Source organism: Nocardia abscessus NBRC 100374 (assembly GCF_000308455.1).
GTDB classification, from domain to species: Bacteria; Actinomycetota; Actinomycetes; order Mycobacteriales; family Mycobacteriaceae; genus Nocardia; species Nocardia abscessus.
On the sequence record NZ_BAFP01000096.1, the window covers coordinates 1 to 56331 of the forward strand.

General features: G+C 68.9%; 56 protein-coding genes, 4 tRNA genes and 3 pseudogenes (1 of these 63 only partly in view). 17 read left to right on the forward strand and 46 right to left on the reverse strand.

All coding sequences use genetic code 11. The features are described 5' to 3' along the window. Positions 1-141: 141 nt before the first annotated feature. The 4 genes from ON19_RS18730 to ON19_RS18745 all read right to left on the reverse strand — a co-directional run bounded on the left by ON19_RS18730 (position 142) and on the right by ON19_RS18745 (position 6845). Complete coding sequence (locus ON19_RS18730; protein WP_043694183.1) at positions 142-1110, reverse strand: DUF8176 domain-containing protein; 969 nt, start codon at positions 1108-1110, stop codon at positions 142-144. A 57-nt stretch (positions 1111-1167) separates the two neighbouring features. Beyond that, the gene (locus ON19_RS18735) at positions 1168-2766 is read right to left on the reverse strand and encodes a cutinase family protein (RefSeq protein ID WP_051169046.1); all 1599 of its coding nucleotides are present in this window, start codon (positions 2764-2766) and stop codon (positions 1168-1170) included. A 301-nt stretch (positions 2767-3067) separates the two neighbouring features. Further along, on the reverse strand, positions 3068-5476 hold the full coding sequence (locus ON19_RS18740) for a RelA/SpoT family protein (RefSeq protein ID WP_043694189.1): 2409 nt from the start codon (positions 5474-5476) through the stop codon (positions 3068-3070). 391 nt (positions 5477-5867) lie between these two features. After that, the gene (locus tag ON19_RS18745; RefSeq protein ID WP_086006665.1) at positions 5868-6845 is read right to left on the reverse strand and encodes an alkaline phosphatase family protein; all 978 of its coding nucleotides are present in this window, start codon (positions 6843-6845) and stop codon (positions 5868-5870) included. 272 nt (positions 6846-7117) lie between these two features. Between ON19_RS18745 and ON19_RS18755 the strand changes: the two genes are divergently transcribed. Together ON19_RS18755 and ON19_RS18760 are read left to right on the forward strand one after the other, a co-directional pair. Further along, positions 7118-7873: a metallophosphoesterase family protein gene (locus ON19_RS18755; RefSeq protein WP_227954686.1), complete on the forward strand. Its 756-nt coding sequence runs from the start codon at positions 7118-7120 to the stop codon at positions 7871-7873. 14 nt (positions 7874-7887) lie between these two features. Then, positions 7888-8220 carry a YnfA family protein gene (locus tag ON19_RS18760; protein ID WP_043694208.1) on the forward strand — a complete coding sequence of 111 codons (333 nt, stop codon included), beginning with the start codon at positions 7888-7890 and terminating at the stop codon, positions 8218-8220. Positions 8221-8294: 74 nt separating this feature from the next. On the opposite strand, the gene ON19_RS18765 is transcribed toward ON19_RS18760, so the two are convergent. The 4 genes from ON19_RS18765 to ON19_RS18780 form a co-directional block, all read right to left on the reverse strand. Then, complete coding sequence (locus tag ON19_RS18765; RefSeq protein WP_043694336.1) at positions 8295-8930, reverse strand: NUDIX hydrolase; 636 nt, start codon at positions 8928-8930, stop codon at positions 8295-8297. Between the two features lie 68 nt (positions 8931-8998). After that, positions 8999-10252: an adenylosuccinate synthetase gene (locus ON19_RS18770; protein ID WP_043694343.1), complete on the reverse strand. Its 1254-nt coding sequence runs from the start codon at positions 10250-10252 to the stop codon at positions 8999-9001. A 13-nt stretch (positions 10253-10265) separates the two neighbouring features. Further along, a complete protein-coding gene (locus ON19_RS18775; RefSeq protein WP_043694210.1) occupies positions 10266-11213 on the reverse strand; it encodes a hypothetical protein in 948 nt (315 codons plus the stop codon). A 155-nt stretch (positions 11214-11368) separates the two neighbouring features. Beyond that, positions 11369-11878: a winged helix-turn-helix transcriptional regulator gene (locus ON19_RS18780; protein WP_043694215.1), complete on the reverse strand. Its 510-nt coding sequence runs from the start codon at positions 11876-11878 to the stop codon at positions 11369-11371. 79 nt (positions 11879-11957) lie between these two features. Between ON19_RS18780 and ON19_RS18785 the strand changes: the two genes are divergently transcribed. Together ON19_RS18785 and ON19_RS18790 are read left to right on the forward strand one after the other, a co-directional pair. Continuing rightward, positions 11958-12371: a nuclear transport factor 2 family protein gene (locus ON19_RS18785; RefSeq protein ID WP_086006666.1), complete on the forward strand. Its 414-nt coding sequence runs from the start codon at positions 11958-11960 to the stop codon at positions 12369-12371. Between the two features lie 9 nt (positions 12372-12380). Further along, positions 12381-12737, forward strand: coding sequence for an MmcQ/YjbR family DNA-binding protein (locus ON19_RS18790; protein ID WP_043694218.1), 357 nt, complete (start codon positions 12381-12383; stop codon positions 12735-12737). A gap of 4 nt (positions 12738-12741) precedes the next feature. Here the strand turns inward: ON19_RS18790 and ON19_RS18795 are convergent, their stop codons facing one another. The 8 genes from ON19_RS18795 to ON19_RS18825 form a co-directional block, all read right to left on the reverse strand. After that, the gene (locus ON19_RS18795) at positions 12742-14331 is read right to left on the reverse strand and encodes an ABC-F family ATP-binding cassette domain-containing protein (RefSeq protein WP_043694221.1); all 1590 of its coding nucleotides are present in this window, start codon (positions 14329-14331) and stop codon (positions 12742-12744) included. A 165-nt stretch (positions 14332-14496) separates the two neighbouring features. Continuing rightward, positions 14497-14619 (reverse strand): hypothetical protein, encoded by a 123-nt coding sequence (locus ON19_RS43855; RefSeq protein ID WP_255218399.1) that lies wholly within the window; start codon positions 14617-14619, stop codon positions 14497-14499. A gap of 82 nt (positions 14620-14701) precedes the next feature. Continuing rightward, positions 14702-15274 carry an adenine phosphoribosyltransferase gene (locus ON19_RS18800; protein WP_051169047.1) on the reverse strand — a complete coding sequence of 191 codons (573 nt, stop codon included), beginning with the start codon at positions 15272-15274 and terminating at the stop codon, positions 14702-14704. A gap of 37 nt (positions 15275-15311) precedes the next feature. Continuing rightward, positions 15312-17033, reverse strand: a complete 1722-nt coding sequence (locus tag ON19_RS18805) for an ABC transporter substrate-binding protein (protein ID WP_043694227.1) — start codon at positions 17031-17033, stop codon at positions 15312-15314. A gap of 18 nt (positions 17034-17051) precedes the next feature. After that, the gene (gene secF / locus ON19_RS18810) at positions 17052-18287 is read right to left on the reverse strand and encodes a protein translocase subunit SecF (RefSeq protein WP_043694230.1); all 1236 of its coding nucleotides are present in this window, start codon (positions 18285-18287) and stop codon (positions 17052-17054) included. 7 nt (positions 18288-18294) lie between these two features. Next, the gene (gene secD, locus ON19_RS18815; protein WP_043694232.1) at positions 18295-19950 is read right to left on the reverse strand and encodes a protein translocase subunit SecD; all 1656 of its coding nucleotides are present in this window, start codon (positions 19948-19950) and stop codon (positions 18295-18297) included. Positions 19951-20069: 119 nt separating this feature from the next. After that, positions 20070-20444, reverse strand: coding sequence for a preprotein translocase subunit YajC (gene yajC / locus ON19_RS18820; protein ID WP_043694233.1), 375 nt, complete (start codon positions 20442-20444; stop codon positions 20070-20072). A 181-nt stretch (positions 20445-20625) separates the two neighbouring features. Then, entirely contained in the window at positions 20626-22116 is a 1491-nt protein-coding gene (locus ON19_RS18825; protein ID WP_043694234.1) for a flavin-containing monooxygenase, read from the reverse strand. A 36-nt stretch (positions 22117-22152) separates the two neighbouring features. Here ON19_RS18825 and ON19_RS18830 point away from each other — a divergent pair, with 36 nt between their 5' ends. Together ON19_RS18830 and ON19_RS44410 are read left to right on the forward strand one after the other, a co-directional pair. After that, positions 22153-22818: a TetR/AcrR family transcriptional regulator gene (locus ON19_RS18830; protein WP_051169048.1), complete on the forward strand. Its 666-nt coding sequence runs from the start codon at positions 22153-22155 to the stop codon at positions 22816-22818. 151 nt (positions 22819-22969) lie between these two features. Then, the gene (locus ON19_RS44410; protein ID WP_051169049.1) at positions 22970-23533 is read left to right on the forward strand and encodes a DivIVA domain-containing protein; all 564 of its coding nucleotides are present in this window, start codon (positions 22970-22972) and stop codon (positions 23531-23533) included. A gap of 36 nt (positions 23534-23569) precedes the next feature. On the opposite strand, the gene ruvB is transcribed toward ON19_RS44410, so the two are convergent. The 6 genes from ruvB to ON19_RS18865 form a co-directional block, all read right to left on the reverse strand. Next, positions 23570-24652: a Holliday junction branch migration DNA helicase RuvB gene (ruvB, locus tag ON19_RS18840; RefSeq protein ID WP_043694237.1), complete on the reverse strand. Its 1083-nt coding sequence runs from the start codon at positions 24650-24652 to the stop codon at positions 23570-23572. A gap of 8 nt (positions 24653-24660) precedes the next feature. Further along, complete coding sequence (gene ruvA / locus ON19_RS18845) at positions 24661-25266, reverse strand: Holliday junction branch migration protein RuvA (RefSeq protein ID WP_043694239.1); 606 nt, start codon at positions 25264-25266, stop codon at positions 24661-24663. Beyond that, positions 25263-25832, reverse strand: a complete 570-nt coding sequence (gene ruvC / locus ON19_RS18850) for a crossover junction endodeoxyribonuclease RuvC (protein ID WP_043694241.1) — start codon at positions 25830-25832, stop codon at positions 25263-25265. Before ruvC ends, ruvA begins: the two co-directional genes overlap by 4 nt. Before the next feature lie 79 nt (positions 25833-25911). Continuing rightward, a complete protein-coding gene (locus ON19_RS18855) occupies positions 25912-26364 on the reverse strand; it encodes an acyl-CoA thioesterase (protein WP_043694243.1) in 453 nt (150 codons plus the stop codon). Between the two features lie 183 nt (positions 26365-26547). Then, the gene (locus tag ON19_RS18860; RefSeq protein WP_083899471.1) at positions 26548-27063 is read right to left on the reverse strand and encodes an O-acetyl-ADP-ribose deacetylase; all 516 of its coding nucleotides are present in this window, start codon (positions 27061-27063) and stop codon (positions 26548-26550) included. A gap of 112 nt (positions 27064-27175) precedes the next feature. Further along, complete coding sequence (locus ON19_RS18865) at positions 27176-28156, reverse strand: GlxA family transcriptional regulator (protein WP_372478716.1); 981 nt, start codon at positions 28154-28156, stop codon at positions 27176-27178. Between the two features lie 106 nt (positions 28157-28262). Here ON19_RS18865 and ON19_RS18870 point away from each other — a divergent pair, with 106 nt between their 5' ends. The 4 genes from ON19_RS18870 to ON19_RS18885 all read left to right on the forward strand — a co-directional run bounded on the left by ON19_RS18870 (position 28263) and on the right by ON19_RS18885 (position 30569). Further along, positions 28263-29198 carry an NADP-dependent oxidoreductase gene (locus ON19_RS18870; RefSeq protein WP_043694358.1) on the forward strand — a complete coding sequence of 312 codons (936 nt, stop codon included), beginning with the start codon at positions 28263-28265 and terminating at the stop codon, positions 29196-29198. A 42-nt stretch (positions 29199-29240) separates the two neighbouring features. Beyond that, positions 29241-29447: a DUF5988 family protein gene (locus ON19_RS18875; protein WP_043694250.1), complete on the forward strand. Its 207-nt coding sequence runs from the start codon at positions 29241-29243 to the stop codon at positions 29445-29447. 113 nt (positions 29448-29560) lie between these two features. Then, entirely contained in the window at positions 29561-29920 is a 360-nt protein-coding gene (locus ON19_RS18880) for a metalloregulator ArsR/SmtB family transcription factor (protein ID WP_043694259.1), read from the forward strand. A gap of 145 nt (positions 29921-30065) precedes the next feature. Continuing rightward, entirely contained in the window at positions 30066-30569 is a 504-nt protein-coding gene (locus ON19_RS18885; RefSeq protein ID WP_043694262.1) for an SRPBCC family protein, read from the forward strand. Here ON19_RS18885 and ON19_RS18890 read toward each other — a convergent pair. From ON19_RS18890 to ON19_RS18900, 3 genes are all read right to left on the reverse strand, one after another. Continuing rightward, positions 30566-31318: a YebC/PmpR family DNA-binding transcriptional regulator gene (locus ON19_RS18890; RefSeq protein ID WP_043694271.1), complete on the reverse strand. Its 753-nt coding sequence runs from the start codon at positions 31316-31318 to the stop codon at positions 30566-30568. The two genes, ON19_RS18885 and ON19_RS18890, sit on opposite strands and share 4 nt — an antisense overlap. 178 nt (positions 31319-31496) lie before the next feature. Next, on the reverse strand, positions 31497-32147 hold the full coding sequence (gene pdxT / locus ON19_RS18895; protein WP_051169051.1) for a pyridoxal 5'-phosphate synthase glutaminase subunit PdxT: 651 nt from the start codon (positions 32145-32147) through the stop codon (positions 31497-31499). 66 nt (positions 32148-32213) lie between these two features. Next, the gene (locus ON19_RS18900) at positions 32214-33035 is read right to left on the reverse strand and encodes an acyl-CoA thioesterase (protein ID WP_043694274.1); all 822 of its coding nucleotides are present in this window, start codon (positions 33033-33035) and stop codon (positions 32214-32216) included. A gap of 113 nt (positions 33036-33148) precedes the next feature. Here ON19_RS18900 and ON19_RS18905 point away from each other — a divergent pair, with 113 nt between their 5' ends. After that, a complete protein-coding gene (locus ON19_RS18905; protein WP_043694275.1) occupies positions 33149-33775 on the forward strand; it encodes a nucleoside/nucleotide kinase family protein in 627 nt (208 codons plus the stop codon). A 374-nt stretch (positions 33776-34149) separates the two neighbouring features. On the opposite strand, the gene ON19_RS18910 is transcribed toward ON19_RS18905, so the two are convergent. From ON19_RS18910 to ON19_RS18975, 15 genes and pseudogenes are all read right to left on the reverse strand, one after another. Further along, positions 34150-34644: a WKL family lipoprotein gene (locus tag ON19_RS18910; RefSeq protein WP_043694278.1), complete on the reverse strand. Its 495-nt coding sequence runs from the start codon at positions 34642-34644 to the stop codon at positions 34150-34152. A gap of 245 nt (positions 34645-34889) precedes the next feature. Continuing rightward, positions 34890-34991: pseudogene (locus ON19_RS41990) on the reverse strand (LysR family transcriptional regulator); the annotation flags it as partial. Positions 34992-35015: 24 nt separating this feature from the next. After that, a complete protein-coding gene (gene pdxS, locus ON19_RS18915; RefSeq protein ID WP_043694364.1) occupies positions 35016-35936 on the reverse strand; it encodes a pyridoxal 5'-phosphate synthase lyase subunit PdxS in 921 nt (306 codons plus the stop codon). Between the two features lie 433 nt (positions 35937-36369). Continuing rightward, entirely contained in the window at positions 36370-37413 is a 1044-nt protein-coding gene (locus tag ON19_RS18920; RefSeq protein ID WP_043694367.1) for an NUDIX hydrolase, read from the reverse strand. Then, positions 37413-38537 (reverse strand): glycosyltransferase family 4 protein, encoded by a 1125-nt coding sequence (locus ON19_RS18925; RefSeq protein ID WP_043694280.1) that lies wholly within the window; start codon positions 38535-38537, stop codon positions 37413-37415. Before ON19_RS18925 ends, ON19_RS18920 begins: the two co-directional genes overlap by 1 nt. Continuing rightward, positions 38534-39502: a phosphatidylinositol mannoside acyltransferase gene (locus ON19_RS18930; RefSeq protein WP_043694370.1), complete on the reverse strand. Its 969-nt coding sequence runs from the start codon at positions 39500-39502 to the stop codon at positions 38534-38536. Before ON19_RS18930 ends, ON19_RS18925 begins: the two co-directional genes overlap by 4 nt. Before the next feature lie 88 nt (positions 39503-39590). Next, a complete protein-coding gene (pgsA, locus tag ON19_RS18935; RefSeq protein WP_043694282.1) occupies positions 39591-40286 on the reverse strand; it encodes a phosphatidylinositol phosphate synthase in 696 nt (231 codons plus the stop codon). Positions 40287-40309: 23 nt separating this feature from the next. Further along, the gene (locus ON19_RS18940; RefSeq protein WP_051169052.1) at positions 40310-40909 is read right to left on the reverse strand and encodes an ATP adenylyltransferase; all 600 of its coding nucleotides are present in this window, start codon (positions 40907-40909) and stop codon (positions 40310-40312) included. Beyond that, complete coding sequence (gene thrS, locus ON19_RS18945; RefSeq protein WP_043694380.1) at positions 40906-42966, reverse strand: threonine--tRNA ligase; 2061 nt, start codon at positions 42964-42966, stop codon at positions 40906-40908. The genes ON19_RS18940 and thrS overlap by 4 nt, the downstream gene beginning before the upstream one ends. 241 nt (positions 42967-43207) lie before the next feature. After that, complete coding sequence (locus tag ON19_RS18950; protein WP_227954685.1) at positions 43208-43822, reverse strand: (2Fe-2S)-binding protein; 615 nt, start codon at positions 43820-43822, stop codon at positions 43208-43210. After that, on the reverse strand, positions 43819-44250 hold the full coding sequence (locus ON19_RS18955; protein ID WP_051169053.1) for a TIGR02611 family protein: 432 nt from the start codon (positions 44248-44250) through the stop codon (positions 43819-43821). The genes ON19_RS18950 and ON19_RS18955 overlap by 4 nt, the downstream gene beginning before the upstream one ends. Positions 44251-44357: 107 nt before the next feature. Next, complete coding sequence (locus ON19_RS18960) at positions 44358-46607, reverse strand: solute carrier family 23 protein (RefSeq protein ID WP_051169054.1); 2250 nt, start codon at positions 46605-46607, stop codon at positions 44358-44360. A gap of 215 nt (positions 46608-46822) precedes the next feature. After that, on the reverse strand, positions 46823-47425 hold the full coding sequence (locus ON19_RS44535) for a carbonic anhydrase (protein WP_169334196.1): 603 nt from the start codon (positions 47423-47425) through the stop codon (positions 46823-46825). A 143-nt stretch (positions 47426-47568) separates the two neighbouring features. Then, positions 47569-47814: pseudogene (locus ON19_RS44990) on the reverse strand (SulP family inorganic anion transporter); the annotation flags it as partial. A gap of 386 nt (positions 47815-48200) precedes the next feature. Next, positions 48201-48272: transfer RNA gene (locus tag ON19_RS18975), tRNA-Val, on the reverse strand. Positions 48273-48669: 397 nt separating this feature from the next. On the opposite strand from ON19_RS18975, the gene ON19_RS18980 reads away from it, so the two are divergent. From ON19_RS18980 to ON19_RS18990, 3 genes are all read left to right on the forward strand, one after another. Continuing rightward, positions 48670-48742, forward strand: a tRNA-Gly gene (locus ON19_RS18980). A gap of 42 nt (positions 48743-48784) precedes the next feature. Further along, positions 48785-48855, forward strand: a tRNA-Cys gene (locus ON19_RS18985). A gap of 1 nt (position 48856) precedes the next feature. Beyond that, positions 48857-48931: transfer RNA gene (locus ON19_RS18990), tRNA-Val, on the forward strand. 727 nt (positions 48932-49658) lie between these two features. Here ON19_RS18990 and ON19_RS42900 read toward each other — a convergent pair. The 4 genes and pseudogenes from ON19_RS42900 to ON19_RS19000 form a co-directional block, all read right to left on the reverse strand. Next, positions 49659-49838, reverse strand: coding sequence for a hypothetical protein (locus ON19_RS42900; protein ID WP_169334197.1), 180 nt, complete (start codon positions 49836-49838; stop codon positions 49659-49661). Next, on the reverse strand, positions 49819-50571 hold the full coding sequence (locus ON19_RS42905) for a hypothetical protein (RefSeq protein ID WP_227955057.1): 753 nt from the start codon (positions 50569-50571) through the stop codon (positions 49819-49821). The genes ON19_RS42900 and ON19_RS42905 overlap by 20 nt, the downstream gene beginning before the upstream one ends. A 59-nt stretch (positions 50572-50630) precedes the next feature. Beyond that, a pseudogene (locus ON19_RS44710) lies at positions 50631-50804 on the reverse strand (helix-turn-helix domain-containing protein); the annotation flags it as partial. Between the two features lie 186 nt (positions 50805-50990). After that, positions 50991-51347 (reverse strand): winged helix-turn-helix transcriptional regulator, encoded by a 357-nt coding sequence (locus tag ON19_RS19000; protein WP_051169057.1) that lies wholly within the window; start codon positions 51345-51347, stop codon positions 50991-50993. 58 nt (positions 51348-51405) lie between these two features. Between ON19_RS19000 and ON19_RS19005 the strand changes: the two genes are divergently transcribed. After that, positions 51406-52296: an NmrA family NAD(P)-binding protein gene (locus ON19_RS19005; RefSeq protein ID WP_051169058.1), complete on the forward strand. Its 891-nt coding sequence runs from the start codon at positions 51406-51408 to the stop codon at positions 52294-52296. Positions 52297-52630: 334 nt separating this feature from the next. Further along, on the forward strand, positions 52631-53860 hold the full coding sequence (locus ON19_RS19010) for a sigma factor-like helix-turn-helix DNA-binding protein (protein WP_043694300.1): 1230 nt from the start codon (positions 52631-52633) through the stop codon (positions 53858-53860). Here ON19_RS19010 and ON19_RS19015 read toward each other — a convergent pair. Together ON19_RS19015 and ON19_RS41995 are read right to left on the reverse strand one after the other, a co-directional pair. Continuing rightward, complete coding sequence (locus ON19_RS19015; protein ID WP_227954684.1) at positions 53826-54770, reverse strand: hypothetical protein; 945 nt, start codon at positions 54768-54770, stop codon at positions 53826-53828. The genes ON19_RS19010 and ON19_RS19015 overlap by 35 nt on opposite strands. Beyond that, positions 54767-55237 carry a hypothetical protein gene (locus ON19_RS41995; RefSeq protein WP_043694303.1) on the reverse strand — a complete coding sequence of 157 codons (471 nt, stop codon included), beginning with the start codon at positions 55235-55237 and terminating at the stop codon, positions 54767-54769. The genes ON19_RS19015 and ON19_RS41995 overlap by 4 nt, the downstream gene beginning before the upstream one ends. 270 nt (positions 55238-55507) lie before the next feature. Here ON19_RS41995 and ON19_RS19025 point away from each other — a divergent pair, with 270 nt between their 5' ends. Beyond that, positions 55508-56331: the 5' portion of a hypothetical protein gene (locus ON19_RS19025; RefSeq protein WP_043694306.1), read on the forward strand. 238 nt of this gene lie beyond the right edge of the window; the window shows 824 of its 1062 coding nt (coding positions 1-824); it begins with the start codon at positions 55508-55510; its stop codon lies beyond the right edge, outside the window.

Genomic DNA, 56331 nt, shown 5'->3' on the forward strand with positions numbered 1-56331 from the left:
CCGCCTCGGAGCCGCCGCCCTTGCCGCGCCGCAACCGCACCACCGGAGCCTTGGAGCGCACCGGCCGGCCCGACGCCGCGCCCTCGCCGGGCGTCTCGTCGAGCCAGCGGCTCCAGTCCTCTCCCATCGCCTCTGCTCTCCTTATCCGGCCGCGATACCCGTGATCAGGGTGCGCCCGTCGATCACCGCGGTGGTGACCGTCTGCCTGTTGTACGTGGCGGGCACGCCGCCAGGCCGGTACTCGGTCACCTCCACCGAATACCGGTTGTCACCGGCACCCACGATCCGCACGCAATGCGCCGTGCCCACCGGGACCGAGTCGATCCCCCGCTGAATGACCCAGGCCGGCTGCACGTTGGCATCCGGAGCGACGGCCGCGCGGGCCCGTTCCCCGGAACGTTCGACGTAGTACGCGTACTGGAACGACAACACCGCGTCCGGCCCGGATCCCGTGCCGCCTGCCTCCGCGCTGCGCACGACCGTGTCGCTGCGCTCGGTCGGGCAGGCGCCCGCACTGATCGCGCGCGGATCGGTGCCCGCCTGCGCGCTGCCGACGGTGAGTTGCACCGACTCGGACATGTGCGAGTCCCTCGGCAAGGCGGCGCGGTCGGCCACGGAGCGCAGCAGCAACAGCACGCCCACCGCGGCAACGGCGATGACCAGCACCGCCACGACGACGATGATCAGCAGTCGGGCCCGGCGCAGGGCGGGGTGGTCACGGGCGGCTTGCCGCAGCGCACGCGACTCTGCGGGACGTGGCCGGTCCTCGGGCTCGTGTTCGTCGTCGTCGGCCCACGGGAACGGGACCGGACCGACCGGCCGGGGCGCGACGTAGTCGTCGTCGGGACCGGGCGCGTGGCCGGTCACCACCCAATCCGACCACCCTCCGGTGAATTCGCTGTGCTGGGCGGGCAGATCCGCCGGGACCTCATCGGGTCGGCGCTGCCAGGACTGGTCGTCGTCGCGAATGTAGTCCGGGTAGCGGGAAGGCCCGTCATCGTCCGCGGGGGCGATGACATTCGGCTCTTCACGCTTGCCTGCCTCCGGCGCGTCGGTCTCCGGCTCCAAAGCGCCGTACCAGCGGGAAAGCTGTTTGTACGACTTCAACATTCCCCCATTCCCGCAGAGCAGGGCACGCAGTATCGCATCGTCGGACCCTCTCGGCGATCAGTTCGTGGAGAACGGGTAGGCGTTGGGTATGCCGGGTCGGTCGGTGGGCGGAATCGATGTCACGCCGCCGGATGAGGCGCCATCGGCTCCTGTCCCGAACGGAAATTGTCCCGTACCGGACGAACTCGACGTGGGAGACGCGCCGGAGCCGTCCCCGAAGAATCCGGTGGGCTGCTTCTCCAGCACCCCCCGCGGCTCGGCCTTGCCGCCGAAGGCGTCGGCGACGTCGCGGGCGACCGCCGCGAACCAGTCGGCGACGAACTGGGTGGGAGCGGCGCCGTTCGCCGAGACGGTCGCGCTGCCGTAGGCGGTGTGGCGCTGAACGGTGTCCCAGTAGCGCACCCAGGTGGTGGTGTTCAGCAGTTCACTGTTGTCGGTGATGTTCTGCACTACCGCGTCGAACGCCTGGGTGACCAGTCGGACTCCGGTGGTCGGCGGAATCAGCTGGGGGATGGCGCCGAGCAACTTGGCGCCGAGCAGCAGCAGCGCGGCGGGCGGATTCGCCAGGCCCGCGGTGGCCAGCTCGGAGATGTTCGCCGGGTTGATGACCGCCCGAACCACCGTTACCACGGAGTTCAACCCGATCATGCCGACCTTCAACAGTGCCTGCAACGCGCCGGGCAGATTCAGCGACGTACGCGGGTCCGAGGCGTCGGCCAGGCGCTGGGAGATCGACTTCTGCGGCGAGATCGCCAGCGTGGCCAGCGAATTGCCCTGGACGTCCTCGTTGACCACTTGGGTCGCGGTCTTGATCGAGGTGAACGCCAGCGCCTGCGCGATGGACACCAGTGAGGCGATCGGGTCGCCACCGCTGAGCTTGGACTGGCCGACCACGTTGGCGACCGCTTTCAGGATCGGCGCGCCGTCCGGGGCGTCGCAGGCCAGATCGCCCGCCGTGCAGAAACTCGCCACCCGGCCGGTGAGCGCTCCGAAGTTGGCGGCCTTGTCCCGTTCCGGGCCGATGCCTCCGCCGGCGGCGGGCGTCTGTGGCAGGGCGGCGAGCGATCCGAGCCGGTCACCCGAGGTTCCCGGCGCCGGGTCCGGCGTCGCCTTGCCCGGCGACCCGGGGAACAGCGGCGCGCCTGGATTGCGGGTGGGGTCGCCGAACAGCGCGACGGCAGCGACCTTCTCGGCGGGCAACACGCCACGGCCCTGGCCGATCTCCTGGGCGAACATCGACGCGACGTGCGCGCCCTGCGAGTAACCGACGACCGCAAAACGGGTGTTCGGGCAAGTCTCCGCGACGGTTTCGGCCATGCTCCGCAAACGGTCGAGGCCGCCGGTCACCGATTCCGAGTAGGGCGCCGCACCACCGGCAGTCACACCGCCGAAACCGGATTCGTATGGCACATAGGCCCGGTCGACCAGACCGGCGTCAGGAGCTTTCGCCATCATCGGGCGGAAGACGGTGGAGAGCATGCCGGTATCGGTGCTGGGCGCCGCGTCCGGCGAGGATTCACCGGTGCCCTGAATTCCCAAGGCGTACAACGCGGGACAGGTCGCGAGGCGAATGTTCGTGGACGGACCGGCGGGACTCGACGGCTCCGCCGCGGCGACACCTGCGGTCGCCACAACCACGGCGAGTGCTATCAGCATCCCCGAGAGTCTTGCCGTGTATCCAGTCATAGCGATCCGCAATCAAGTCGTCTACCGAAGCTACCTCAACGCCATGAAACGCAATAGACGGTAACAGATTCCGGCTATTACTGCCGCATCGGCGGAAAACTTCCATGACACGCCGATATGAACGCGACACACCGCGGCGCGTTCCCGGAATCAGTCCGACAAGTTTCCGACAACCCGGCGCAGATGGCAACCCCGGAACCGATACCGCGCACGCGAAACTCGTTGCGTCGACAGTTAATTGATAGCTATCGAACGGCGGCGGAGCCGTCGATCAGGCCGCGGAGGTGACGCGGTAGACGTCGTAGACGCCCTCCACGTTGCGCACCACGTTCAGCAGGTGCCCCAGGTGCTTCGGATCGCCCATCTCGAAGGTGAACTTGCTGATCGCCACCCGGTCGCCGTGCGTGGCCACCGACGCGGACAGGATGTTGACCTTCTCGTCGGCCAGCACCTTCGTCACGTCGGACAGCAGCCGCGTGCGATCGAGCGCCTCGATCTGGATGGCGACCAGGAACACCGAGGACGGCGACGGCGCCCAGGACACCTCGATGATCCGTTCGGCCTGGTCACGCAGCGAACCGGCGTTCGTGCAGTCGGTGCGGTGCACGCTCACCGCGCCGCCGCGGGTCACGAAGCCCATGATCTCGTCACCGGGCACCGGGGTGCAGCATTTCGCCAGCTTGGCGACGGTGCCAGGGGCGCCGGGGATGAGCACACCCGCGTCGCCGGTGACCCGCTGCCTGCTCGGCGTCGTCGACGGGGTGGAGCGCTCGGCCAGCTCGTTCTCCACGTCGCCGATGCCGCCGAGCTGCGCCATCAGCCGCTGCACCACATGGTGCGCGGAGACCTGGTGCTCACCGACGGCGGTGTAGAGCGTGGAGATGTCGGTGTAGTGCAGTTCGTGGGCGACCGCGGTCATCGCGTCGACGCTCATCAACCGCTGCAGCGGCAGCCCGACGCGGCGGACCTCCTTGGAGATCTGCTCCTTGCCGCTCTCCAGGGCCTCCTCGCGCCGCTCTTTGGCGAACCACTGGCGAATCTTGGCCTTGGCGCGCGGCGACACCACGAAGTTCTGCCAGTCGCGGCTGGGTCCCGCGTTCTGCGCCTTGGAGGTGAACACCTCCACGACCTCGCCGTTCTCCAGCTGACGCTCCAGCGCGACCAGGCGCCCGTTCACCCGGGCGCCGATGCAGCGGTGGCCCACCTCGGTGTGCACGGCGTAAGCGAAGTCCACCGGCGTCGACTTCTGCGGCAACGTGATGACGTCGCCCTTCGGCGTGAAGACGAAGATCTCCGGCGACTTCAGGTCGAAGCGCAGCGACTCCAGGAACTCGGCCGGGTCGGCGGCCTCCCGCTGCCAGTCCAGGAGCTGGCGCATCCACGCCATGTCGTCGACCTCGGCGGTGTCGTTGGAGTGCTTGCCGCGGGTCTCCTTGTAGCGCCAGTGCGCGGCGATGCCGAACTCCGCGGTGCGATGCATGTCCTGGGTGCGGATCTGCACCTCGAGGGGCTTGCCGTCCGGCCCGACCACGGTGGTGTGCAGCGACTGGTAGACGCCGTAGCGCGGCTGGGCGATGTAGTCCTTGAACCGGCCCGCCATGGGCTGCCACAGCGAGTGCACCACGCCGACGGCCGCGTAGCAGTCACGCACCTCGTCGCACAGGATGCGGATACCGACCAGGTCGTGGATGTCGTCGAAGTCCTTACCCTTGACGATCATCTTCTGGTAGATCGACCAGTAATGCTTCGGACGGCCCTCGACGATCGCGTTGATCCGGGAGGCGGCCAGCGTGTTGACTATTTCGGCCCGCACCCTCGCCAGGTAGGTGTCGCGGGAGGGCGCGCGGTCGGCCACGAGCCGGACGATCTCGTCGTACTTCTTCGGGTGCAGGATCGCGAAGGCGAGGTCCTCCAGCTCCCACTTCACTGTCGCCATGCCGAGGCGATGGGCAAGGGGCGCAATGACTTCCAGCGTCTCCTTGGCCTTCTTCGCCTGCTTCTCCGGCGGCAGGAAACGCATGGTGCGCATGTTGTGCAGCCGGTCGGCCACCTTGATCACCAGCACGCGCGGGTCGCGGGCCATCGCGATGATCATCTTGCGGATGGTCTCGGCCTCGGCGGCGGCGCCCAGGTTGACCTTGTCCAGCTTGGTGACGCCGTCGACGAGGTGGGCGACCTCGGAGCCGAAGTCCTGGGTCAGCTGCTCGAGGCTGTAGCCGGTGTCCTCTACCGTGTCGTGCAGGAGCGCGGCCACCAGTGTGGTGGTGTCCATGCCGAGCTCGGCGAGGATGTTGGCCACCGCGAGCGGATGGGTGATGTAGGGATCGCCGGATTTGCGGAACTGATGCTTGTGCCGGTCGTCGGCCACGTCGAAGGCGCGCTGCAGCAGCGTCAGGTTCGCCTTCGGGTACAACTCGCGATGCACGGTGGCCAGCGGTTCGAGCACCGGCTTGACCGCCGCGATACCGCGCTGCCCCGTCATGCGGCGGGCCAGGCGCGCACGCACCCGGCGTGAGGCCGAGGTCGGGACGGCGGAGGAGGTGCCCGGCTGACGCGGAGGCGTCGCGTTCGCCGGCGCCGGCGGTTTCGCGACCTGCGCGGCGTCGGTGGCGCCCGCACCGTTCGACTGCGGGCCCGACGTCGATTGCTCGACTTTCGCCTCGCCCAGATGCTGCGTCATGCCACCACCTCTCCGCGCCTCGATCGGACCACCCTATCCGACCGGTGCAACCTCCCGGACCACCAACTTTAGTCCGGGCGGAGCACCCACGTCCGCTCAGCGGGCGACGGATGCGCACCAGGGCCTTCGGACAGGGAACGGGCGCCGAGTCCGGGCGGTTCCGGGCACACCTGGCAACCGTCCCATATCGGACAAACTCGGGCCGTCGCGAACAGCGCCTTCCAGGGGGCGGGGCAACGAGACCAACAGCCGCACCCGCGACGACCAGCGCTTTTACACCCGATGAGGCGAGGAGATCAGGACCTGCGCCCGCTATCGCCCCCCGGCACTTGATCGAGGGGCAACCGGGGCACCGGAGCCGACGAGCCTCGGCTCGGTCCCCGCGGCGCGGTCAGCGAATCGCGGCGGGCTGAGGTTCGGAGAGCGGCGACGGGGCGGGCACGGGCTCGGGAAGCAGGGAGCGGCCGTCGAGATCGGCGGTAGAAGCGACGTCGAGGAGGTCGAGCACCGTGGGGGTTATGTCGACCAGGGTTGCTCGCGTACTGGTGGCGCCGGGCCGGAAGTCGGGGCCGCGAGCGATGACGAAATTGGTCGTCTCGTCGGCCGATTGGCCGCCGTGCCCGCCTTTCGGCGTGTGACCGTGATCGGCGGTGACCAGCACGGTCCACCGCTCGGCGGGGTGCGCGGCGGCGCGGGCGTCCACGGCGGCGACGATGCGGCCGACCAGAGCGTCGATGCGCGTCACGGCGTCCAGATAGGCGCGCGAGGCGCCACCGGCGTCGTGACCGGCGCGGTCCACCTGGTCCAGATGGGTGAAGAGCAGGTCGGGCGCGAATTTGCCGATCGCGGTCACCACGGCGTCCGTGGTGGCGGCATCGGTGCGCGCCTCATCGAGATCGTCCGGCACGGGCGCGGTGGAGACGACCACGTCGGCGCGGGGGCTGCCGCTGCCGGTCATGGTGGCGATCTGGTCCCAGGTCGCGATGGACTGCGTCTTCAGCGCCGGCCGGGCTCGTTCGAGCTGGGTGAAGACCGTCGGGTACCCCGCGAACGGCGCGGCGGTGAACCGGTTGTTCGTGATGCCGTGTTTGCGATCCCACACCCCGGTCAGCACGGTGGCCCAGGAGGGACCGGAGACGGTGATGTGCGGGGCGATCGATGAACGGCTCAGCAAGCCCGCACTGCTCAGCCGCAACAGATTCGGCGCCTGCGCCTGCTCGATCTTGCTGTACATCAGGCCGTCCAAGCCGATCACGACTACTTTGGCCGCCTGTGCCTCTCCCTCGGCGACTCCGGCCGCGCCGGACAGCGGAAGGAATACGGCCGCCGCGACGGCAACAACTTTCGGCAGCAGTCGCGCTCGGCTCATACCGCGAACCATGCGGGACCGACCGAGGCGTGCGATAGCCCGCCGCCGCAGTGTTCATGGACGTTTCATCGGAGGCCACACTGCCCGTCGCCTCACTGAACACGCCTTGAACAAGGCATAGCCGAAAGCTATATCCGAATTTCACGGTGGGTCGCGGCCAGGTGAACGCCGAGTTTCCGCCGTGCGACGCGAGCGGCGCGCCCGTGGCGCACCGCCTGTGCCTCGGCATCGTCGCTTGACACGCCCTTCGCCGATATGGATGGCTGGCCGTCGTGACCGCAGGATGCATTCGCGTCGCGGCCGTCGGCGACCTCCATATGCGCGCGGCCGTGTCCGGACGTTTTCGTCCCGATTTCCTCCGCCTGTCCGCGGACGCCGACCTCCTTTTGCTGGCAGGCGATCTCACCGACGGGGGCAGCCGAACGGAAGCGGATCTGCTGTGCGCCGAACTCGCCGATCTTCCGGTGCCGGTGGTCGCCGTGCTGGGCAATCACGACCACGATCGGAAATCGGGCTACTTGATCGCGGCGCGGCTCACCGCGCTGGGCGTCCACGTGCTGGACGGCACCGCGATCACCCTCGCTGTCCAGGGAATGCGAGTGGGCGTCGCCGGAGTCATGGGCGGCAGCGGCGGCTTCCCCGGCCATCCCGGCACACCGGAAGAGGGTTCCGCCGAACATCGCGCCCGCATGCGCCGCGGTCCGCTCGACGCCCTACGGCTGCGCCAGGCGCTCGACCTCATCGACTGCGAAACCCGCATCGCCCTCATGCATTTCGCGCCTGTTCTCGACACGCTGGCCGGTGAACCGCCCAAGATCTACCCCGGACTCGGCTGTCATGATCTGGCCGCGGCGGTCGACGCGGGCGGGGCGCTGCTCGCCGTCCACGGGCATGCCCACGGCGGAACGGAATTCGGTCGCACCCAGGGTGGTGTGCCGGTGCGGAACGTCTCCTACCCGGTGCTCGGGCGCACCTACGCCGTCTACGAGGTCGCTTCGGGCCAGCGCCGTCCGGTCGACATCGGCTGAGTACCGTCCCCGCCATGACGGTCGCACGCTCACTGCTCCTGTTCGCCCTCGCCGCGCTCGCCGAGATCGGCGGCGCCTGGCTGGTCTGGCAGGGCTGGCGGGAGCAGCGCGGCGTCGTCTGGATCGCCGCGGGCGTCCTCGCGCTCGGCGCCTACGGCTTCGTCGCCACCTTCCAGCCGGACCCGAACTTCGGGCGCATCCTCGCCGCCTACGGTGGCGTCTTCGTCGCGGGCTCACTGGCATGGGGCATGCTGGTGGACAAGTTCCGGCCCGACCGCTGGGACTACTTCGGCGCGGCGATCTGCCTCGTCGGCGTCGCCGTCATCATGTACGCGCCACGGCGCTGAGTCGTCGCCTTCGATCGACGCCGACACCGAACGCGCACCGGTTCACGCCCGGAACGAAACGACGACTGCGGTGACTACGCCGTTCCCTCCTCCGCGCCGAAGGCCCACACCGCGGCGGGCCGCCCGGTCGCCTTGACGCGACGCCGTTCGCTGGTGCGCGCCAGTCCGGGGACGCCCGCCAGGGTGCGGTTCAGATTCGCGGCGTCCGGACGGGCTCCGGACAGCGCGGCGGCGGCCGCCACCGCCCTCGTCGCGGGAAACTCCGCGCCGAGGAGGGCACGGGTGAACGTCAGGTCCTTCCACAGCAACCGCGTCAGCACACCGCGAGCCACCGCGACGATGCGATCGTGGTCGAACGCCAGCTGCGGCACCTCGTCGAACCCGGTCCACCGCGCCGGTCCCTCGTGCGGGCCCACCACCGCCCACATCGCGATCGACAGCGTCGGTCCGCGCGGGTCGCGATTCGGTTCGTCGAAGGTCACCAGCTGCCCCACCGGTCCGATGGCGGCCTCCGGCACACCCAACTTGGTGTGCACCGCTCGCCGCGCCGCGACCGCCAGCCGCTCCCCCCGTCCGAGCAGCACACCGGGCAGGGCCAGCTGCCCTGCGAACGGCTCCAGCGCACGCGGTGCGATCCCGAACCGCACTTCACCGTCCTCGTCCCAGAACCGCAACGCCACTACATCCACCGACACAACGGACTGCTCCACGGCCACCCATCCTGCCCGACCGCCCGCACGGCACGTGGACCGTCTCGCGGTGCGCCACCGCGGACGATTCACGCCGCGGCGGGATACGCCATGCGGGTGCGGTGACGGCGGCCGGGGCCATGGCCGGTCAAGACGACCGGCACGCCGAGCGTCCCGGCCAGCCACGGCACGGGGTCGTCAGGCAATGGGGCGAGGACGGGCTCCGCGCGCGACAACAACCCGGTCAGCTTGCGCTGGTGGTTCAGGTCCTGCCGGCGCCCAGCGGGCACCGCGTCGACGGCAACACCGTCAACGGTGTATCCCGTTGCGGCGTACCGTGTCCCTGGCACGTCGAGATGGTTGACCGCGAGCCCGTCGACGCCGCCGCATACCTCGATGGCGTAGCGCAGTAGGACCGCGTCCAAGTGCCCGAGACGGAACGCGCCTTGGTAGCGACCAGCCGCATTGTGCGGTTCGGGCAGGTCGAGGCCGGGAACCTCGGTGGGGAACGGACCGGCGCCGTGGCGGGTCTGGTAGGTCCGGGTGACGCCGAGCACGTAACCGGGCGCGCCGATCTCGGCGAGCATCGCCCGCGCGTTGCGCGGCTCGACGGTCGACCACGTCGTGTGCGGATGGAACCCGCGCCACTCGTCGAGCAGGACGCCTTGGGCGCCTTCGAACACCAGCCGGCCCTGCCGCGCGAACCGGGCCAGCTGATCGTCGCCCACCACGGATACCGCCGCGGCGAACTCGCGGTACATCTCGACCAGATCATCCATCGGTTCGTAACGATGATCGCTCGAGGCGATCAGCGGCGCGTAGAACGCCGCCAGCGCTCGCAGCTTGCGCCGCAACACCATGGGGCGCAGGCAATCCGACACCGTGGGAGCGGCGTGCGCGAGCGCGTATCCCGCGGTCTCGCCGATCCCGCGACCGCACGAACCGTGCCGCGCGGAACCCCGCGCATCCTCGCGTGCACGGTTGGCGGCGATATGGACGGGCGTGGTGAGCAGCGCCCGCCCATCGATGCGTAACAGCGACAGCGGGTCTCGGACGCCCAGCGCGGCCAGCCCGCGCGCCTCCGTGGCCAGCGCGATCGGTTCGACCAACATGTGCCGCGACAGCAAGGTCGGTACGCCCGCGAACGTCCCCGATCCGAACTGCGCGAACGTGTGGTGCCGCCCGTCGGCGATCACGTTGTGCGCCGCCTGCGCACCGCCGTTGAACCGGACCACGGCGGCGACATCGAAGCCCGACTCGGGTGCGCAGAGCCAGTCGACCGTCGCGCCCTTGCCCGCGTCGCCGAAACCGAGATCCACGACGATGATGTGCGGCCCGGACATGCCCGCCCCGATTTCAGCCGCGGCCACGCGGCAGCGCACGCGGTCGCCCGCCGTCGGCCCCCAGTGCCTGGCCGACCGACGCGGCCTCGGCCACGGACCCGACATCCCGCAGGTCGGCCAGCCCGGCGGAGAGGTCGACGCGCCCCTCGGCCAATCCGATCGTCAGCGCGATGAGCTCGCATACCGCGGCCGGGTCGTCCAGGCGCAGGAAGTTCTGGCCGAGCAGCGCGCGCCAGTGCTCGGCGATCTCCGGATCGTGGAAGTAGCTCGACTGGTCGGGCAGGATGTAGTGCACGTGCCAGCGTTCGGCGAGCTCGCGATACACGGATTCCACCGAGATGTCTCGGCGCACACTGTCTCCGATGACGGCACGGATGTGTCGGGAGGCCAGCCGCGGCTTGTTCAGTTCGTCACCGATCAGGAACAGGTAGCCCTTCTTGCGCCGCTTCTCCCACGCGTCGGTGACGACGTGCGTCGCCAGGAAATAGGCGGCCAGTTCGTAGCTTTCGGACTTCTGCCCACCACCGCCGCCCTCCAGAAAGACGGCGCGCAACTGCTCGTCCATCCGATTGTCGGATTCGAACTGACCGATCTGCAGCGGCACGCGGTCGGTGTCCGCGTCACCGATGGCCCCGAACAGGATCTGCGGATCCTCCGCATATCCCTTGCGCCGCAACAGCCCGTGCAGCGTGCCCAGCTTGTCCTGCATGATCCGCGGCACCCGGCCCATCGATCCGGTGACGTCGAACAGCACCGCGATGGGCAGTGAGTTGCCGTGCTCGGCCGAATCCCGGCATTCGCGCGCGGTGACCCCGAGCGGATCCAGCATCGGATGCACCCGCCAGTTCGCGGGCGACTCGGCCCGCAGCTGGGCGGTGTAGCCGAAATCGTCGATGCCGCGGGCGGCACGGAAGGTCTTGGCCGCGTGGTAGGCGGAGTCGTCCCAGTGTCCGTATCCCATGTGATCACGTCCTCTCTTTGTTTTAGTCTATGCGACCAAAACAAAGTCGGTCAAGGGTTCCGGCCGCTACACGCCCGGTTGGGCGCGCGCATGCCTACACCCCCAACTCGGAAATCCACAGCGCGGCAAGGCACCCGGTCGCGCGGGACCCCGGATCAGCCGTCGGTGCCTCCTGCTTCGAGCAAGCCGCCGATCAGCATCGTTCCCGGCCCCTGTCGGCCCCCCGGGCCGGACAGCCACCGAACATCGTCCGCGGTGAGCGGCTCGCCACATTCCCGGCACACCACTACACCGGAGGTCGGCCGCCCGCACTCGCGATGGACCACGACGGCGGGCGGACCTTCCGCGCCCGCCAGCCATTTGTCGCCCCAGGTGATCAACATGGTGAGCACCGGATACAGGTCACGCCCACGTTCGGTGAGCAGGTACTCGTAGCGCATCGGATTCGACTGGTACGCGCGCTTTTCCACGATGCCGTGCTCCTGCAGCGCATCCAGGCGAGCGGCGAGCACGTTGGAGGCGATGCCGAGATCGCGGCGGAGATCCTCGAAGCGACTCAGCCCGACGAACAGGTCGCGCAGGATCAGCGGCGTCCAGCGCTCACCGATCGCGTCCACCGTGCGCGCGATGGAGCAGACGATGTCGGAGAAAGCGGCCTTGGGCATTCGCCCAGTCTAGTCCGTTGCTTTTTGCAAGCGACTTCCACTAGGTTCGAATCCATCGACGAGCAAAGGGGTGAGGGACATGTCCGAAGCGATCGCCGAGTTCCGCAGGGCAACGGAGGCGGGTGACATCGACGCGTTGACCGAGGTCTTGGCGCCCGACGCCGAGCTGATCTCGCCGCTGTCGGGCCGGCTGGTATTCCGCGGCCGAGACGATCTGCGCGTGCTGCTCTCGGCGGCCTACGGCAGCCTCACCGGCTTGCGCTGGACCGAGGAGATCGGCGACGGGGCGCGGCGCGTCCTGCTGGCAGCCGCCACGATCGGACCGTTCCGGCTGACCGAGGCACTGGTACTCGGACTCGATGAGCAGGGCCGTATCCGCACGTTGCAGCCACACTTGCGGCCCTGGCTCACGCTCACCTATCTCGCGGTGCGGCTGGCGCCCGGCCTGCTGAGACATCCCGGCATCCTGCGGCGGGCTGCCCGCGCCGCGTAAGCTTCCCCGGTGGACCCGCTCGCCCGCATTCGTGCGATCTGCCTGGAGCTACCGGAGAGCATCGAACGGCCAAGCCATGGCTCTCCCACCTTTTTCGTTCGCACCAAAACGGTGTTCACCTATTACCTCGAGGACGGACACCGGGAGCCGGGCGCGACGATCTGGTGCCCGGCTCCTGTGGGCGCGCAGGCCGAACTGATCGCCGCCGAGGCCGCCCGGTTCTTCGTGCCGCCCTATGTCGGGCACCGCGGCTGGATCGGCGTGCGTCTCCAAATCACACCCGACTGGGACGAGGTGGCCGAGATCGTCCAGGACGGTTACCGCCTCGTCGCCCCGAAGCGGTTGTCGGCGCTGCTGGACCGATAGCGCGTCAGGTCACCAGCGTCTCCGCCAAGCCATCGGCGGTGAGTTCGAGGCGCCGGGTCACCCCGATGTCGTCGAGGAAACGCGGATCGTGGCTCACCACGATGAGCGCGCCCTCGAAGCTCGCCAGCGCCTGGGTGAGGTGTTCCAGGCTGGGCAGGTCGAGGTTGTTGGTCGGCTCGTCCAGCAGCAGCAGCCGCGGTGCCGGATCGGCCAGCAGCAGCATGGCCAGCGCCGCACGCAACCGCTCGCCGCCGGACAGCGCCGCGGCCGCGACATCGGCGTCGGTACCGCGGAACAGGAAGCGTGCCAGCTGCGCCCGGATCCGTTCCGCGGACGCGTGCGGCGCCGTCGAAGCGACGTTTTCGAACACCGATCGCCGCTCGTCGAACACGTCCAGCCGCTGCGGCAGCATGCGCCACGGCACCTTCGGCCCCTCCTGCGCGATGGCCCGCAGCAACGTCGTCTTGCCGACGCCGTTGCGGCCGGTCAACGCGATCCGCTCAGGCCCGGACACTCGCAGCGTCACCGTCGGCCCGCAGGCCAGCTCGACCTGGTCCAGCTCGATCACCTCCTGGCCGGGATACAGCCGCGTGTCGGGCAGCTCCACCCGGATCTCCCGATCGTCGCGCAAAAGCTCTTTGGCCTGGTCGAGCTGTTCTTTGGCGGTGTCGAGCTTCTCGATGTGGTTGTTGCGCAGCTTGCCCGCCGACACCTGCGCCTGCCGTTTGCGCTCGCCCATCACGATCTTCGGCTCCCGCTTCTGGTCCCACATCTTCTGCCCGTATCGCTGCCTGCGGTCCAGCTTGATGCGCGCCTCGACGAGTTCGCGTGCCTGCTTGCGAACGTCGCTGCGCGCGTCACGGATCGCCGCGCGAGCCGCTTCCTGCTCGGCGGCGACGATCCGCTCGTACTCGCTGAAATTCCCGCCGAACAGCCGCAATTCGCCGTGGCGCAGCTCCGCGATGGACGTCATCCGCTCCAGCAGCTCACGATCGTGGCTGACCGTCAGCACCGTGCCGGAGAACTGCCCGACCACCTCGTAGAGCCGTGCGCGAGCCACCTGATCCAAGTTGTTCGTCGGTTCGTCCAGCAACAGCACGTCGGGTTCGGCGAGCAGTTCGGCGACCAGTCCGAGCAGCACCGTCTCGCCGCCGGACAGTGTGTCCAGGGTGCGATCGAGCTGTTCCACCGAATCGGCGACGTAGTGCAGGCCGAGCCGGGCCAGCAATGCCAAGGCTCGCTCCTCGACGTCCCAGTGATTGCCGACCAGGTCGAAATCGGCTTCGCTCCCGTGCCCGGATTCGATACGGTGCAACGCTTTTCGCACCTCCGCGATGCCGAGCACCGCATCGACGCGCTGACCCGCGCCCAGACCGAGGTCTTGGCGCAGATACCCCAGATGTCCGGTGACCGTGACGGACCCGCGAACGGGCTTCAGCTCCCCCGCGATCAACCGCAGCAGTGTGGACTTGCCCGCGCCGTTTCCGCCGACCAGGCCGATGTGACCGGGACCGAGGACGGCGTCGAGCCCCTCGAAAACGGGGGTGCCGTCCGGCCAGCCGAAAGTGAGATCGGAAAAAGACAGATTGGTCATACCAGCTCCCAGAGGTTGCGACGAAACACGGCGCGCGAATGCGGGCCGCACGTGTGGCTACCTCAGATGAGCAACGGCAGAACTCCGATCAACGGGAATAAGACCTGTCCAGGTTAAACACAACTCCGGCGAGTGCGCCAGTGCAATTCGGATCACACTTCCGCGTCAGGACGACGCGCCGATGGTGGCGGCCACGACCGCGTCCAGCTCCCCCGCGGCTACCAGCCGCCGCAGCTGCCGCGCCTCCCGGCTCGTCAGATCGCACGTCGCGACCCTGACAGTAATCATGGTGCCGGGCAATAGGTTTCCGCTACGCGGAGCCCGGCGCGAGTGGCGGGCGGGCTTCCGCGCACGGTCTATCCGTACCGGCTCAGAGTTTGACGATCGAGGTCAGCGGGTAGTCACCTTGCCGCGCACGCCCGCCGAGGAAGCCCAGTTCCAGCACGACCGCGGCGGCGGCCACCTCGGCGCCCGCCTGCTTGAAGAGTTCAGCGGCGGCGGCGAGGGTGCCCCCGGTGGCCAGGACGTCGTCCAGCAGCAGGATGCGGCGGCCGGACAGGTCTATGCCGTCCGCGGGAATCTCCAACGCGGCGGTGCCGTATTCGAGGCTGTATTCCCGGCTGATCACCGGCGGCGGCAGCTTGCCCGCCTTGCGGATCGCGAGCACGCCGGTGCCGAGAGACGCGGCGACACCGGCTCCGAGCAGGAAGCCGCGGGCGTCGACGCCGGCCACCAGATCGGCGTCGGGCGCGCACGAGGCCAGGCACTCGACCACCGCGCGAAAACCCTCCGCGTCGGCGAACACCGGGGTGAGATCCGCGAAACGGACACCGGGCGTGGGGAAATCGTCGTGCCAACGGGTCAAACGGTCGACCACCTCGGCGGCTTTGGTGGTCCGTTCGGCGGCTACCTCGTCGGATTCGATTGCCGCGTGCTTGCTCATCGACACCTCTCCATGATCACATCACCCACACCATCTGTCACCGCTCGAGCACCCACCGGTCCATGTTCCATCCGGAGCCGGCCTGGTTAGGGGCAGCGATCCCATTGCGCAACCCCTTGCCGAAGGCGATCGTGCGCGGGGTGGCGAACAACGGAATGCTCGGCAGCTCCGCCCACAGCAGGTTCTCGGCCTCGATGAGCAGATTCAGCTGTGCGCCCGAGTAGTCCTCGGCCCCGAGCTGGTCGGTGATCGCATCGTAGCGGCCGTTGCCGAAGCGACCGACATTCAGCCCGCTACCGGTGCGCAACGCGCTGGTCGCGGCGACTCCCGCGATCGAGCCCGCCGGACCCGGCGCCGACGCGGTGCCGCCCAGCACGGCGTCCACCTTGCCCTCGGCGAGCCGGGCGGGCGTGAAGTCGGGCGCACCGGCGTCCACCACGGTGATCCCCGCCGGCTTGCAGGCCTCGGCGATCATCGCGACGGTCTGCGCCCGGCGATCGTCCGGAGCCACATAGCCGACGCGGACAGTCGGGTTCGGTGCACCGGAGGCCGCCACCGCCCTGGTCGCATTGGCCACGTCACCGCCGGAGTACTTGTTCGACGCGGCGATGACCGCCGGGTAGAACAGGGAATCCTGTTGCACGACGTGCGCGTTGAGCGGGCCGGATCCCAGCCCCGTCTTCGGCGCGTCCGGCACCTTGCCGAGCTTGTCGAACAGCGTCTGGCGCGGCAGGCACAGCGCGAACGCCCGGCGCGCCTCGACCGAGGAGAACACTCCGCCGGTCGTCAGCACCAGCTGCTCGGCGCCTCGGCCGGGCACGGTCTGCACCGAGAAGCCGCCCAGGTTCAGGTCTTTCACCGAGTTCGCGCCGATATCGAGCACGCCGACGGCATTGTCGCCGACCTTCTGCTTCAGGTCGAAGTTTTTCGGCCACACTACGATTCGCCCTGTCGCGGGTTTGTTTCCCCACCACCGCTCGTTCGCCACCAGCACCAAACCGTCAGCGCTGCCGAAGGATTCGATGCGGTAGGGCCCCGAGGAAGGGAACCGCGACAGGTCCAGCTTGCCGTCGGCAGGGATGGTCCATCCCGTGTTCCAGAACTCCGCGATCCGGCCGAGGGCGTTCGGATCGCCGGTCTGCAAGGACGACACGACGTTGGGCACGTTCGCTACCCGGGCCGCGACATGCGCGGGCATCAGCTCACCCGCCGTGAACAGGTTGCGCCACGGCAGGTAATGCCGACCGGGGCGGAACACCACCGTGGCGTCACGGGAGCCGGGCTGGCAGTCGACCCGCTCGATGTCGGCGTAGCCGCTGGTGCTCGCGGCGTCGAAGAGCGGAACAGGTCCCCGGTCACCCGGTTTGGTGTACCGCCCGCTGCGGGCGGCCCAGACCAGCACCAAGTCGTCACACGAGGTCGGCACACCGTCGGAGTACACGCCGTCGGGATTGAGCCGGTACTGGATGGTCTGCGACTCGCCCGGCACCTCCTTGGCGGTGCCGAAGTCGGTGTCGGCGACCTGCTGGCCATCCGGACCGGTGTAGAAGAACCCGGTGAGCACCCGGGAGAACACCGCGGGCGAGCCGGAACTCGCGCCGAGCGTGCTGCCGCCGTTATAGGTGGCGATGGTGGCATCGGTCGCGTAGCCGATGGAGGGCACCTGGTTCTTGCTGGAGCAGCCGACCATCAGCCCGGCGGCCACCGTGCCCGAAACGAGCGCTCCGATCAGTCGTACCGCCCTGCGTGGCTGTCGCATGAAACCCCCTGCCTGGTGTCAGTTCCGCCTCTTCTGCCGTTTCCCGCTCGGGCGCGCGCCTGGTCGCGGCGCCTGCGCGGCCGCGCGCTGTCGGCGCGGAGTCTCGTCCAGGTCCCGTCCCGCCGCCGTGCTCGCCCGGCGCTCGGCCGCGACCCCCGCGCGAGCGCTGGCCGCGCCCGCCCGCTTGGCCAAAACCTTCCTGGTGTGCGCCGCCACCGGTCCCCAGCGTTCCTTGATCGAGACCAGTAGCGGAGTCGCGAAGAAAATCGAGGAGTACGTGCCGATCAGCAGACCGACCAGCTGCACCAGCGCCAGGTCCTTGAGGGTTCCGACGCCCAGCATCCAGACCGCGATCACCATCAAGCCGACGATCGGCAATATGCCGATCAGAGCGGTGTTGATCGAGCGCATGAGCGTCTGGTTCACCGCGAGGTTGGCCTGCTCACCGTAGGTGCGTCTGGTCAGATGGAGAATACCGTGGGTGTTCTCCTCGACCTTGTCGAACACGACGACCGAGTCGTAGAGCGAGAAGCCGAGGATGGTCAGGATGCCGATCACCGTCGCCGGGGTGACCTCGAATCCGACCAGCGAGTACACGCCCGCGGTGACCGTGACGTCGAAGACCAGCGCCGCCAGCGCCGCGATGGCCATGTGCGTCTCGAAGCGGACCGCGATGTAGACCGCGACGAGCACGAGGAACACCGCGAGCGCGATGAGCGCCTTGCGGGTGATCTGGCTGCCCCAGGTCTCGCTGACGTCGGAGGTGCTGATCGCGGCCAGGCTCGGGTTGCCGGTCTTGTCCTTCGGCTGGAACTCGGTGAACAGCGCGCTGTTCACCGCCTCTACCTGCTGTTGGTTCAGCGCCTCCGACCGGATCAGCATGGTGGCCGCCCCGCCGGTGCCGACGGTCTGCACCGAGACCGGGTCGGTGCCGATGGCGCCCCGGTAGACGTCCTCCACCTCGCTGGTGGTCGCGTTCCCGGCCGGGAACTGGATGCGGGAACCGCCCTCGAAGTCGATGCCGAAGTTGAAGCCGCGGAAGAGGATGCTGCCCAGCGAGATGAGCACGATCACGGCGGTGATGAGATACCACATCCGGCGCCTGCCGATGACGTCGATCGCGCCCGTGCCGGTGTAGAGCCGGTTGAAGAAGCCGTGCTTGGGCGGCTGCGGCTCGGTGACCGCCTCGAAGACGTCGGTGACCTCGGTGGCGCTCGGCTTGTCGAGCGAATGGGTGGTGTGGCTGTTGGTCATCGCGTCCTCACGCCTTCCCGAGGGCGGCCGCGGCCGCCTTCCGCTCGCGGGCAATCTGCTGGACCGCGCCGAGGCCGTTCACCGACGGCTTGGACCAGAACGCCGTCCGGGAGGCGAGCAGCACCAGCGGCGAGGTGACCAGGAACACCACCACGACGTCGAGGATCGTGGTGAGACCGAGGGTGAACGCGAAACCCTTCACCTGGCCGACGGCCAGGATGTACAGCACGGCCGCGGCGATGAAGCTGACGGCGTTGCCGGACAGGATGGTCCGGCGGGCGCGCTGCCAGCCGCGCGGCGCCGCGGAACGGAAGCTGCGGCCCTCGCGCATCTCGTCCTTGATCCGTTCGAAGAACACCACGAACGAGTCGGCGGTCATACCTATACCGATGATCAGACCGGCGATACCGGCGAGGTCGAGCGTGAAGCCGATCCAGCGTCCGAGCAGCACCATGATGCCGTAGACGGCCAATCCGGAGGCCACCAGCGACAAGCCGGTGAGGAAACCGAGCATCCGGTAGTAGGCCAGGCAGTAGAGCAACACCACCGCCAAGCCGATCGCACCGGCGAGCAGGCCGGCCTTCAGCGACGAGAGGCCGAGCGTGGCGGAGACCGTCTCGGCCTCGGAGGTCTGGAACGACAGCGGCAGCGAGCCGTACTTCAACGTGTTCGCCAGTTCCTTCGCCGACGACGCGGTGAAGTTGCCCGAGATCTGGGTGCGGCCGCCCTGCTGCGGCCCCTGCTGCACGACCGGTGCGCTGACCACCTTCGAGTCGAGTACGAAGGCGACCCGCTTGTAGACGTACTCGCCGGTCAGCGCGGCCCAGGCGTCACTGCCGCCGGACTTGAAGTCCAAGTAGACCTCGTGCCTGGCCTGCTGCTGGTTCAGGCCCGAGGTGGCGTCTTTGATCTCCTGGCCGTCGATGCGGCTCTTGTCCAGCAGCAAGACCTCGGTGCCGTCGGTCGAGCAGGTCACCAGCGGAAGCGCCGGGTCGTCGTTGCCCGCGAGCGGATCGGCCTTCCCGCAGTCCAGGGTGGCCAGCGCGGTCTGCTGCACGGACTGATCGGTGCTCTGCCGCAGCGCCTTCGCCGCCTGGATCTCCCTGGTGGCCTCTTCGGTGGGCGTCAGGGCGGGATCGACCGGCGGCTGGGTCGGCTGCTGGGCGGGGAACACCCGCTGCTGCGGCGCGGGTGTCGGCTCCGCGGTCTCCGGCGCGCTGGGCTGGGCCTCCGGCGCCTGCTGCGTGCCCGGCGTGGTCTGCGGGGTGGCGCCGCGACCCGCGACGGGCACGGCCTGCAGCACGGGGCGGATGTAGAGCTTGGCGGTCGTCGCCAGCGCACGCGCCTGCTGCCCGTCGTCACCGGGCACGGTGATCACGATGTTGTCGCCATCGATGACGACCTCGGAGCCGCCGACACCGAGCCCGTTGACCCGGTTCTCGATGATGTCCTGCGCCTTCTTCAGGCTGTCCTGGCTCGGCTTGCTGCCGTCCGGCGTGCGCGCGGACAACGTGACCCGGGTGCCACCCTGCAGGTCGATGCCGAGCTTGGGCGTCGGGGACTTGTCACCGGTGAAGAACACCAGCGCATAGACCACGGCCAGCAGCGCGGCATAGACGCCGAGCAGCCGGAGCGGGTGCGCCGATCCTTGGGAAGGTGGCACAGTACGTCATCTCCTAGGCGGGAAGTCGAGGATGGAACGAGCAGGCAGGCACCAGCGCCGCCGGGTGCGCGGACGGAAAGCCGCGGCGACATCCGGCGAGGCGGGCACAACCGGAACGATCAGTCCTTGGTCAGGCGGGTCTCGGTCTGCTCGGTGGATTCCTCGACGGTCGCGTTCGCGGTCGCGTCCGAGTCGTCCGAACTCGTGGCGTCGGCGCCGGTCGACTCGGTGTTCACCGCGTCCTCGGCGCGCACCTCCCGGATGGCCTGACGCAGCCACGTGGTGACCACGTCCTCGGCGATCTCGAGGTCGACCGTGGTGTCGTCGAGTTCGACCACGGTGCCGTACAGACCTGACGTGGTGATGACCTGATCGCCGATCTTCAGGTTGTCCTGCATGCTCGCGACCTTCTCGGCCTCCCGCTTCTGACGGCGGACACCGAGGAACATCGGCACGAGCAGGGCTACCAGTAGCAGCGGAAACAGCAGTTCCATCGTCGAAGTCAGTCCCTAGTGTTGTGGGTGGGATGGACAAGTACCCACACAGTCTGCCAGTTCGCCGCGCGGATGCCACACCCGCACGCCCGCTGGACAGCCATAACGCCCCTTCACACGCCGACTCGCCCGCCGGAACACGCTCCGGCGGGCGAACTCGCGTGCGACGCGGCCCGGGAAGTCAGGCGGTCTCGCCGTAGCGGTAGTCCTCCAGCGGGAAGCTGACCGCTTCGCGGTGTGCGTTGAGCGTGCTGGTCGGCCGCAAGAGGGCGGCCTCGCCGTGCTGGTTGAAGTAGTAGCTGCGCGCGGTGGCGCAGTCGCCGCCGTAGAAGACCGACGAGCCGAGCTTGGCGGTGACCCGGTCCAGGAACGCCGCGTTGGCCTGCTCGGTGACCTCGAAGGTGTGCTCGCCTCGCCTGCGCAGTTCGCCGAACAAGCGGCCCATGTGCTTCATCTGCGCCTCGATGGTCGTGAAGTAGGACAGACCGCTGTAGGAGTAGGGGCTGTTGAGGCTGAGGAAGTTGGGGAACTTCGGCACCGTGATGCCCTCGTAGGCTTGGAAACGGTTGTCCCGCCAGAACTTTCCGAGGTTCACCCCGTCGCGGCCGATGATCTCGATGGCCGGGAAGTTTACGTCCCACAGGTTGAAGCCGGTGGCCAGGATGAGCGTGTCGATCTCGGTCTTGTGCCCGTCGGCGGTGACGATGCCGTCCGGCTCGACGCGCTCGATCGCGTGGGTCTCCAAGCGCACGTGCGGCTGGTTGAACGTCGTGAAGTAATGGTTGGAGAAGGTCGGCCGCTTGCACCCGAAGTCGTAGTGCGGCGTCAGCTGCCTGCGCGTTTCCTTGTCGCGCACGGATGCGCGCAGATGCGCCTTGGCCAGCGCTCCCGCGCCCTTGTTCATCAGCTTGGCCTGCTTGAAGTGCAGCACCCCGACCACCATCAGGGCCTCCAGCAAGCTGGTGTTGACCAGCCGCGCCGCCTTCTGCGTGGCGGGAACCCGTTCGAAGAGCTTGCGCACCGGCGCGGGGATCGCGGTGTCGATCTTCGGGACCACCCAGATGGGAGTGCGCTGGAACACCGTGAGCGCCTGCGCCTTTCTGGCGACTTCGGGCACCAATTGCACGGCGGTGGCGCCGGTGCCGATGATCGCGGCCTTGCGGCCGGTGAGATCGAAGCCGTCCTCCCACGCGGTGGTGTGGATGATCTTGCCCTGGAACGAATCGATGCCGGGGAACGGCGGAGTGTAGGGCTGGGACAGGAACCCTGTCGCGGTCAGCAGGTACCGGCCGGTGATGGTCTCCCCGCCCGCGATCGAGACCACCCAGTGCTGCTGCTCGTCGTCCCAGCGCGCCCCGTCGACGAGGGTGCCGAAGCGCATCCGGCGGCGCAGGCCGTACTTGTCGGCGACGTGTTCGGCGTACTTCTTCAGCTCCGCGCCCGGCGCGAACAGGCGCGACCAGTGCGGATTCGGCTCGAACGAGTAGGAGTAGGTGACCGAGGCGATGTCGACCGCCAGACCCGGATAGTGGTTGACGTGCCAGGTGCCACCGAGATCGTCCTCCCGATCGAGGATGACGTAATTGCTCAGGCCGAGCCGATCGAGCTGAATGCCCGCCCCCATGCCCCCGAACCCCGCACCGACCACGACCGCGTCGTATTGAGGCGCCACACCGAACCTCCTGCTAGCTGAATCACATATCACGGAATGACACATCATTCCGCTTGTGACGACTGTATCATCGGCTACGTGACGAAGCCATCCACGCGTGCTGAGCGACGGAAAGCCGAACTGCGCCAGGAGATCATCGACACCGCCTTCGTCTGTTTCGCGGAGAAGGGCTATCACGCGACCGGCATCGCCGACATCGCGGGCCACCTAGGTATCGGACACGGCACCTTCTACCGGTACTTCAGCAACAAGCGCGACATCATCGACCACGTCATCGACGATCTGGCCGCCCGCATCATCGCCGCCCTCGGCACCGAGAACGCCCCGGACGCCGCCACCACCCTCGACGAATACCGCGCCCAGATCGACCGCATCGGCATGGCACTCACCGAAATCCTGCTGGCCGACCGCAGGGTGGCCCAGCTGCTGCTGTTCCATGCCACCGGCATCGACGACGAACTCACCGAGCGGCTCTACGGACTGCTCGACACCGCCGACGCGCTCACCGCGGGCTATCTCGACCACGGTGTCGAGCTGGGCTACCTGCGCGCCGACCTGGACACCCGCAACACCGCGCGGGCCGTGACCGGCATGCTCATCGCGGGCATCGTGCACTCGCTGCGCGAACCGGACGAGGCCGCGATCACCGGACTCAACCAGGCGATCCGCCGCCTGCTCGTGGACGGCGTTCGCAAGGATTGAGCAACGCGGCAATCCCCCTGACACCACCACCGGGCGCTAGGGTGAGGCGCACTGATCCGACGCTTCGCCAGGGGGACGGCCCTTGTTCGCAATAGGCCACGGAATTCCGAAACTTTCCTTCCGAGCGGTCCGGCGCACCGAGCCTGACAGAATGGCGCCCGTGACCCCGGAGGACGTGCGCCGTACCCGTTTCGCGACTTCGACGCTCGGACATCGCGGCTACCACGCGGACGAGGTGGACGCCTTCCTCGAACTCGTCGCCGCGACCCTGGCCGGACAGGGCGTGCTCGCCGCCGACGATCTGCGGCATGTCGGCTTCGACCCGCCGCGCCTCGGCCAGCGCGGCTATCGCGCCGACCAGGTCGACGAGTATCTGGATCAGCTGCGCACCGAGCTGGAGTTCCGTCAGCGCGGCGTCCGGCCGGTGCCGGCCGCGAACGGCAACGGCCACCCCATGCTCACCTCCGACGACGTGCGCCGCATGCGATTCACCCCCGCCCCGATGGGCCGACGCGGATACAACGAGGAAGAGGTCGGCGCGTTCCTCGATCTGGTCGCCGCGAGCCTCGCACACGGCGGACCGGGCAGCCTCACCATCGATGACGTCCAGACCGTGCGCTTCACCGAGGCCCGCGTCGGCACACGCGGCTATCAACGCGACGAGGTCGATGCCTTTCTCGACTTGGTCGCCGCCGCATTGCGCCATCGCCACTGATCGGCCACCGCGCCCTCGTTCACCCGCGGGGGCGGGTCATTCGAACAGGTCCAGGGTGGGATGCGGCTCGCGGCCGCGCACTTCGATGGAGCCGAACACCAGGTCCGGCGGCGGGACGAGGCCGAGGTGCTCCCAGGCGGCGGCGGTGGCCACCCGGCCGCGGGGTGTGCGCGCGACCATGCCCGCGCGAACCAAGAACGGTTCGCATACCTCTTCGACGGTCGCGGCTTCCTCCCCGACCGCCACCGCCAGAGTGGACACCCCGACCGGGCCACCGCCGAAACTGCGGACGAGCGCGCTGAGCACCGCGCGGTCGAGGCGGTCGAGGCCGAGCACGTCCACGTCGTAGACCTCGAGCGCGGCCTGCGCGATAGGGCGGGTGATCCGGCCGTCGGCGCGGACCTCCGCGTAGTCGCGGACGCGCCGCAGCAAGCGGTTGGCGATACGGGGCGTGCCGCGCGAGCGGCCCGCGATCTCGGCCGCCGCCTCCTCATCGATGACGACGCCGAGAATGTGCGCCGAACGTTGCAGGATGCGCAGCAGCTCCCCTGGCTCGTAGAAGTCCATGTGCCCGGTGAAACCGAAGCGGTCGCGCAACGGCCCGGTCAGCGCTCCGGACCGGGTGGTGGCGCCGACCAGGGTGAACGGCGCGATGTCCAGGGGAATGGAAGTGGCGCCGGGCCCCTTGCCGACGACCACGTCCACCCGGAAGTCCTCCATCGCCAGGTAGAGCATCTCCTCGGCGGGGCGGGCCATCCGGTGGATCTCGTCGATGAACAGCACGTCGCCCTCGACCAGGTTGCTGAGCATGGCAGCGAGGTCGCCCGCCCGCTCCAGCGCGGGGCCCGACGTGATCCGCAGCGCGGTGCCCAGCTCCGTGGCGATGATCATCGCCATACTCGTCTTGCCGAGGCCAGGCGGGCCGGAGAGCAGGACATGGTCCGGCGTGCCACCGCGCTGTTTGGCTCCGCGCAGCACCAGTGCGAGCTGTTCGCGCACTCTGGGCTGACCGATGAAGTCGTCCAGCGACTTCGGGCGCAGATTGGCCTCGATCTCGCCGTCGGACTTCAGATAGCTTGCGCTGACCTGGGATTCGGCGGGTTCCTCTTGGTGGTCCATGACGCGCCTTACCGGTTCTTGCCGAGCAGGCCGAGCGCGGCACGCAGGGCGGCGGAGGTGTCGGCGGTGGGCTGGTCGGCCAGCACCGCATCGATCGCCTGTTCGGCCTGCTTGGCGGCGAAACCGAGGCCGACGAGCGCCTCGGCGACCTGATCGCGCACCGGCGTGCCCACCGCGGCGGACGCCGATCCGGGGGGACCGGCGGGCACCGGAACGAGATTCACCTTGTCGCGCAGTTCCACCACCATGCGCTCGGCGCCGCGCTTGCCGATGCCGGGCACCCGGGTCAGCGCCGCCACGTTGCTCTCGGCCAGCGCTTTGCGCAGCGCCTCGGGCTCGAGGACGGCCAGCACCGCCATGGCGAGGCGGGGTCCGACGCCGGAGACGGTTTGCAGCAGGCCGAACAGGTCGCGGGCTTCCGTGTCGGCGAAACCGTAGAGCGTCATCGAGTCCTCGCGGACGATCATCGCGGTGTAGAGCCTGATCTCCTCGCCACGGGTCAGCCCGGCCAGGGTGGACGGGGTGGCGTTGAGCCGGTAGCCGACGCCGGCCGCCTCGATCACCGCGTGGTCGAGGGCGATTTCCAGCACTTCACCGCGTACCGACGCGATCACCCGCGCACCGCCTTCCGTTGTTCGGCCAGCCGTTCGATGTACCGGCGCTGCGCCGCGGCCGCCTTGGCCTCCGCCGCCGCCATCCGCTCCAGCAGCGGCGCCCGCCAACAATGGCAGATCGCCAGCGCCAGCGCATCCGCCGCGTCCGCCGGTTTGGGCGCGGTCTGCAGGCCGAGGATACGGGTGACCATCGCGGTGACCTGCTTCTTGTCCGCGGCGCCGTTGCCGGTGACCGCGGCCTTGACCTCGCTGGGCGTGTGGAAGGCGACCGGGATCCCCCGGCGCGCCGCGGCCAGCGCGATCACTCCGCCCGCCTGCGCGGTGCCCATGGCGGTGCGGACATTGTGCTGGGCGAAGACGCGTTCGATGGCGACGGCCCCCGGCTCGTGGGTGTCCATCCAGCGTTCGGCGGCGTCGGCGACCGCGAGCAGGCGGTGGGCCAGATCCATATCCCCGGGTGTGCGGACCACGTCGACGTCCACGGCGGTGACCTTCCGCCCCGTCCCGCCGTCGACGATGCTGAGGCCACATCGGGTGAGTCCGGGGTCGACGCCCATCACCCGCACGACAACCCCTCTCCCGGACACGAACAATTGTTCGAGAGTCTAGCGGAGGCTTGCTCTTTCGCCCTCCGTGACACGAGGGCTATCCACCGAGGGCCGTCGCTTCCCCTGCTGGGCCCGGCAATCCCAGCAACTGCGGATGGCTCGCGCGCGCCGCCCACTGCCGCGCGGGGTCGGCGACCAGCCGGCGGGCACCCAGATCGAGCAAGCCGCTGACATTGGTCACCGTCGCGGCGACCACCCCGTCGGCCCTGGTCAGGACGTGCTCGACCCGATAGGTCTTGCCCTGACCCCATTGCCAGGCGCACGACACGTCCACGGTGTCGCCACCGCGTAGTTCACGCTGGAAGCGGAGCACGGTCTCCAAATTGACCGGCCCGAGACCCGACGCGATCAGCTCGTCGACCGATACGCCCGCCGCTTGGACGCACGCGAAACGCGCATGGTCGGCGAATTGGTGGTAGGCCGCGCCGGTGACGTGCAATTGCGGATCCAGGTCGGAGACCCGGACTTCGATGCGGGTACTGAACGACACGGGCCGACTATGCCAGCGGGCACCGACAAGTTCGCCGCATCGATGGGACGCACGCGCTCGCACGGCTACTGCACCATCCGGATACCGAAAGCCCCGGACCGGATAGTCGATCATTCCGCAGCCGCGGCGCGCGCACTCGCCACCCGCGACTCGAATCGGCTGCCGAAGCGGGCGTCTTCGCGCCTACGTTCCGGCGACCTGCCGCGCGAACGCGGCATGAGCCTGCTCGTCGAAGAGAACGAACCGGGCTTGGGCCACCGCCGTCTCGGTCGTCCGGACCGTGTCGACGGCGATCCGGGCGCCGTCGTCCATCGGCCAGCCGAAGACGCCGGTGGAGATCGCCGGGAACGCGACCGTCCGTGCTCCCAATTCGTCCGCCACGCGCAAGGATTCCCGATAGCACGAGGTCAGCAGGGCGGAACGGTCCTCGGTGGCCGACCACACGGGCCCGACGGTATGGATCACCCACCGCGCGGGCAGGCGTCCCGCCGTGGTGGCCACGGCCGCACCGGTGGGCAGGCCCGCGCCGTAGCGGGAGGCGCGCAACCGGCGGCACTCCGCCAGGATCTCCGGCCCACCGCGCCGGTGGATCGCGCCGTCGACTCCCCCACCACCCAGCAGCGACGAGTTCGCCGCGTTCACCACCGCGTCGACCTCCTGTTCGGTGATGTCACCGCGCACCAGCACCAGTTCGACCATGCTTCGCATTCTGCCTCCGCCACAGGCAGTCGCACGTCACCGCAGTCGCACGCCACGGTAGTGGCACGCTCACCGAGGCCGACGCCGACCGTGCCCGCAGGCGCGGCGCGAATCACGCCACGATCGTCCCGCTCTCCGACCCGGCGGCTCGCGCGCGAAACGTTCGCCGGTAGGCCTGCGGTGACACGCCGATCGCCTCGGTCAGGTGCTGACGCAGCGAGGTCCCGGTGGCGAAGCCGACCTCTCCCGCGATGCGATCGACAGTCAGATCGGTGGTTTCCAGCAGATGCCTGGCACGGAAGACGCGCTGCTGGATCAACCAGCGTCCAGGGCTCATACCCACCTCGTCGCGGAAGCGCCGAGCGAAGGTTCGCTTGCTCATCCGGGCCCGGATCGCCAATTCGTCGACCGTCAGCGGACAGTCCAGATTCTCCAGCGCCCATTGCCGGGCCGCGGCGGTCCCGGCCGACGTCGCGGGCGGCACCGGCTGCTCGATGTACTGCGCCTGGCCGCCGTCGCGCCAGGGCGGTACGACACAGCGCCTGGCCACCGCGTTCGCGACGGCACTGCCGTGATCGCGCCGGACCAAGTGCAGGCACACGTCCAGTCCCGCCGCCGCACCCGCCGAGGTGAGGACATCCCCGTCGTCCACGTAGAGCACGTCGGGATCGAGGCGGACGCGTGGAAAGGTGCGCCGGAACAGATCCGCTCGATGCCAATGTGTGGTGGCCGGGCGCCCGTCGAGCAGTCCCGCGGCCGCGGCGACAAAAGCGCCGGTGCAGATCGCGACGATTCTGGCCCCGGGCCGGATCTGCGCCAACGCGTCGAGCACCGGCTGCGGCAGCGTGCCCGCGAGGGATGTCGTGATATCGCAGGCGGGCAGCACCACGGTATCGGCGTTGCGCAGCGCCCGGCTGTCGTGCGCGCCCGTGATGGCGAAATCGGCGGCACTGCGCACCGGACGCCCGTCCACCGAGCAGGTGCTCACCTCGTATCTGCCTGCGGCGCTACCGAATACCCGGGTGGGGATGCCCAGCTCGAAGGGATACACCCCGTCCAGTGCCAGCACGACCACCCGATGGGGCGCGGCCACCTCAGTCATGGCACGATCATATCGAAGAATGGCAATCGTGCCATTTCCTGCACCGTCCACCCCCGGCAGGCTGGCAGTCGTGACCGAAATCGACAGCACCGCGACAATGCGCGCGATCAGCCAACACACCCTAGGCGGACCCGAGGTGCTCACCGAAGGACAACTTCCGCAACCGGTTCCAGGACCCGGCCAGATCCTGGTCCGGGTGCGCGCGGCCGGACTGAACCCGACCGATTGGCGCCACCGCGCCACCGCGGGACTTTTCCTGCCCCTGCCGCCGTTCGTCCTGGGCTGGGACGTCTCCGGTGAGGTCGCGGCCACCGGCATCGGTGTCACCCTGTTCCGGCCCGGCGACGAGGTCTTCGGCATGCTCCCGTATCCGCACGGTCACGGCTCCTGCGCCGAATACGTGGTCGGACCGGCCCGCGCGTTCGCGCGCAAACCGGCCGCCCTCGACCACACCAAGGCGGCGGCGATTCCGCTCGCCGCGCTCACCGCCTGGCAGGCGCTCGTCGACACGGCGGGCCTGGCAGCGGGCCAACGCGTGCTGATCCACGCGGCCGCGGGTGGCGTCGGCCATTTCGCGGTGCAGATCGCGAAAGCGCAAGGGGCCTATGTCATCGGCACGGCGAGCGCGCCCAACCACGCGTTCCTGCGCGGAATCGGCGCCGACGAGGTGATCAACTATCGCGACACCGATGTCGCCGAGGCGGTCCGCGACATCGACGTGGTCCTGGACTCCATAGACGACGACAACAGCATTCGCGCGCTGCGCACCCTGCGCCCCGGCGGCCTGCTGGTGTCGCTTCGGGCGTTCGGTCCAGTCGACCTCGCGGCCGAGGCGCAGGCGCGCGGCGTCCGCGCGGTGCGGATGCTGGTCGAACACGATCACGCCGGCATGCGCGCCTTGGCCGCGCTCGCCGAATCGGGCGCCCTGCGCCCGACCCTGGCGGGGACGTTCCCGCTGTCGGAGGCGGCGAAGGCGCATGCTTTGGGCGACACCGGGCGAACCGTCGGCAAATTAGTCCTCACCGTGCCCTGAAATCTCCCACGATCAGGGCATCAGCGCTTCTACCATCCGAGGATGAGTATTGGTGCGAAAGCTGTCCTCGAAGGCGGGCCGCAAGACTTGCCCACGCGTATCGTCCCGATCACACCGCCAGGGGTGGAGTTGAAGGTGCCGTTCCGGGGCGGATACGAGCATTTCAAGGTCACCCAGCGCGAACAGGACACCTCCGAAGGACGACTGCGCGTGTACGAGTGGTGCGATCGCACGAAGATCGCGGAATGAGCCCGACCAACCTTCCACGGCGGCGGTGACGAGCCGACCGGCCGCGAAGTTCCGACCGAATCCGGCGCGGGATGCCATGGACAAAAGCGTAACTAACTGGTTACGCTTTTGTCGTGGACAAGGTGGCCGGCGCGATCGCCGATCCGGTGCGCCGGGAGATCATGGAACTGCTCGTCGGCGCGCGCCGCACCGCCGGGGAGATCGCCGGGCATTTCGCGATCAGCCGCCCCGCCGTCAGCAGGCATCTGCGTGTGCTGCGCGAAAGCGGCCTGGTACGCGATGAACTCGTCGGCAGAGAACGCTTCTACGTTCTCGACACCGCCCCGTTGTCGGCGCTCACCGAGTGGCTCGCGCGGTTCCGGCAGCCCGTCTCATGGGCACACCACCTCGACGCACTCGAGACCGAGGTCTACCGGACCAGACGCGAGCGTCGTTCCGGCGGCCAGGACACGCCACGGGAGGACACGGCATGAGCGGTCAGGCCCGGAGGCGGCAGCGCAGTGTGACCACGCAGGGCCCCGCACATGCCACCAGCAAGCACCGCATGAGCGGTCAGGCCCGAAGGCGGCAGCGCAGTGTGACCACGCAGGGCCCCGCACACGCCAGAAAGGAATCCGCATGACCAAGCGACCCACGGGACAACTGTTTCCCGCCGAGGCGGGCAAGGATCTGGTGCTGATCCGCACCTACCGCGCCCCGATCGAGGACGTCTGGGCCAGCGTCACCGAACCCGACCGCACCGCACGCTGGTTCGGACCGTGGGAGGGCGAAGCGGGACCGGGACGAATGATCAAGGTGCAGATGGTTTTCGAGGACGAGCAGCCGTGCATGCAGATGCGCATCGACGCCTGCGAGCCGCCGCGCCGTCTCGCCGTCTCGGCTGTCGACGACCACGGCTCCTGGCAGCTGGACCTGGCGCTGCGCGAGACGGCGGGGACCACCGAGCTGCGCTTCACCCACCACCTGCGCACCGATACCGAGATCGCCCAGCTTCCCCACGTCGGCCCCGGCTGGGAGTACTACCTGGACATGCTCGGGGCGGCCCGTGCGCAGACCGACCGCCCCGATTTCTCGCACTACTATCCCGCCATGCAGGACTACTACGCGCGGTTGCTCGACTAGTCGTCGAGCTGAGCGAGCACCTCGTCCGGGATGTCGACGTTGGTGTAGACGTTCTGCACGTCGTCGCTGTCCTCGAGCGCGTCGACGAGTTTGATCACCTTGCGGGCGCCGTCGGCGTCCACCGCGACCGACACCGAGGGCTGGAAGCCGGACTCGGCGGAGTCGTAGTCGATACCAGCGGTTTGCAGCGCGGTGCGCACCGCGATCAGATCGCTGGGCTCGCTGATGATCTCGAACGACTCACCGAGGTCGTTGACCTCCTCGGCGCCCGCGTCGAGTACCGCGAGCAGCACGTCGTCCTCGGACAGGCCGTTCTTCTCCAGGGTGACGACACCCTTGCGATGGAACAGGTAGGCCACCGAGCCCGGGTCGGCCATATTGCCGCCGTTGCGCGTCATCGCGACCCGGACCTCGCCCGCGGCCCGGTTGCGGTTGTCGGTGAGGCACTCGATCAGCACGGCCACGCCGTTGGGCCCGTAGCCCTCGTACATGATCGTCTGCCAGTCGGCGCCGCCCGCCTCTTCACCGCCGCCGCGCTTGCGCGCGCGCTCGATGTTGTCGTTGGGGACCGACGACTTCTTCGCCTTCTGGATGGCGTCGTACAACGTCGGGTTGCCATCCGGGTCACCGCCACCGGTCCGGGCCGCCACCTCGATGTTCTTGATCAACTTCGCGAACAGCTTGCCGCGCTTCGCGTCGATCGCAGCCTTCTTGTGCTTGGTGGTGGCCCATTTGGAGTGGCCGCTCATTCCCTACTTCCTTCAGGTCGATGGCACGTCTGGTCGTGTGTACGGTACCGGCACGGCCGGGCGGACAACTTCCCCAGCCTACTCGGGCGGCCGTGACGTCCGCGCAAAGCGCCCCTGCTACGCGGCCGCTCGCCGTCGACCAGCGGGCACGAGCGGCGAACGGCCTTCGCCGCACCCCTCAAGCCGCCCGGACCATCTCCACGAACATCCGGTGCACCCGCAGATCACCGGTCACTTCGGGATGGAACGACGTGGCCAGGACATTGCCCTGCCGCACCGCGACGATCCGGCCCGCGGCGGGACCGTCCGGCACGGTGGCCAGCACGTCGACGCCTTCGCCTGCCCGCTCGACCCACGGCGCCCGGATGAACACCGCGCGCACCGGACCGTCGGTGAGCCCGGCGAACGGCAGATCGGTTTCGAACGAGTCGACCTGGCGGCCGAACGCGTTGCGCCGCACCGTCATATCGATCCCGGACAGGTGCTCGGCGTCCGGGCGGGTGTCGAGCACCTCGGAGGCGAGCAGGATCATGCCCGCGCAGGAGCCGAACGCGGGCATGCCGGCACGCAGCCGGGCACGCAACGGCTCCAGCAGCTCGAACACCGTCAGCAGTTTGCTGATCGCGGTCGACTCGCCGCCGGGCAGCACCAGCGCGTCCACCGCGGCGAGCTCCGACTCGCGCCGGACCAGCACCGGCTCGGCGCCACAGCGCGCGAGCGCGGCGACGTGCTCCCGGACGTCGCCCTGCAACGCGAGCACGCCGATGGTGGGACGGGACCGTGCCGGTCCGGCGTCGGCGGCGGGTGCGGCGACCGAGGTAGCGTTCACGCCGGAAAGCTTACGAGCCGTACCGATGTGGGCCTGCTCACGGTCGCCGTCCGGCGCGCGTCGTGGTCAGTCCTCGCGCAGCGTGCGGATGAGACCTTCCTGGACCACCGCCGCCACCAGCGTGCCCTCCCGGGTGAAGATCTTTCCGCCGGTCAGCCCGCGGCCGAATGCGGCCGACGGCGAGGACTGGTCGTAGAGCAGCCACTCGTCGGCCCGGAACGGGCGCAGGAACCACATCGCGTGATCGAGCGAGGCGTTCTGGGTCGGCTCATCGGGGTGGACGACCTTCGAGGAGCCCAGCAGCGTCATATCGCTCATGTAGGCGAGGGTGCACACGTGCACCAGCGGGTCGTCGGGCAGCAGGTGCCGGTAGCGGAACCACACCTGCTGCTGGGAGACCACGCCGTCGCGGCGGGACACGTTCTCCGGCGGAACCATGCGGATGTCCCAGTGCTCCCACTCGCGCATCTCCCACAATCGCTCGGGACTCATCGTGGTACTCGCGTCGGGCAGATCCTCCGGCATCGCGACGTCCGGCATGACGTCCTGGTGCTCCGGCCCCTGGTCACCGACGTGGAACGAGGCCGACATGGTGAAGATCGCGGCGCCGTCCTGGATACCGGTCACCCGCCGGGTGCAGAACGAGCGGCCGTCCCGGATGCGCTCCACCTGGTAGACCGTCGGTTCCTGCGGATTGCCCGGACGCAGGAAGTAGCCGTGCAAGGAATGCACCTGGAACCGCGGTTCCACCGTCCGTACCGCGGACACGAGCGCCTGGCCGGCAACCTGGCCGCCGAACGTGCGCGGGAGCTGGGTCTTGGTGGACGCGCCACGGAAGATGTCCCGCTCGAGCCGCTCTATCTCCAGCGCCTCTTCGATTGTCGCCATGCGCTGAGATTATCCCGGCCGCATCCGAGGGCGCCGCTCGGCCGCCGGTGAACGCTTGGCAACACCTGCGCTCCCCCGGCGGCCCCGCGGGCGCGATTTGCTGAGATGGACGGGTGCCACGCTTTTCGCCGATCACCCGCGACGGCCTCGTCGAGCTGGTGATCCACCCTGTCCTGACCGCGAACTCGCACACGGTGATCGCCGTCGACGGCGCGGACGCCGCCCGGCCCGTGGCGCTCGCCGACCGGATCGCCGAGGCGCTGCGCGCGGCGGGGCGGTCCGCCGAGGTGGTCTCCCTGCACGACTACGTGCGCCCGGCCTCGCTGCGCATGGAATTCGGCCGCACCGACGAGATGTCCTATCGCACAGCATGGTTCGACTACGCCGCGCTGCGCCGCGAAGTGGTCGACGCGCTCCGGCGGCACAGCCGGTGGCTGCCCGCGCTGTGGGACGAAGCCGCCGACCGCTCCGCGCGTGCCGCGATCCGCACGGCTGCGCCCGCGACCACGATCGTCGTCGCGGGGCCGATGCTCGCAGGCCGCGGACTCGATGCCGATCTGAGCGTCCGCCTGGACCTGTCCGAAGCCGCGCTCCGCCGCAACACCCCACCCGACACGCAGTGGACCATTCCCGCCCTGCTGCGGCACGACGCCGAGAACCCTTACACCCCGAACTTCTTCGTGCGCTGGGACCATCCTGATCGCCCTGCGCTTCGTGTCGACGAGATTCGGGGGAGTTAGGCTCCCCCGTCCTTGCTGGTTCTCGTTCGTAGTCGACGGCCGTTCACAGTGTCTCTACATAGTTGAATGCGCATAGGTATGTATCCATATGTGATCTGCCGAGGCGGCTGAGAAGTGCTCGCCTCTGGTAGATGCGTGTCGTCGCATATCGGTCCAACCGCGGTGCGGCCGATCGGACCGCACCGCGTCGCCAGAAGCGGTCCGTCTCTCCCCCACCACGGCTTTCCAGCCATCAGACCAGCCGATCCCCGCCGTCCACATGCAGCCGGGAATTGACACCGCAAGGCAGGGAAATGATCCGGCCCGGCAGCCGGGCGATGGCGGGCTCGGCGGAGCCACGCCTCATCGCCCGGCGCGCCGGGCCGGCTCCGCACTCAGGGGGCGCAGGCCGGGGATTGCTGGTTCAGGTTGGCCAGCGCCTGGCAGGCCCAAGTCTTCTGAACCTTCCACTTGCCGTCCTCCAGGACGAACGGAACGTCGACCTGGCTCTCCTGCCCGTTGATGGTGAACTTGGCCTGCGCGGTGACACTGTCACCGAAGGCGGTCACTCCCGTGACCACTGCCGTGGCATTGGCCTGCCGGAAGGCTTCGGCCAAGCGGTTGGGCAGGCCTGGGTCGGCTTCGATGCCCTGCACGAGATCGAGCTTCTGCTCGTTGGGCACCGTGGGATCGAGGGCCTTCTGCAACAGGGCGTTGAGTTCGTCGACGGTGGGCACGGCAGGCATGGTCGCGGAGGCCGCGGCGCCGGTCGTGGTGTGAGTCGACTTGGGCGAGTCGCTGGTGTCGTCACCGCCGCAGGCGGCGAGGCTCAGGGCGGCCACCATGGCCAGGCCCGCGACTGCGAGGCGTCCGGTTCTGCGAAGCTTCAACTGTTCGTCCTTTGCGCTCGGATCGTTCCGACGGTAAGAGGGCGCGCAATGGCCGGGGCGGCCATCGAATGGCGAAGCTACTGAGCGTGATTGTGAAAACCATGAGACGGCCTTCTGGCCGCTGTAAGAGTTGAACCTAGCACCGGAACCGGCCCGAGCGGTCTATTCCGCCGACAGGTCGCCCGTAATGGCGGCCATCAGCGCCGCGACGGCCGGATCGCGCACGGCCGCCGGTTCTCGCCCTACTGACCGAGGGTGGGCGTCGAGATGAACAACCGCTGCGCGGCCCGGCGGAAGTGCAGCTCCTCCGCCAGGACCACGAAGTACCGCGGCTGCCGCGACTCCACGCGGCAGACGCTACCGGTCCGCGCTCACCACCCGCGCTCGGCGAGGCGATGCGGCTGGGCGATCTCCTCGACGTTGATACCGACCATGGCCTCGCCCAGACCGCGCGACACCTTGGCCAGCACGTCCGGGTCGTCGTAGAAGGTGGTGGCCTTGACGATGGCGGCGGCGCGCTGGGCCGGGTTGCCGGACTTGAAGATGCCCGAGCCCACGAACACGCCCTCGGCCCCGAGCTGCATCATCATCGCCGCGTCGGCGGGGGTGGCGATACCGCCCGCGGTGAACAGCACGACCGGCAGTTTGCCGGTCTCGGCGATCTCGCGAACCAGCTCGTAGGGCGCCTGCAGCTCCTTGGCCGCGACGAACAGCTCGTCCTCGGGCAGCGACGCCAGCCTGCGGATCTCCTGGCGAATCTTGCGCATGTGCGTCGTCGCGTTGGACACGTCGCCGGTGCCCGCCTCGCCCTTGGAGCGAATCATGGCCGCGCCCTCCGTGATCCGGCGCAGCGCCTCGCCCAGGTTCGTGGCGCCGCAGACGAACGGCACGGTGAAGTTCCACTTGTCGATGTGGTTGGCGTAGTCGGCCGGGGTGAGCACCTCGGACTCGTCGATGTAGTCGACGCCGAGGCTCTGCAGGATCTGCGCCTCCACGAAGTGGCCGATACGGGCCTTGGCCATGACCGGGATCGAGACCGCGGAAATGATGCCGTCGATCATGTCCGGGTCGCTCATCCGGGACACGCCGCCCTGGGCACGGATGTCCGCGGGCACGCGCTCGAGCGCCATCACCGCGACCGCGCCCGCGTCCTCGGCGATCTTGGCCTGCTCCGGCGTGACGACGTCCATGATCACCCCACCCTTGAGCATCTCGGCCATGCCGCGCTTCACGCGGGCGGTGCCGACGGTCTGGGTGGTCTCGGGGGTGGTCACGGCAAACTCCTCCAGCATGTGCGCCATTCGGTCGCTCGGATGCGAACGCCACGATTCTAGGCGGCCGCAAAAGGCCACTTGATAGCCAGTTGGAGTGCACTGGCCTGGTGTGATCTCGGTTATGGCGCGCTAGGCCGGGAGGGCGCGGCGATCGGGCCGTCCCGGCACGGTACTGGACTGCCCGGCCGTCGCCGGGCGCCGGATCACAGCGGGCCGACCACCAGCAACGTCGCCCAGTACTCCGCGGCCGCGGGGCCGATCAGCGGCAACAGGAAATCGAACAGCAGGTACGACATGAACCAACTACCTCCACAACCGAGCGGGAACGGCCCCGCCGTCAGCAGGACCACGACGCCGAATCGCATGCGTCCCTGTCAGCACTACCCTCCGGCGCCCTGAATCATCGCGACGCTATCACGATCGTGAAACACATCACACCCGTTCGACCCGGTCAGCGGATGGAGCGGACCTCCGGGTCAGCGGTACCCGACGCCGCCTGGGCCGCTTCGGCGAGCAGCTCGTCCAGGTGATACGGGTAAACGGTTTCACCCGAGCGGTCCAGCGCGACGATGTCGGCCGCGGTGCACCACTTGTTTCCGGTGATGGAGCGCCGCTCGATCACGGTCGGATTCGCCGCCTGCGGTGCGAAACCACGCACCCGCAGTGCGAAGAACAGCTCTTCGGACCGGATCAGGTCACCGTTGAAGGGAAACACCGCGACCCGTCGCCAGAGCGGACCGCGCAGGTCGGCCGGATCCGCGCGGTACCCGGTCTCCTCGTACAGTTCGCGCACCGCCGCCACGCGCAGGCTCTCCCCCGGCTCGACGCCGCCGCCGACGGTGAACCAGAACGACACTTCCGGCGTCTTCGGGTCGTTGCCGCGCATCAGCAGGGTCCGGTCGTTCTCGTCCAAGAGCACGATGCGCGCGGTGGTTCGGATGGTGTCGACCGCGAGGCCGGTGGAGGCCGCCGGGGTGGCACGCTCGGTGATCTCGAAGTACGACGGCAGCGGGGCGGTACCGCCCAGATGAAGGATCCGGACCGGGCGCCGCGTGCGCAGCGCGAGCGTGTCGCGCACCGCGTCGTTGTGGAAACGGCGGGCGATCAGCACCCTTGCCTCGGCGTCGGCCAGTTCGGCGACCAGCTGCGGACGTAGCGTCCCGATGTCGACCGCCGACAGCGCGGAGGACAACCGGTTCTCCACGGTTTCCCGCTCGGCGCGACCGGCGCGCTCGGCCCGGTCCGCCAGCGACGAGAGCTGTCTGGCCTGCTCCGCCAGGGCCGGATCGGAGACCGGCCCGGCGATCGCCATGGCGACCGCCCTGGCCACCACCGCCCGCCGCGCCAGCGCCGCGTCGAGCGCCTGCCAGGACTGGTCGGAGCGCACGTGCAGCCGGTCGAGCCGGTTGGCGGTGGAGTACGCCCACAGACCGACCGCGACGACTACCGCGGCGATCAGCGCGAGGACGAGAACAGTGGTCGCGGAGAAAGTGATCATCCGGCGGCCCGCACTCGCGTGTCACCGATGGTCACCGTCTCGTAGACGCGCAGGATCTGTTCGGCCACCACCGGCCAGTCGTACTCCCCCACCACCTGCGTCGCGGTGTGCACCAGAGCCTCCCTGCGCACCTCGTCGGTGAGCACGGTGTGCAGCGCGGCGGCCAGGGCCGCCGAGTCGCCGACCGGGACCAGCTTGCCCGCCGTACCGTCGCGCAGCACTCGGCGGAAGGCGTCCAGCTCGCTGGCCACGACCGCGGTGCCCGCCGCCATCGCCTCGATCAGGATGATGCCGAAACTCTCCCCGCCCAGGTTGGGCGCGACGTACACGTCCGCGCTCCGCATCGCCGAAGCCTTCTCCTCGTCGGACACCTGGCCGAGGAAGCGCAGATGACCGGACAGCTTGCCCGCTTCCCGGCGCAAGCGGTCCTCGTCGCCGCGGCCGACGATCAGGATCTCGACGTCGGGATGCCTGCGCACCAGATCGGGAAGCGCGCCCAGCAGCACCTCCATGCCCTTGCGCGGCTCGTCGTAGCGTCCGAGGAACAGCACCGTCCCGCCGGGGCGCGGATAGCCGGGCAGCATGGGCGCGCGGGCGAACGCCGGGACGTCCACGCCGTTGGGGATCTCCACCGCGTCCGAGCCCAGCGCCTCGACCTGCCAGCGCCGCGCCAGCTCGGAGACGGCGATGCGGCCTGCGATCTTCTCGTGATACGGCCGCAGCACACCCTGAAAAGTGCTCAGCACCAACGATTTCGTCGTCGAGGTGTGGAAGGTCGCGACGATCGGGCCCTCGGCGATCTTCAGCGCGAGCATGGACAGGCTCGGCGCGTTGGGCTCGTGGATGTGCAGGACGTCGAAATCGTTGCCGTCGATCCAGCGGCGAATTCTGGTGTAGGCCATGGGCCCGAAGGACAGGCGGGCCACCGACCCGTTGTACGGGATGGCCACCGCGCGGCCCGCCGACACCACGAACTCCGGCAGCGGGGTGCCGTCGGACGCGGGCGCGAGCACACTCACCTTGTGCCCGCGTTCGTTGAACACCCGCGCCAGCTCGACGACATGCGCCTGCACCCCGCCGGGGACGTCGAACGAATAGGGGCAGACCATGCCGATCTTCATGGCGATACGTCTCCCTGCTCGGCCGCGAGGCTCGCCTGTGCGGTGGCGATCGAGGCGCGCCGCTGGGGCGAGAGATCGCTCTCCCACAATGGTTGCAGCATGTGCCAATCCGCGGGGTGCTCGGCGATATTCGCCGCGAAGCGGTCCGCCAATGCCTGGGTGGCCGCGGCCACCCCACCGGAAACGTCCAGCGGCGCCTCGGTTTTCAGGCCCCAGTTCTCGCGGCCGTCGGCATCGACCTCGAACCACGCGTGCACCGGGATCAGCGCGGCTCCGGTCTCGACGGCCAGTTTCGCCGCGCCCGCGGGCATCCAGGTGCGCTCACCGAAGAACTGGACGGGGACGCCCTTGCCGGTGAGGTCGCGTTCACCCAACAGGCACACGATCTTGTTCTGCCGCAGGCGCGCCGCCAACTGGACGAACGGCGGTTGCTCGCCACCGGTCAGCGGGAACACCTCGAAGCCGAGGCTCTCCCGGTAGGCGACGAACCGCTCGAACAGCGATTCCGGCTTCAGTCGCTCGGCCACGGTGGAGAATGCCCCGTAGTGCTGCACCAGCCAGACGCCCGCCATATCCCAGTTGCCGGAGTGCGGCAGCACGAGCACCACGCCGCGCCCCTCCGTCAGCGCGGCGTCCAGGTACGGCAACCCGTCGACGAAGTAGTCGATCGTGGAATGGTCCATCGTCGGCAGCCGGAATGCCTCCCGCCAGTACCGCGCGTAGGAGCGCATGCTGGCGCTGATCAGCTCGTCCGGCACGTCGGCGGGAAGGACGCCGAGCACACGCGCCAGGTTGCGCCGCAGCTGATTCGGCGCGCCGCCGGCATGGAACTCCCGGTTGGCGCGACGGGCGGCCCGGTCACCGCCCCACTCGAACAATCGCCTGGCCATCGACTCCGGCAGCGCACGCACCAGCCGCCAGCCTGCCGTGTACCCGGCGGCACCGAGCTGCTCGCCGATATTCATCCGCACTCCCGCGCTGCCGGTCTGCAATTCATCATCACGGATCCCCGGACGCCACCGTCGATCGATCGGCGTCCGGCACCGGGTGAGATCACGACGGAAGTCCCGTGGCGTCGGTGGTTCCCGCGCTCGGGCGCTGCGGCTGCCCGGCCGGGATCACGGTGCGCGCTCCCGGGGAGTTGCGCACGGCCAGCACCCGCTGGACGACGGTGACGATGCTGAGGACGGCGAGGATCCACATGGCCACGTGTACGGCGTAGGTGAGCCACTCGATCCCCCAGTGTCCGCCGATCCCGGTGAACCCGGCGCCCACCAGCACGATGATCAGCCGGTCCGGCCGTTCGATGAGCCCGCCGTCCGCGGACAGCCCGCTGGCCTCGGCGCGCGCCTTGGCGTAGGAGATCACCTGCGAGGTGACCAGGACGACGAGCGTCGCGGCGAACAGCGGCTTGTGCTGCTCGTGGAAGACCGCCCACCAGGCCAGACCGCCGAAGATGGCGCCATCGGCCAGCCGGTCGCAGGTGGCGTCCAGCACCGCGCCGTATTTCGTGCCACCGCCGCGCGCCCTGGCCATGGCGCCGTCGAGCATGTCGAACATGACGAACAGCCAGATCACCATGGTTCCCCAGAACAGGTGTCCGGTCGGGAAGAGCGTGACCGCGGCGACGATGGAGGCGGTGGTGCCGATCAACGTCATGGCGTCGGGAGTCAATCCCGTGCCGACCAGCGCCCGGCCCAGCGGAGCCGTCACTTTGGCGAACGCCTCGCGGCCGAAGAAGCTCAGCACGGCAGATCCGCCCGGTCGCTCATCTACGCCTCCTTCCAGGCCGCCGACAACAGCGCCCTGGTCTCCCGCAGCAGTTGCGGCATCACCTTCGCCCCGCCGATGACGGTGATGAAGTTCGCGTCGCCACCCCAGCGCGGCACGATGTGCTGGTGCAGGTGGTCGGCCAGCGACCCGCCCGCCACCCCGCCCAGATTCAGCCCGACGTTGAACCCGTGCGGCCGGGACACCTTCTTCATCACCCGGATCGCCTGCTGGGTGAAGGCCATCAATTCGGCGCTCTCCGCCTCGGTGAGGTCCTCCAGGTTCGCCACCTTGCGGTACGGCACCACCATCATGTGTCCCGGGTTGTACGGGTACAGGTTGAGCACGGCGTACACCAGCTCGCCGCGGGCGACGACCAGGCCGTCCTCGTCGGACATCTTCGGGATGTCGGTGAAGGGATGGCCGGTCGAATCCTTGGGCTCCGTGGCCGCCTCCGCGATGTAGGACATGCGGTACGGCGTCCACAGCCGCAGCAGCCGATCCGGTTCCCCGGCGCCGGTGTCCACGATGCTGCCCGGCTCGGCCGCAGGCGCGGCCTCGTCCAGATCCGCCAGCCCGTCCGGCACCGTACGCTCGGTCATGCCCCACCCTTGCTCGATCGGATCTCGAAACCGTCGGCCGTCGGCGACGCGTTCTCCCGGTTGGCGAGCCACGCGACGATGGTGGCCACCGCGTCGTCGACCGGGACACCGTTGACCTGGGTGCCGTCGCGGAACCGGAAGCTCACGGCGTTCGCGTTCACGTCGCGCTCACCGGCCAGCAGCATGAACGGCACCTTTTGCGCGGTGTTGTTGAAGATCTTCTTCTGCATGCGGTCGTCGCTGCGGTCCACCTGCGCGCGGACGCCCTCGTCCTGCAACCGCTCGATCACCCGGTCCAGGTGCGGGGCAAAGGCTTCCGCGACCGGGATGCCGACGACCTGCACCGGCGAGAGCCATGCCGGGAACGCGCCCGCGTAGTGCTCGGTGAGCACACCGAAGAATCGCTCGATGGAGCCGAACAGAGCGCGGTGGATCATGACCGGCCGCTGCTTGGTGCCGTCGGACGCGGTGTACTCCAGGTCGAAGCGCTCGGGCAGGTTGAAGTCCAGCTGGATGGTCGACATCTGCCAGGTGCGGCCCAGCGCGTCCTTGGCCTGCACGGAGATCTTCGGGCCGTAGAAGGCGGCGCCGCCGGGATCGGGCACCAGCTCCAGACCGGAGGCCGAGGCGACCTTGGACAAGGTCTCGGTGGCCTCCTCCCAGATCTCCTCGGAACCGACGAACTTCTTCGGGTCCTTGGTGGACAGCTCGAGGTAGAAGTCGTCGAGACCGTAATCCTTCAGCAGATCCAGCACGAACCGCAGCGTGTCGGTCAGCTCGCTGTGCATCTGCTCTTTGGTGCAGTAGATGTGCGCGTCGTCCTGGGTCATGCCGCGCACCCGGGTGAGCCCGTGCACCACGCCGGACTTCTCGTAGCGGTAGACCGAGCCGAACTCGAACAGCCGCAGCGGCAGTTCCCGATACGACCGGCCCCGGGCACGGAAGATCAGATTGTGCATCGGGCAGTTCATCGGCTTGACGTAGTAGTCCTGGCCGGGCTTGCGGACGGTGCCGTCCTCGTTGAACTCGGCGTCCAGGTGCATCGCGGGGAACATGCCGTCGCGGTACCAGTCCAAGTGGCCGGAGACCTCGAACAGGTGCCCCTTGGTGATGTGCGGGGTGTTGACGAACTCGTAGCCCGCCGCCACATGCCTGCGGCGCGAGTACTCCTCCAGCTCCTTGCGGATGATGCCGCCCTTGGGGTGGAACACCGGAAGGCCGGAACCGAGTTCGTCGGGGAAGCTGAACAGATCCAGCTCCAGGCCCAGCTTGCGATGGTCGCGGCGCTCGGCCTCGGCGAGCAGGTGCAGGTGCTCGTCGAGCGCCTCCTGCGATTCCCACGCGGTGCCGTAGACGCGCTGCAGGTCCTCACGGCTCTGGTCACCGCGCCAGTACGCGGCCGAGCTGCGGGTCAGTTTGAAGGCCGGGATGAACTTGGTGGTCGGAATGTGCGGGCCGCGGCACAGGTCGCCCCAGATCTTCTCGCCGGTGCGCGGATCCAGGTTGTCGTAGATGGTCAGCTCCTTGCCGCCGACCTCCATCACCTCCGGGTCGTCGATCCCGGACTTGTCGCTGATCAGTTCCAGCTTGAACGGCTCCCCGGCCAGCTCGACCCTGGCATCCTCGACCTCGACCACCCGGCGGGAGAACCGCTGCGCGCCCTTGACGATCTTCTTCATCCGGGATTCCAGCTTGGCCAGATCCTCCGGGGTGAACGGCCGCTCGACGCGGAAGTCGTAGTAGAACCCGTCCTTGATGTACGGGCCGATGCCGAGCTTGGTCCCGGGGAACTCCTGCTGCACCGCCTGGGCGAGCACATGCGCCGCCGAGTGCCGGATGACGTTGCGGCCGTCGTCGGTGTTCGCCGCCACCGGCTCCACGTCGACGTCGGCGTCCGGAGTCCAGGACAGGTCCTTGAGCTCGCCGTCCACCCGGACGACGACCACGGTCTCCGGCCCCTTGGTGGGCAGTCCCGCCTCGCGCACCGCGGCGCCCGCCGTCGTCCCGGCCGGCACCCGGACGAGGGCGACAGGACTGATAGGGGCTGAGGTGGTCACGGCTGCGCTCTCCTTGGCGTTTCGTGTGCGGGCTTGGTCCCGCTGGACGGTGGCCGATCGCATGTTCGTCCGGCGCGACCATGCTACTGTCCCGCCACTTCGGCCCGCCCCTCCGGGCTTTGGGCCGTACCGGTTCGGTGGCGGGGGATTTGCGTTCAGCTCGCCCGCGACGGCGGTCGAGTTCGGACGTACCCGGCAAGCCACCCGTGGGCGTGCGAATCAGTGGTGACCCGGCAGGTCCTCAGCCCTCGCCGGCCAGGTCGGCGAGCAGCGCCGTTCGTTCGGCGGCCGGCCGTTTCGGGCAACTGGTGCACATCTGGCAGCCGGGCACCTCGAACACCAGACAGCAGGAGATGCGCCGGACGTAGGTGCGTCCGCCGACCTCGACGAAACGCGGAGCCGGGAGCTTGCCGCCGATCTCGGCGGCCAGCCGCGCACCCGCGTCCGGTGATCCGGCGTCCAGCGCACGGTTGCCGATGGCGTCGGCCGCGATCGCCCACAACGCCGGGACACCGGCGCCGGACACCTCGGCTACCGGCGGGATGACGGTCGCCAACGTCTCGCGCAGCGCCGCCGCGCTGCCGACCCGCGGACCGTCGCCGGGCCGGATGCGCACCCGCTCGACACCACCGTCGGGGCGCACCTCGCAGTCCAGCCGGTCCAGCGTGGCTTCGGGGGCGTCCCCGTCTTGCGCGTACGCCCGCGCGATCTGCTCCACCAGAGCGGAGGCGACCATGCACCACCACAGGGTGCCCGCGATGCGCAACGACGTGGTCCCCCAGGAGTGGCCCATCTCCGCGATCCGTGCGGACAACCATTCCGGGTGGGTGAGCGTCCGCCCCGCGACGGTGGTCACCGTTGCAGGGGGCTGCGCAGCCATTCCCATTCGACTCCGATCCAACTACCGACGAGCCCGAAAGTCCCCAAAATCCACAGCGTCGCGACGACCAGCGCGGCGGTGCCGACCGCCGCGGCCGCCTGCGTGACCGGACCCCGCGTGGAGTACCAGGCCATCAGTTGCCGGTACCGGTCCCGCAGCCAGGCCAATGCCGCACGCGCCCATGCGAATTCGGTGGCGAGGATGCCGAGGCCCGCGAATACGATCGCCCAGCCGGGACCGGGATAGGGGATCGCAAGCACACCGACCGCGAGCACAGCGACACCGACCACCGCGACCACGATCCGGTAGACGAGATACAGCGTAGGTCGGCGTCCGAGCCCGGCGCGGAAGGCTCGCCAGCGGGTCGGCCGATCGGCCGAGCTAGTTTCCAGGTCTGCGGTCACGTTCCCAGAGTACGAGCTGTCCGGCACACCGAATTGCGGTCCCGCGCGACCCGACGCGACGATCCCGCCCGGGCGCGTGCCCGGGCGGGATCACCCGTTCCCATTCGTCAGACCAGCTGGGCAGCGGGCTGACGGTCCGCGTCGTCGATGTGCGCGATGCCGTTCTCGGTCACCTCGACGACCCGCGCACTGGCGATGTCGAAGAACAGGCCCGACACCGTGACGCCGCGTTCGGCGACCGCCTTGCGCACCGCCGGGTGCCGGTGCAGCAGCTCGAGCTGCACCGCGACGTTCACCATGGCCAGCTGATCGACCTCGCCGAAGCCCGCCTCCTGCGCCGCACCCGCCACCGGATGGCCGGCGCGGAATTTCGCCAGACTCGGCTGCGCATGGGCGAGCCAGGCGTCCACGCCGGGGACCTGGGCGCCCGTGTGCAACGCCTTCATCGCACCGCAGGAGGAGTGTCCGCAGACCACGATCGAGCGGACGTTCAGCTGTTCGAGTGCGAACACCAGCGCGGCTTCGACCGACGCGTCACCCTCGGCGGGCGCGAGGTTGCCCACGTTGCGCACGGTGAACAGGTCGCCCGGTCCGCTGTTGGTGATGATGTTCGGCACGATCCGCGAGTCCGAGCAGGTCAGGAAGAACGAATCCGGGTCCTGCTTGTCCCGCAGCTCGTCCAGGTGCGGCCGCACGACATGCGCGTGACTGCGGTGGTAGGCGGCGACACCCGCCGCGACCGGGTTCTCGTGGCCCTCGTCGCGACGCCACGGGCCGAGGATGTCGTCCCAGACCGAACGGGCGAAGCTCCGCGCGGGCGGTTTCGCCGTGGCGTGGGCCATCCTGGCCCCGCCGATCTCCACGAAATCGACGCTTCCTCCGGTGTTCACCTGCTGGCGGGCGAACTCCTCGATGGCCTCGAAAGCCGCGTGATCGAGGAAGTCGACCGTCATCTCCACCGTGACGTCGGCTCCCGCGGGGATCTTCGCGAACTGCGCCGACAGCTTCGGCAGCGCGAGGAAGGTGGCCGAGCCGTCGACGGTGATCAGCCAGCGCTGCGTGCCGGGGACCTGTTCGGCCTTGATCGCCGCCCGGACCACCCGCCACAGCAGCAGGCCGAAGGCCAGGCCGAGACCGATGAGCACGCCCTCGAGCAGATTCAGGAACACCACACCGAGCACGGTCACGGCGTAGACCAGCAGGTCACCGGTGCGCCGGGCCAGTTTGATGTGGGCCAGCTTGACCAGCTGGGTACCGATCACGATGAGCAGGCCGGCCAGCGCGGCCTTCGGGATCTGCTCCACCACCGACACGAGAGCCACGGAGAACACCAGCAGCCAGACCCCGTGCAGCACCGCCGAGGCGCGGCTGCGCGCGCCCGCCTGCACGTTGGTGGCGCTGCGCACGATCACGCCGGTGACCGGCAGGCCGCCGAGCAGGCCGGACAGCACGTTCGCCGAACCCTGGCCGATCAGCTCGCGGTCGAAGTCGGTGCGCTTGCCCGAGTGCATCTTGTCCACGGCCACCGCGGACAGCAGGCTCTCCACGCTGGCGATCAGGGCGATGGTGATGATGGCCAGGACCAGACCCGACCAATCGCCGCTGGGCAGCGCGGGCAGGCCGATGGCGTCGAACAGCGAGCCGTTGAGCACGATGCGCTCGGCGTCCAGCGGCAGCACCAGCGACAACACCGTGCCGACGAGTACCGCGACCAACGGACCGGGCACCGCGCGCAGCCTGGCGGGCAGATACTTCCAGCCGACCATGATCGCGATCACGACCGCGCCGATCAACGCGCCGCCACCGTGCAGGGACATCAGCTGCCCGGGCAGCTCGGCGATGTTCCGCCAGGCCGAGCTGTGCGAGGAACCACCGAGCAGCACATGGATCTGTTGCAGGGCGATCGTGATGCCGATACCGGCGAGCATCGCGTGCACGACCACGGGCGCCACGGCGAGTGCCGCTCTGGCCACGCGGCTGAGCCCGAGCAAAATTTGCAGCACTCCGGCCGCGAAGACGATGAAACACGTCGTGCGCCAGCCGAATTGGTCGATCGTCTCGGCGACGACGACGGTGAGGCCCGCGGCAGGGCCGCTCACCTGGAGGACCGAACCGCCGAACGTTCCAGCGACGATACCGCCGATCACGGCGGCGATGAGCCCGGCGGCGACGGGGGCTCCGGAAGCGATCGCGATACCGAGCGAAAGCGGTAGCGCGACAAGGAAAACCACGATGGAAGCGGGTACATCGTGGCGGAGGATATCGGTGAAGCGGTCGGACAACGGTCCGGAACTGCGGCCCGAGCCCGTCTCCGCGGGCAGTGACGGTGGCGGGGCTAAATCTTGATCGATAGCCATGACTCTCCTTCGCCGACTCGGCTGATTCGCCGAGGTCGGTTGACGATCAACATGTCCAGCAGGGCACAAGACCGCGAACCGGCATCTCGCGGTGAAGCAGTCCCGACACAGCGATGAGTCGAGATGTAAACAAGCACAAGTGTATTGGTAAAGACTTAGCAAAGCCTGAGAACTGAGCGAATTGTGTGTTGCGCCCCACCGCCCTCTCGTTGTTATCACCGTGACGCATCGCACAGCACCTGCTCAGACCGGCTCAGCCGCGATCCGGCGCCCTTCGTCGTCGAACTCGCGATGCCGTCGACCATGACCTCGATCACGCGGGCCGTGGCGAGATCGAAGAACAATCCGGACACGGCCACGCCGCGCTCTTCGACTCCCCGTCGCACGGCCGGGTGCGCGTACAGCGTCTCCAGTTGCACCGCGACGTTGACCATGCCCAGCTGGTCCACCGGGCCGAAGCCGGCGACGGCTCCCGGTTGCCCGTGCGCCGCCGCGGTCCGATGACCTGATCGATGACCTACCTGCCGGAAGTGCCCTCGCTGCGGCGGCTCGGCCAACGCTGTGGCCATGCACGCGCTGCCGAGTTCGGCGAATTCCACCGTGCCGCCGCTGGATTCGCGCTCACGAGCCCAGTCGGTGATGAACTCATAGGAAGCGTGATCGAGGAAGTCGACGGTCATCTCGACGGTCACGTCGGCGCCCGCGGGGACCTCGGCCAGTTCCGCGGTCAGTTTCGGCAAGGCGAGGAAGGTGCAGGCGCCGTCGATGGTGACCACCCATCGGCGCGAGCCGGGCACGGGCGCGGCGACGATCGTCACGCGCACCACCGCCACAGCAGCAGCGCGAACGCGAGCACCAGCCCGATCAGCATGCCCTGCAACAGGTTCAGGAACACCACGCCCAGCACCGTCGCCAGATAGACGTACACTTCACCGGCCCTTCCGGCCAGCTGGATTGCGGCCCAGCCGAAGTGCCGCAGGCTCTCGGCGACCACTACGGTGTGGCTCGCCGTGGGCCCGCCGACCTGGATCGCGGAGCCGCCGAGCAGTCCGGCCACCACGCCGCCGACGACGGCCGCGATCAGGCCAGCGGCCACCGAAGCGCCGGATGCCACCGCTACGCCGAGCGAAAGCGGCAGGGCGACAAGGAAAACCACGATCGAGGCGGGCAGATCGGCACGGGCGATTCCGGTCGGGCGACCGGCCATGTCCGCGCGCGGCGACGTCCGTGGAACGGAATCGGTGTCGGTGGACATATTTTCTCCTTCGCCGGGACACTGGCCCCGGTTCATCGGTCAAACATGTTCTTGGCATCGAAGTCGAGCGGCGTGCGAAGCTCGGGCCGCCCATCCGTGGGCGGAAGCGCGACCCGTGACGCAAGGTCGTAATGATAGTAAAGACTTCGCAAAGCGTGTGGAAAGGGTTCGGGTCGGGAAGAGGGCAACCGCTACCATAATGTGACTCAAGTCACAGTGCAACAAAGAGATGATCCGACAGGCCGCGGACCGGGCGGCGCCAGGAACCCAACGGTTCAGATCTACTCGAAGAGAAAAGAAGACCGGGCAGAATCTGCACCGGTCTCGTACTGTGTGGGTGGTCCCAGCTGGGATCGAACCAGCGACCTTCCGCGTGTGAGGCGGACGCTCTCCCGCTGAGCTATGAGACCTGAATTGGTTCCGGCGGCTCGGGGTGCCCTCCGGACGAGACGAAACATTAGCACGCGCCACCGGCGGTTCACCAAATCGCCATCCGGGCAGGGACGGTTCGACGGGCCGAGCATGCGCCAGGCGGCCTTCCGGCCGCGAGTCCGGGGTCTGTGCGATCGAGCCCATGGATAGGAGCTGAACGACCGCGGAGCACGGCCGCCGAACGAGCGCCCCGAGCCTGCCGATGGACGACAAAAGCCTCTACTCCCCCAGGCACCACATCCGCCACCACTGTCACATCGCGGCACTTCGCCGATTTCCACCGTTCTACCAGCGGATTTGTGCCTTTTACCGGGCGTCCGCTAATGTTCTGTCTCGCACCACGGAGGCCGGAAACGAGCTCCGGGGAGGCAGAATGCGGATGTAGCGCAGCTGGTAGCGCATCACCTTGCCAAGGTGAGGGTCGCGGGTTCGAATCCCGTCATCCGCTCGAGAGGTAGGGCCAGGCAACATACGCCGTCCCCCTTCGCACGGTGGAGTGGCCGAGTGGTGAGGCAACGGCCTGCAAAGCCGTGCACACGGGTTCGATTCCCGTCTCCACCTCGCGCGATTAGCTCAGCGGGAGAGCGCTTCCCTGACACGGAAGAGGTCACTGGTTCAATCCCAGTATCGCGCACCACCGTCTCACCAGGTCAGAGGCATTTTCTGAGGAAACTCGGAAGGTGCCTCTCCTGCTTTTCAGTCTCCGAACACACACTCAGCACACACGAGGGTGAGTAACTGCGGAGAACTCGCCTATGCGCAGACCGGTGTAGGCCATGAACCGAATCGCGAGCCCGTCCGGCGACGGCGCGACAGTCGGGATGATCGGCGCCCGTCGTTGTCGTGTTCGACGGCGAGTTCAGCGGCACGGTCGCGCCGACCCGCTTGGGGTCGTCGTCCGCAAGCTGTAGAGGTAGTCCGCGGCAGCGGCGAGCCGCGCAACCTCGGCGTGCGAGAGATTGTGCATTCTTCTTCCTCGATCTTCGGCAACTCGACGTAGCAGGGTTCGCGCGCGTCCGGCCGTCGCACCGCTAGGTGCAGCACTCCGGCGAGAACCTGGTAGCCACCGTGCACGGTGGCCGGGGCAATCTTCGGCGTAATGTCGCCGACCCACTTCACGACGCCCGTGCGAGTGCTGCCCACTTCCTCACTCCCCCAATACTTCCCACTTCAGTCGTCGTAGTCGGACGGCCAGAAGATCATTGCGGCGATGACGGCCAGCGGGAGCGCGATCACGAACACGAGAGCGGCTTGCGTCGCGCTCATCGGCGTACCCCGCCGGGTGCGGGCCAGCGGCCGAATGACGCACGCGGCGCGGCGCATTCGACGTCGGCAACTGCCACATCCGATATCGATTCTGGCCGTTAGTATTCGAGCTGTACCAAGTCGGCTAGTTCACGCATTTCCGGCGTGAGCCTGCGACGCTTGGAGATGATGCGGCCCAGCAGATCACGGGCCGAGCGCTGTTCGACCAGCCATGGCCGCGCATCCCGCGACAGCGACGCCAGCACGTCGAAAGCGGCATCATAGTGGCGTAGTTCCACGTGGGCCGCCGATACGTCGATCAGGTGTCGATTCCGGTTGTCCGACGTCGGCCGCTGGTCCGGCGGTATATCGCGGGCCAGGCGCAACGCGACGTCCGGGCGGTCGTCCACCACGGCATTCTCTACCCGCTTCATGGCCACGGTGGCTCGGTCGAAAGTCGTCCAGTACTGGTGATAGGGGGCGCGCGACCGCACCGGCGGCGGCAAGCCTCATCATCTCGTCGGCCTCATCGGGCCGGTTATCGCGTACCGCCGCCGCCGATGCCCGGAGCAACAACCATCCCCAGGTCGAAAGCTCGCGCGTCGTCGCGACGGACAGCCGGGCTTCCACGCGGTCGGCCCAGCGGGTAGCGAGATGACGCACCGCCTCGAATTGCCGTTCGACAATCAGCAGCCAGCACAGCGTGGTCACCGCCGACGCTGCGTCCAGGACGTTGCCCGTCGATTCGGCGTCGGTCAGGGACTGGTTCAACGCGATGCGCGCCGAATCGGGCTGGCGGGTCTGCACCATCACCGAACCGGCCAGTTGCAGCGTGCGCGACCGCAACAGCGGCGGGGCCGGATTGGCGTCGTCTATCAGACGTGGCAAGACGCGGGCCAGGCGCTCGTATTCGTTGTCGTGATACAACCGCGTGGCGTGCGACAGGGCCGCCTCCAGGCTGCGCATCGATACCGGTTCGCCGCCGTCGGCGCGTCGCGCATCGACGCCAGAGCTTCGCGTGTCGGCGTCCACAGCTCGCCTCCGCCATTGCCGTGCGGCGGCGCGGGATCGGGGCCGAGTAGGACCGTCAGCGGGCAACCCAGCGCAACAGCGAATCGGCGCAAGGTGTCCATGCGGGTGTCGTCGCGCTCGCCCTGTTCTATCTTGCGAATCAGCGACAGGGACACTCCAGAGGACTCCGCAAGCTCTCGCTGTGTCAGCCCGCAACGCTTCCGAACAGTTTGGAACCGTTCCCCAAGGTCCATGTCCCAAGGCTACGGGTATGCCAGTGGTCGGCCCCGGGGCCGATCGTTGCGCCGGGGATTCCGTCGACCGCGTCGTGCACTGCCGGCCCGATGGAGTTCGGCATCGCGGTCGGCGCGTGGGCCGATTGCGGAACGCCGCATCCCCAGTGGAGTCACTACGTCGACTGGCGTCGCTGCTGAGGACGGTCACTCCCGGGCGAGGGGATGTTCCTCGCCCCATTTCAGCATTGCGTACAGGACCTCGACGAGGCTTTGCCCGTCTTCGGTGAGCTCGTAGACGACGCGGGGCGGCACTTCGGCGTACACGGTGCGGGTGAGGATTCGCTGGTGCTCCAGGGCTCTGAGGCGGTCGGTGAGGGTCTTGGCGCTGGGAGCGCCGAGTGCCGTACGCAGGTCGCCGAAACGTTTGGGTCCGGAGAGCAGTTCACGGACGATCAGCGTCGTCCACTTCCCGTCCAGGACCTTCAGCGTGCGCTCGATGCCGCACCCTCGGGGCGCGGCCGCGTTCAGTCGTTCGAGCTGGTCGCCGCCGATAGTTCCCATCAGGAACCTATATCACGTTCTGGGTATTGCTTCACCCGGAAAACTAACGTCGCCGGGCATGAACAGTTCCACCGTGATCGTCCATGGCGCGACGGGCGCCCAAGGTGCCGCGATCGTCCGCGGGCTCTTGTCAGCAGGACACCGGGTGCGCGGTATCGTCCGCGACGCGTCCGCCGCCCGGCTGCATCCGGACGCCGAGCCGGTCCGCGCCGACCTGCTCGATGCCGGTTCGCTGGCGGCCGGGTACGCCGGCGCCGACGCCGTGGTCGTCCAGTTGCCGCTGGTGTTCGCGGCCGACCTGGCCATCCGGCAGGCGCGGGCGGTGCTGGCCGGCCTCCGGGAAGCGGGGGTGCGGCGAGCCGTCTTCAACCCGGGCAGTGTGGTGCCCGCCGAACCGGTCGGCGTGCCGTTCGTGGACGCGCGCGTACTCGTGTCGGCCGAATTGCCCAGGGTTGCCGAAACCGCTGCGGTGGTCGCGCCCGCGCGCACGTACCTGGAGAATCTGGCCGCTCCGTGGTCGGCCCCGCTCGTCGGCGCAGGGGAGGTCGCCTACCCGCTTCCGCCGGACCTTCCCGTTCCATGGGTCGCGCTCGACGATCTCGGCGGCGCTGTCGCCGCCCTGATCACGTCGACGGCTCCTCCTGCGGTGCAGGTCGTGGCCGGCCCGCAGGCACTGACCGGGAACCAGGTCGCCGCCGAACTCACCGCCGTCCTCGGACACCCGGTGCGGTGGAATGCGATAACCCCTTCCGCATATCAGCGGATGCTGGCCCCGCATCTGGGAGCCGAGGCCGCCGCGGGCATCGCCGGGGTCTACACACCATCGCCTCCAGGGACACCCGCGCCGCCTGAACTCGACCCGTCATTGATCACGTCCGGCACCACCACTCTGCGCGACTGGGCTGCACGCCAGGACTGGCCGGCTCACGCCCGTACTCGAAGGGGCTGAACAGGTCATCCACGCGAGCAACTCGACCGCCTCGCCGACCGAGGACACCCGATGACGCGATCGGCGGCGACGCGTTCACCACCATCGTGGCCAGGGCGAAGCGTACGTCGTCGCCCAGCGCGTTTGATGCCCTCGTCCACGTCATGTCCCGTGGTATTCGGCCGAGGTGACGGTCTCCGCACCCGCGAGGATCTCGGCCGCGATCGGAGTTCCCTCGAGATCCGAAGCCGTTCGAACGGATCAGGAGACATCCCCGCACGACAGCGGGCGGGGTGTCGGTGGGTGGGGATACGCTGTGCCGCACAGTGCCCGAGCCGAGTCAGGGGGTTGTCGCGTGACGATCAGTGCGGAGGTCGCGCAGGGAGCGGCGCCCGATGACGACGATCCCGAATCGCTCGATCTGCGCGACGACATCTCCTTCGAGCTCGAGGAGGTCAACGAGGTGCTCGGCGAGTTGATCGCGCTACGCGCCGACCAGAAGGCCAAGGACGGCGACCTGCTGACGGCTCGGCTCGGGGTCGGTGGTGAGAAACCCGAAACGCTGGCGCGCATCGGCGCGCGTTACGACCTCTCCCGCGACCGGGTGCGGCAGCTGCACACCAAAGCGGTCGGGCAGATGATCCGCATGGCGCAGCTGTCCGGGCATCGCGCCGCGGCGGTACTGTCCGCGCGCTATCCGCTCGACGCCAGGGACCGGCAGCTGGTGCGCGCGCTGCTGGTGGAGACCTACGCGACCGACACCGACATCGCCGCGACCGAGCTGTCGTACCTGAAGCTGCGGCTGGCCGGGCACCCGGCCGAGGACGCGAAACGGATCGCCGGGTTCGTCACCCAGCGCATCGCGGCCTGGCAGAAGAAGACCAACCGGCGGCTGGCGAAGCTGCACGACGCCGAGCCGCGTGCGGCAAGTCAGCTGAATCCCTGGTTGGGTCAGGTCGATTGGCCCGGTACCGGCGCCTCGGCCGCGGTGCCCACTACCTCCGCGCGCACCGTGGACAGCGACGACGACGGCCGCGGCCGCTTCTACCTGGACAAGGTCGGTCGAGATGTGCCGTTCGACTCCGGCTTGGAGGCCAGACTCCTCTGGATCCTCAACGCCAGCGACCGGATCGAGACCTTCCAGGAGCACCCCGCGGCGGTCACCTACGATCTCGACGGTGCGGGGCGGCTGCACTATCCGAGCATCGTCGCCCGGCTCACCGACGGCCGCACGGTGCTGATCGACGTCGCGCCGCTCGGCCACGTCGGCTTCCACGTCAACCGGGTGAAAGCGGCAGCGGGCCGAGCGCACGCGCACGCCAACGGCTGGGGGTGGCTGGTCTGGACCGGCAGCCGCATCGGCGTCCCGGATCTGGCGGCGCGCCCGGTCGACCCCACGAGCGAGCAGACGCTGCGCGACCTCCTCGCGCGCGGACCGGTGCACTGGGCCGCGCTCCGCGAGGTGCGCGCGAGGACCGGCTTGGAACTGCTGGACTTCCTCGCGCTGGTGCTGCGCCACGAATGGCGATGGGACCGAGCACCCTTCCGGCTCAGCGCACCACCATCGCCGCCGCCAGGAACGTGACGATCAACAACATCGCGCAGATGGTGATCAGCTGCCAGCGGCCGATGGTCACCTCGAGGTTGGCGATCGTGTTGCGCAAGGCCTTGTCCAGCCGATCGTGATCGGCGAGCGTGCGCTGAGCGGCGGCGAGGGCGTCGGCCTTCTCCTGCGCGGCCAGCTCCGCGCGTTCCAGGCGCGTGGTGAGCTTCAGCAGGTGTTTCTGCTTGTCCCGCAACGACTTCCGGGTCACCGCCAGCGAGGTACGCTGATTGACCAGTTCCTGACGCTGCCGGGCGATCACCGTGGCCTGCGTCTTCGTGTGGTACTCCCAATCGGTCACGGTGGCCCAGCCTCCTGTCCTCTCGTCCCGATAGCCCCAGACGTACTCGCCGCGCACCCAGCCCGCGATGAACTCGCGTACTTCGACCGGCTCGCGCCGCGGCGCCGCCATCGCGTGCGCGGTGTCCAGCACGCCGGTGACCGCGCGGTAGTCACAGGCGGCGGGCGCGAAGTCCGCGATGCCCAGCGCGTGCAGGTACGGCACCCAGTAACCGGGTGGGCACAGCCACAGGACATCCGTGCAGCCAGCGGCGCGCAGCCGCTCGGTGTGCTCCTGGGCGAGCCCGCGCTCCAGCGGGCCGCCGCGCACCTCGATCGCGTACACCCGGTCACCCTTGCGCCAGTACACGTCCACCGGCAGTGTGCCGATGCGCCGATCCACTTCGGCTTCGTCGGCACCGTAGGCGAGCAGCCTGCCACATAACCAATACTTCAGCCGCCGCGTATCCCACTGCGCGGCGGAACACTCCGGGCACCCGCAGGCGTATCCGGTTTTCGAACCACGGGTACGGCCGGAAGCCTCCCCGATACCCAACTCGGCGAGCATCGCTCGGCGCCCGCAGGCGATTTCCGCCCGCTGCTTCGTTCTCACGCGACCACTCCCCTGCACAAACCACCGCAGGCCCGGCGACCTACGCCATAGATCAAGAGTGCGTCAGACTCGGCTACCTCGCCAGCCCGGTTCACCCCGCGCTCGGGTGTGCCACGCGCGAGGCCGATCACCGAGGTCGGCGTCGTTCTCTGCGGCACAAGGACTTTCATCATGCCACGGGGTGGCACAGGGCACTTCGGGATCAGTGAATTGACAGTTGCCGCCATCCCGCGACGCGCCGGGCCGCAGCGTCCTGACGGTTCGCTGCCCACCGCCCGCGCCAGCACCAGCGGCAACACCTGCGGCAGCGGCAGCGGCAACACCTGCGCCAGCGCCAGCGCCAGCGCCAGCGGCAACAGCAGCGGCAGCAGCAGCGGCAGCGGCAACAGCAGCGGCAACAGCAGCGGCAGCAGCAGCGGCAGCGGCAACAGCAACAGCAGCGGCAGCAGCAGCAGCAGCAGCGGCACGGCGCGCGGTGGCGATCCGAGCGCGGACTCGCGGACGAGGCCGTTCGGCCGGATAATGACAGATCAGATGCGTCGGCGTGTTTTCCGGACAAACCGGGTCGCCGCGTAATCCGCCTGCGTGGGGGTATTTCCGGGGGCCTAGGCTGCTTCGATCAGGTCAAGGATCGGTGCGGCGCCGCCCGATTCTTCGCGAGCCGCGGATGTCCAACTGGGCGGATAGAATCGTCCGGCCGAGTGCGAGCTGGGCCGATACGGGGAAGTGGGTACTGGATGGAGCACGGTCAGCAGACCGGCGAGTCGATCGGCGCGATGTTGTCTGGTATCGCGTCGGCTCTCCGAGAGGTCAGCGAGAAGCTGGACGCCGTAGCGGCCCGTATCGATGGTGCACAGGCCATCCAGGCCGTGGGGAGCGAACCGACGGTCGAGGGGCGGTTGGCCAAGCTGGAGGCGTGGGCTTTCCGTGCCGGACAGGATATTTCGGGTCTCGATACCCGGGTGGAGCGCCTGGAGTCCGGCGACGGCCCGGCGCCGGAGGACCGGCAGCCGCCCGCGGAACGTCCAGCCGTGCCGCTGCCTCGGGCCGCGGGACGGTCGAACGCGCACCGGCAGGAGCGCGTCGGCACCGAGCCCGCGGCGGGCAAGAGCGATTCCCGCGAACCGTCGGGTGCCCGCAACGGCGCCCGACCGCAGAGCACCCCTCGGGAGCCCGTGCACGCGGCGCCCGAATCGAATTCCGCCGCACAGAACGGCTTCACGCCGCCACGCGAGCCCGCGCTGGAGCCCAAGGCCACGGCTGGACAAAGCTTCACCGCGCCCCGCGACTCCGCGTCGAACTTCACCTCCCCTCCGTCGCGTGAGCCCCTCCAGACCTTCACCCCACCGACGCCGCGGGAACCCCGGTCGCCCTTCACCTCTCCGCCGTCACGTGATCCGAGCACCGGGCAGCACGAGACGTTCGGAGCGGCACGCGAACCCGCGCCCGCCTCGTACTCCCCGAGCGAGAACGCCGCGTACGAAAGCATCGTCGCGTCCGCCACCAGCGCGAATCACAGCGGCTCGACGAACGGTGCGGCGCCGGACGCACCCGGCACGGG

Bases quoted from the DNA above. Each gene is read 5' to 3' on its own strand.
- ON19_RS18730 (WP_043694183.1), bottom strand. From the start codon at position 1,110: ATGTTGAAGTCGTACAAACAGCTTTCCCGCTGGTACGGCGCTTTGGAG.
- ON19_RS18735 (WP_051169046.1), bottom strand. From the start codon at position 2,766: ATGCTGATAGCACTCGCCGTGGTTGTGGCGACCGCAGGTGTCGCCGCG.
- ON19_RS18740 (WP_043694189.1), bottom strand. From the start codon at position 5,476: ATGACGCAGCATCTGGGCGAGGCGAAAGTCGAGCAATCGACGTCGGGC.
- ON19_RS18745 (WP_086006665.1), bottom strand. From the start codon at position 6,845: ATGAGCCGAGCGCGACTGCTGCCGAAAGTTGTTGCCGTCGCGGCGGCC.
- ON19_RS18760 (WP_043694208.1), top strand. From the start codon at position 7,888: ATGACGGTCGCACGCTCACTGCTCCTGTTCGCCCTCGCCGCGCTCGCC.
- ON19_RS18770 (WP_043694343.1), bottom strand. From the start codon at position 10,252: ATGTCCGGGCCGCACATCATCGTCGTGGATCTCGGTTTCGGCGACGCG.
- ON19_RS18775 (WP_043694210.1), bottom strand. From the start codon at position 11,213: ATGGGATACGGACACTGGGACGACTCCGCCTACCACGCGGCCAAGACC.
- ON19_RS18780 (WP_043694215.1), bottom strand. From the start codon at position 11,878: ATGCCCAAGGCCGCTTTCTCCGACATCGTCTGCTCCATCGCGCGCACG.
- ON19_RS18785 (WP_086006666.1), top strand. From the start codon at position 11,958: ATGTCCGAAGCGATCGCCGAGTTCCGCAGGGCAACGGAGGCGGGTGAC.
- ON19_RS18795 (WP_043694221.1), bottom strand. From the start codon at position 14,331: ATGACCAATCTGTCTTTTTCCGATCTCACTTTCGGCTGGCCGGACGGC.
- ON19_RS43855 (WP_255218399.1), bottom strand. From the start codon at position 14,619: ATGATTACTGTCAGGGTCGCGACGTGCGATCTGACGAGCCGGGAGGCG.
- ON19_RS18800 (WP_051169047.1), bottom strand. From the start codon at position 15,274: ATGAGCAAGCACGCGGCAATCGAATCCGACGAGGTAGCCGCCGAACGG.
- ON19_RS18805 (WP_043694227.1), bottom strand. From the start codon at position 17,033: ATGCGACAGCCACGCAGGGCGGTACGACTGATCGGAGCGCTCGTTTCG.
- secF (WP_043694230.1), bottom strand. From the start codon at position 18,287: ATGACCAACAGCCACACCACCCATTCGCTCGACAAGCCGAGCGCCACC.
- yajC (WP_043694233.1), bottom strand. From the start codon at position 20,444: ATGGAACTGCTGTTTCCGCTGCTACTGGTAGCCCTGCTCGTGCCGATG.
- ON19_RS18830 (WP_051169048.1), top strand. From the start codon at position 22,153: ATGACACATCATTCCGCTTGTGACGACTGTATCATCGGCTACGTGACG.
- ON19_RS44410 (WP_051169049.1), top strand. From the start codon at position 22,970: ATGGCGCCCGTGACCCCGGAGGACGTGCGCCGTACCCGTTTCGCGACT.
- ruvB (WP_043694237.1), bottom strand. From the start codon at position 24,652: ATGGACCACCAAGAGGAACCCGCCGAATCCCAGGTCAGCGCAAGCTAT.
- ON19_RS18860 (WP_083899471.1), bottom strand. From the start codon at position 27,063: ATGGTCGAACTGGTGCTGGTGCGCGGTGACATCACCGAACAGGAGGTC.
- ON19_RS18870 (WP_043694358.1), top strand. From the start codon at position 28,263: ATGCGCGCGATCAGCCAACACACCCTAGGCGGACCCGAGGTGCTCACC.
- ON19_RS18875 (WP_043694250.1), top strand. From the start codon at position 29,241: ATGAGTATTGGTGCGAAAGCTGTCCTCGAAGGCGGGCCGCAAGACTTG.
- ON19_RS18885 (WP_043694262.1), top strand. From the start codon at position 30,066: ATGACCAAGCGACCCACGGGACAACTGTTTCCCGCCGAGGCGGGCAAG.
- ON19_RS18890 (WP_043694271.1), bottom strand. From the start codon at position 31,318: ATGAGCGGCCACTCCAAATGGGCCACCACCAAGCACAAGAAGGCTGCG.
- ON19_RS18900 (WP_043694274.1), bottom strand. From the start codon at position 33,035: ATGGCGACAATCGAAGAGGCGCTGGAGATAGAGCGGCTCGAGCGGGAC.
- pdxS (WP_043694364.1), bottom strand. From the start codon at position 35,936: ATGCTGGAGGAGTTTGCCGTGACCACCCCCGAGACCACCCAGACCGTC.
- ON19_RS18925 (WP_043694280.1), bottom strand. From the start codon at position 38,537: ATGAAGATCGGCATGGTCTGCCCCTATTCGTTCGACGTCCCCGGCGGG.
- ON19_RS18930 (WP_043694370.1), bottom strand. From the start codon at position 39,502: ATGAATATCGGCGAGCAGCTCGGTGCCGCCGGGTACACGGCAGGCTGG.
- ON19_RS18940 (WP_051169052.1), bottom strand. From the start codon at position 40,909: ATGACCGAGCGTACGGTGCCGGACGGGCTGGCGGATCTGGACGAGGCC.
- ON19_RS18960 (WP_051169054.1), bottom strand. From the start codon at position 46,607: ATGGCTATCGATCAAGATTTAGCCCCGCCACCGTCACTGCCCGCGGAG.
- ON19_RS19000 (WP_051169057.1), bottom strand. From the start codon at position 51,347: ATGGGAACTATCGGCGGCGACCAGCTCGAACGACTGAACGCGGCCGCG.
- ON19_RS19005 (WP_051169058.1), top strand. From the start codon at position 51,406: ATGAACAGTTCCACCGTGATCGTCCATGGCGCGACGGGCGCCCAAGGT.